This window comes from Streptomyces sp. NPDC048258 (assembly GCF_043201995.1).
Classification (GTDB): Bacteria; Actinomycetota; Actinomycetes; order Streptomycetales; family Streptomycetaceae; genus Streptomyces.
In genome coordinates, this window is the sequence record NZ_JBICZH010000017.1 from 109,424 (window position 1) to 164,862 (window position 55,439).

A 55,439-nucleotide genomic window follows, 5' to 3' on the forward strand; every position below is an offset into this window, starting at 1 on the left:
GCGTCCTGCGGGCGGTGGCGGAGCACGGCAGCTTCAACCAGAGCCGGCGCGCTCGGCGTAGCGGCGCGGAGTCGCCGGGGCCGATCCGGCACATCGGCGTCGCCGCGCCGAAGGTCACCGACTTCGCCGGGGAAGCAGATGCGGCGGACGCCTCCGAACTGCGGGACTAAGCGTCATCAAGCGGGTCGCGCTGCTGGCCTGCCTGGCCCACAAGGCGCGGACGCGGGTGCGCGACGACCTGGCGACGATGCTCTGCAAGCGGGTCGCCATGGAGATCAAGAAGGCCAAGGAGGAGCTGGAGGAGATCCGGCTCGCCGAGCGGGAAATCGTCGAGGCCCTGATCGGGAACTACCGCACCGTGCTCAAGAACATCGACGCCGACGGCCCGGCCCAGGCGGCGCTTGAGCGGGCGGCGGGGATGACCGCCGAGGCGGTCAAGGCCCTGGACGGGCTGGACGAGGCGGCACCGGTGGAGGCGTGATGCCGGGTGCGGCCACGAGCGGTGAGGCGGCGAGCAGCCCCGTGCGCGCGGGCCGGTGTCCGTACCGCGCCGGGTGCGCCCGCGGCGACGACGCGGGCGCCGAGCCGTCAGGCGGGCTGGACGGTGATTGTGCAGAGGCGCTTGGTGGCCCGGGTCAGGGCTACGTACAAGTCCCTTTCCCCACCGGGGCGGGTCGTGATGATTTCCTCGGGGTTCATGACGACGACCCCGTCGAATTCCAGGCCGCGTGCCTCGGACGCCGGCACGATGCGTGCGTGGTGAGCGATGCCCTGGGCCGTCAGCTCGCTCACCCTGGTGTCCGCGCAGATCACTCCCAGAAGCTCGCCCGGGTGCGCGGTGCTCTGGGCGCGGAGTTCCGAGACGACGGCGGTGACCAACCCGTCCGGAGGTGTGGTCACGGTGCGAGGGCTCTCACCGCTTCGCAGTGACCGTGTGGGCTTCTGGTCCGGAGCGATCCGCGTGAGCAGGTCCCGGACGCTCTCCAGGATCTCCTGCGTGGTGCGGTAGCTGACGGTCAGGTTGTGCAGTTTGAACCGCGGTCCGACGTGGGGGCTCAGTGCTTCCTTCCAGTCGCGTGCTGTCGCGACCGGGCCTGCCTGGGCGAAGTCACCCACCAGCGTCATCGCCCTTGCCGGGCAGCGGCGGACGATCATCCGCCACTGCATGGCGGTCAGTTCCTGCGCCTCGTCGACGACGACGTGCCCGTACGTCTGCTCGGGGGGGCCGTCGACCAGGCTCGCCGCCTCGTCCAGCAACGGCACATCGGCATCGGTCCACGGGTCGTCCGGACCGCGCAGCAGAAGGGACCGCTCCTGCGCGGTCAGGCGGGGCAGGCGCTCGGCGAGGGCGCCGGCGTTCGTCAGGAGCGCCTTCACGAGGTCACCGGGTACCAGCCGTGGCCACAACACCTCGACCGCTCGGTCGACGCCGGCGTCGTCGAGCAGATCGGCTCGGATGGCATCCAGGTCCAGCTCGTGGACCGGACCCGAGTCGGCCGCACCTTCGGCACGGCGCTGGGCGGCTCCCGTGAACCGGTCGAGGTTGATGCCCGTCATCCTTTCGGCATCGGCGTCGATCTGCTCCAGGAGGTCGCCCATGTCTCGTTGCATCGCGTCGGTGACGGCGTCGACCAAGAGCTCTTTGAACACCTGGCGCGCGGGGTTGTGCCCCGGTGCGGCCGCCACGGCGGTGTCGCGTGCCGTGGCGACTTCCTCGCCGGAGAGGTGAACCAGTTCCTGTCCGACCCGCACGGTGAAGTCACCGGCGGGGGCTTGGTGGACGCGCAGCAGGCCGGCCAAGGCGTCGGCAAGGTCGGAGCTGCCCTTGAGACGCGCCGTATCGAACGGGCCCACCGTGTCCGTGGACACTCCGGCCAGTTCCCGGCAGGTCGCCAGAACGACGTCGTTCTCTCCGAGCGAGGGAAGGACCTGGGAGATGTAGTCGAGGAACCGGGCGTTCGGGCCCACCACCAGGACACCCTCCTCCGCGGCGCGCGGGAACGCGTACAGGACATAGGCCGCCCGGTGCAGGGCGACCACCGTCTTGCCGGTGCCGGGCCCACCCTGCACCACGGTCACCCCGCGGTGGGCGGAGCGGACGATCTCGTCCTGCTCGGCCTGCAGCGTCGCGACGGCCGCGTGCATCCTGCCCGTACGCCGTGCCGACAGAGCCTCGGTCAACGGGCCGTCCCCCACGACGTCCTCGTCGGTCGGGGCGGTCCCGTCCAGCAGTTCGTCGCTCACCGAGATGACCGTGCGCTCCTCGAGGCGCAGGTGCCGGCGCCGCCGCAGGTCCATCGGGTGGACCGGTGTCGCCTCGTAGAAGGGCCGCGCCGCGTTCGCGCGCCAGTCCACGAGCAGAGGCAGGTCATCCTCTTCCGTATGCAGTCCGATCCGCCCGATGCGCAGGGCCGTGCCATCCGTCCAGTCGATGCGCCCGAAGACCAGCCCCTTTTCGGCGCCCTCCAGCCGGCCGATTTCCTTGGCCAGACGCTCGGCGGCGATTTCTCTCTCGTATGCCTCACCGGCGCTTTCCGCCGGGGCCTTCAGCACACTCGCTCGGTTTACTCGCGCCTCGGAAAGCCGCTCGGTGAGCAACTCATATAAGGAGGACACATAATCCCGCTCCGATTCAACTGCACGTACAGCGGGGTCATACATTTTCGACAACAGGGGGCTCCTTCGATTCGAGCCACACCATACGATCAAAGTTCCCTAAAGGTAAGTCTTGACTTACTTGGCAAGCCATGGCTCTACGACTGAATCCATGACGGCTGACCGTATGGCGTGTCATGCATTCCGCCGTTCCGTATATCGCTAATTGTGCTCCCGATGCCCGCCTGCCTTATGGCGAGCCCGCCCTTGGATACCGGCACGCCGCCGTCGGTCGCGGCCGACCCAGAGAACGGATCGGTGAACTCTCACCCCGTTCGCCGCCGCGACGCCCGGCGGCAGGCCCGTCCGTGCCCGGACCATCCGACCCGGCCCCGCCCAACCTGGATCCGCCGATCTTCGGCCTCCGCGTCTTTGATGTCGTCAAAGGAACGAATGACGACAGGCGCGGCGGGCGTCCAAGGTCGAGTCGTTCAACCGGTTCTCCCAGTGGATTGGCTTCGGCAACCGCGGTGTCATTGCCGACAACGACCCCATCGAGCAGGAGAAGGCGATGAAGTTCAACGCGCTGCTCACGAACGCGGTGATCTTCCACAATGCCCTGGACATCGCGGAGATCGTCCGCCAGCTGCTGGAAGAGGGATGGGAGATCGACCCGGAAGTCCTGGCGCACATCTCGCCGTACCTGACCGAACACATCAACCGGTTCGGCGAGTACAGCACCCACGAACTCGGCATCCAGCCCGAGGCGTACGACCCGAAACTCGACGTCGACTTCACCCCGCTGCGCGAGCAGGACCTGACCGCCGCCGGTCTCGGCCAGGCTGCCTGAGCCGTGAGGGAACTAGCTGGTGACGCCCTTCACGGGAGCGGGCCGGTATACCCCAGAATGCTGCTGCGAGGGTCAGCCTCCAACACCGTGGCCCGGGCAGGTGATCCGATAGCGCTGCCGTGGGGGCGGGGTTTGTGACGGTTCTTGTGGGCCCTCGCCGTATTTCAGAGGGATACCCGCGCTGTTCTGCCAGCGGCAGAACACCGGCCGGACCGGGCTCGACGATCACTACAGTCCAGTCTCATGACGACGATTACGACGCGTACGGTCGAGTATCCGGCCGACGGTTTGACGATGATCGGGCACCTCGCGCTCCCGGCCGGTGTCGACCGCCGGCCCGCGGTGCTGCTCGGACCAGAGGGCATGGGGCTCAGCGACGTCGAGCGCCGCCGGGCCGATGCTCTCGCCGAGCTGGGATATATAGCGCTGGCCTTCGACCTTCATGGCGGGCGCTATTTGGGCGACCCCGAGGAGATGCTGGCCCGTTGCCTGCCGCTGCTCGCTGATCCCGAGCGGATGCGAGGCATCGGCCATGCGGCGCTCGATGTGTTGCGCACCGAACCGCGGACCGACCCCGACCGGATCGCCGCCGTCGGCTATGGCACGGGGGGTGCCGTCGGGCTGGAACTCGGGCGCGCCGGCGTCAGCCTGCGCGCGATCGGGACAGTCAACGCACTGACCACGGGCCGACCGGGCGAGGCGGCGCGCATTCGCTGCCCGGTGTGGGCCGGGGTCGGGTCGGAAGACCCGATCATGCCGCCCGCGCAACGGGACGCGTTCACCGCTGAGATGCAGGCCGCGGGCGTCGACTGGCGCCTCGTGGTCTACGGCGGCGCCTTGCACGCCTTCCACCACCCGCCGGTCGGCCACCCCGTGGTCCCCGGCGTCGGCTACCACCCACGGCACGCGCAGCGAGCCTGGCGCGACGTCGTCGACCTGCTCGCCGAGTGCCTGCCCGTGACGGAGGATCTGGGGCATGACCCAGGTAAGCATGCTGGCCCCGGGCACTGACAGTCCACTCCCCTCAAGTCCGCACAGCAGAAACGCATTCGGGCGGTTACTCGATCGCGGAGACGTATTCACAACTACCGCAGTAAATACCGGATTTACTGCGGCAGAGCCCCTACCGTGATCACGGCGACCTGCGGCGGACCAATCCGGCCGCCGGGGCGAGGTGTACGCATTTACTGCGGCAGTACCGGAAGGGCGGGACGGCGTGACGACCGAACCGGTGACCGAACTCGGGAGCGGGGGCGCACTTCGGTTGCCGCGCGCTCGGGTCGTACCTCTGTCCGCCCCGCCGTCGTCGTACACCGCGGCGGTCGAGCGGTACCTCACCGGCGCGGGCATCGCGAAGTCCTCCGCGCGGATCTACCGGATCTCCCTCACGACGTGGGGATGGATGCTCGCCGGCGAACCGCCGCCGACCGGACCCGCCCGCCGAGGCGCGAAACCGCCCGTCTTCCCCGTCGCCGCGATCGACGACCAGGCGCTGCCGGAGGTCTGGGCCGAGCTGGCGGCGGCGCGGGCGGACGAGATGGACGCCGACACCGTCAACCGGGAGCTGTCCATCGCGCGCAAGGCGATCGGCTGGTGGCAGCGCCAAGGCTGGATCGAGTGCGATCCGACGATCGGCATCGAGCGGCGGCCGGCGCCGCCGGACCGCACCAAGGCTCTCGCGGAGAACCAGATCGCCGCCCTGTGGCGCCTCGACGTCGCGCTGCGGGAGAAGACGCAGTGGAAGATGCTCTACGAGTCCGCCGCACGGGCCGACGAGGTGCTGTGCCTCAACGTGGAAGACCTCTACCCGCAGGTCAAGCGCGGCAGGATCACCGCCAAGGGCGGGGCGACCGAGTGGATCCACTGGCAGTCCGGCACCGCCCAGCTCCTGCCCCGCCTCATAGCCCGCCGTACCCGCGGCCCGCTGTTCCTCACCGACCGCAAGGCCCCGGCCGGAACACCCACGCTCGACGTGTGCCCGGAGACCGGCCGGGCCCGGCTCTCCTACCGCCGCGCTGAGGAGATCTTCGAGGAGAACACCCGGCTGCTGGCAAACCCCCTCGCCTCGCCCGACGACATCGAGGACCTGGACGGCTGGACGCTTCACCGGCTACGTCACAGTGCCCTGACGCACGACGCGGAGGACGGCACCTCCACCCCGATGCTGCTGGCCCGCTCCCGCCACGCCTCCGTCCGCTCCCTGGAGCGCTACGCCCGCCCCGGCGTCGACTCGGTCGCCCGGCACGTCGCCGAACGCGACCCCGCTGCACGTCGCCGCAGGTAAATCCGAGCGGATCAGTGCTTCAAGATCATCCCAACTGGCGGCTTTTGGGCTTACCTCGGCGCTACCCCTATCAGGCCCTCGTCGAGACGGCCTACGCCGAACCGGCGCTCCGGAGGCTGTACCCGTTCACGAGCCACTGGGCGCTGCGCTTCTCGACCACCACGCGCCCGCGCCTCTCCGTCGTGGGTCCGGTTCTGGCGACCCACGACGTCGACCGGTACTCGCTCGCCGCGACCATGGCGAGCGAGGACGTCGCCCAGTTCGCCACGGCGGCCGAGGCGGTGGCGGCAGCCGTACGCCAACTGCCGTCCAGCCTCGCCGCGGTCGGACTCGGCCGCTGACCCGCCGCGGCTCCGGCGGAACCTGCTCGCCGCACCAGGCGCGCCTTCCCGCCTTTACGGCCCCGGCCCTTACGGCCCCGGCCTTTACGGCCCCGGCCTTTACGGCCCCGGCCCTTACGGCCCCGGCCCTTACGGCCCCGGCCCTTACGGATCGCTGACCGGCCGAACCACCGTCGGTCGCGGTACCTGACACTCCGCCAGTACGCTGATCTTGTTAGCGTCCTGCCGTGACGACTGACGATTTCCGCCGTGATCTCACTGCCATCTGCAAGGCCGCGGACAGCGGTTACCTCCTGCAAGTGGTCCGCGAGGGCAGCTGCGAGCCCCTCGCCGAGAAGGACCTCTCACACTGGCCCGACTGGCCGACGTTCCCGGCCGACGCAGCCCATGCAGCGGGGTGCGAGCTCGTCATGCTCGGCTACATGATCTGGCCTGACACCGCCACCTCCGACTCGCTGATCGGATGGCGTCCTCTACCGGGCCGGCAGGCATGGTCGGCGAAGGTCGGTACCTTCGCCCAACTACAGGCCGCCGGTATCTGACGGCAGCCGGCTTCGAGGTCGTCGGATGCCCCGGCCCGCCTCGTGGCTGTCGCCGTCGAAACGGGCAGCCGCTTCGTCGACGTGCACGGGCTACGTGTCCCAAGGCCGGGCATCCGGGTGCACCGGGCATCAAACCCAGCGGCGTCCTACCGGGCACGGGCTTCGCCGCATCATCGGTATGCGGCCGTCCTCCCAGTGACCGCCGTCGACCTGCCTCCGACGTCGGTCACAGGCTCGTGACGAGGTCGTCGAGCGGGGCCGGTACCTGTCCGGGGTCGAGGCTTTCCACCAGGAGACGGCCGTAGCGGATCTTGCGGCCCTTCTTCGTGCCGAGGAAGCGCCGCAACTGCTGCTGCCGGGGCCGACCGTGGTGCGCGGGCTGACGCAGGAAGGTCTGCCAGGCCCGCAGGTCGCCCTCGGCGTGGATGATCTCCTCGACCCGCGCCGTGCCCAGCGCGCGGATGAGCTCGTCTTCCAGGTCCGCCGCGCACACGAAGAAGCCCCCGTGCGACGCCCGGGCCCGTTCCAGGCCGCGGACGTAGAAGCCCTGCTCGCGCTCGTCGCACAGTCCCCTCAGACGCAGCCCAAGACCGGGCGGCCCGAGAAGACCTGCGTAGCGGCCGATGTTCATCGCCCCGCCCATCGGCACGACGCACACCCCTTCGGCCGCCAGGTCCCGGCCACGCCGTGCGGCCAGCGCCTCGACGGCCGCGAGATCGCTCAGTCCTTCCAGCAGCACCGCCGTCCGCAGACCCAGCTGCACAGCCAGATCACTCGCCGCTCCGCCGGGACCGCCGGCCGCCCAGCGGCTGACCGCGTCCCGGAACGCCCACATGTCCGCCATGGAGCGAGTCTGCACTTCCAACGACCGGCTCGGCACTGAATATTCGACGGACCCGCTCGACGTGCCGGGCGCCTGGATGCTCATCTCACGCGACACCACCCGTGACGGGGAACCCCGCGTCATGTGCCACCCGTGACGGGGAGCCGGCAGCGGGAGCCCGTGTGCATCCTCGGCGTGCCGCGGCATCGCAGCTTCCCGGCGGCCCTGTCTGATGGGGACCGTCGTCCTGGCCGTCCAAGGAGAGAGCACCATCATGACCACCACCGAGCAGATCGCCCGTGCCGCCGTACGCCGCGTCCTGGGGGACGCCGCCCACGTCGACGTGACCACCTTCCCCGCCGGGAACCTGTCCCTCAGCGTGCACAGCGGAGACCACACGGCCACCATCGACGGCGACGACAGCAGCGGATGGGGCTGGACCGTCGACCCCGGAACCGACGACGGATTCACCGGGCACGAGGACGTCGCGGAAACCCTCGACGACGCCCTGATCGGCGTACGCGGAAGAATCGGCGCCTGAAACGGACTTCGGGGCCACCGGTACAGCCACTCGGTACGCAGGTCATCGAGGTCATGGCCGCATGTTCGCCGAGGGGCCGCCGCCGGGAACGCGATGCGGGCCGGGACCTCAGGGGCCCCGGCCCTCGGCGCGGTGCTGGTGCTACTTGCCTTCCAGTGCCGCCACCAGCTGAGGCAGGTTGCCTCCGGCCAGGACGAGGGCGAGGTGGTCGTGGTAGTCCCGGCTGCTGACGATCAGGCCGTCGCGGACCCGCAGCACCTGGATGTTGGCGGCCTCGAAGGTTCGCCCGGTCACCCGGTGGTGCACCTGGTAGTCGAACTCCGCGACGACGACCTCCGCGTCGTCGGTTTCCCGGACGACCACGTTCGCCGGGGTCAGTTCCACGGGCGAACTCGCGGAGACCTGGGCGAACCGCTCCCTGAGTGCGGCCCGCCCTTCGAGCCGGCGCGGACCGACCGGCTCGAAGACGGTCTCCACCACGGCGTCCTCGGCATAGAGCTCGGCCAGCTCCGTGAACCGCCCTGCGCTGATGCCCTCGATCAGCTTATGGAAGACCTCTCGCGGTGACAGCGTTTCAGGCATGACCAACCTCCAGTGAGACCGTGGATAGAATCGGACCAGCGACTCCGTTTTCACGATACGGACTGGAGACTCCGGTTGTCCAGGGTGGATCTGCCGTCGACGGCGAAGGACGGGAGAGGGATGGGTGGCACTCAGGAGCGCCCGCTGAGGGCGGACGCGGCTCGCAACCGGGCCAGGCTGCTGGATGCCGCCACGGAGGTGTTCACCACCCGCGGCGTCAGCGTGCCGACCGAGGAGATCGCCCGGATCGCCGGGGTCGGGGTCGGCACGCTCTTCCGGCATTTCCCGACCAAGGAGGCACTGCTGGAGGCGGTGATGGTGCGCAGGCTGGAGGCCATGGCGGCCCAGACCGCGCAGCTGGCCGCCGAGTCCGGGCCCGCCGAGGCCTTCTTCGCCTGCTTCCGCCTGGTGGTGGAACAGTCCGAGGGCAAGAACGAGTTCGCCCAGGCTCTCGCTGCGGCCGGGGTGGACGTGCACGCGTCCCTGCAGGAGCCGACCATGGAGATCCAGGCCCGGCTGGCCGATCTGCTGACCGGCGCGCAACAGGCGGGGGCGGTCCGCCCCGAGCTGGGCCTGCCGGAGTTCATCGCCCTCCTGGCCGGCACCGGCAGGGCGATGGAACAGCTCGGAGCGGATCCGGAGCCCCGGGAGCGGATCTTCGAGGTCGTCTTCGACGGGCTGCGGCCACGTTGAACCGACCCCTTGGAATCAATCGTCCAGGCCCGGACACCCTCTAGGGGCGGTGGAAGCGCACTTCCGGGAAGCGTGCGGTCGGGCCGTCCAGCAGTGGGGTGTTCCGTCCGCGCAGGTGGGTGTCGACGAACGCCGTCACGTAGGTCCTGGTGATGGCGTCGGCGCGGTCACCGTCCAGCCGTTGGAGCGGCATGCCGAGCTGCTTGGCCAGGGGCGCCAGGTCGGTGAAGGACAGGTGCCCGGTGTCGTCGACGCTCAGCCAGCGCTTCCATCCGGTCAGTTCGGTCCACGTCTCGTCCCAGGTCGGGTCGGTGCCGCCGGGTATGTGGCTGGGCTGGCCCAGCATCAGGAACGGCCGGTCCAGGGGGGTGTCGTTCAGGAACCGGAAGTTGCCGTCCATGTTGACCGCCGCCTTGACCCGCGGGTCGCGCAGCATGGCCGGGATCGTGCTGAAACCGCCGGCCGAGTGCCCCACGACGGCGACGCGGTCGGGGTCGATGGGTGCGCCGTGCTTCCAGGCCGGCCGCGCGCCGGTGAGCTCGTCGAGTACGAAGGAGATGTCCTCGGCGCGGACGGCGCCGACCTTGGGGTAGTCCTTGTCCGCGCACGCCAGGCAGGACGTGGTGCGCCCGTCGGGGAACGAGATGCCGTCCGCCTCGTAGTTGTGTCCGATGCCGGCGACGGCGTAGCCGCGGGCCGCGAACTCCTCGGCGAGGCCGGTGAGGGTGGCGCGCGGCATGCCGAAGCCCGGTGACAGGATGACGAGGGGCAGCCCGCCGCGGACCTTCGACGGCCTGGCGTCCACCGTCGAGTGGGTCGTCACCTTGGTGAACAGGTCGGCCGGCAGGTCCAGTCCGCCGGCCGCCACGTACTGCTCGGACTCCTCGGCCGTCATGTAGGGCGCGGGCGTGTCCGAGGGCTTGGCGGCCGGGTACCAGAGGGAGACCATCAGCTCCCGCTTCTCCGCGGGGACCCACGGGTCGGCCCGGTTCTCGTCCTTCAGGTGGACGGTGGCCCTGCCGACCGGGTGGTGTCCGGACGGCGCGGGCAGCACGAGTGCGGTCCCGGGCGGTGGTACGGGGCGGGTGTCGGCATGGGCGGTCGTGGTGGAGATGGTGCCTGCCAGAGCCGTGGCAACGGCGGCACCGACCAGGAACAAGCGTCGTCGCATCGAGTTGTCTCCATCGATGTCTCTCGTGGCATCCGGCCCGGTGCGGGCCGATGCCTCGAACGCTATGCCGGGCGCGAGCGGCTGCCATCGGCCCGCGGATGTACGTCGGCGGCGGCCGTACATCCCCGGGTCGACATCCCCCGGGCCGACATCCCCGGGGCGCGGAACCTGGGTTCCCACCCCAGGCCCCGGACCAGGCATCCGGTCGACCCCGCGCGAGTGAGGGGGCATGCGGTGGGTAGGCGCCAGCCGGAGGGCCGATGCCGTGACGCGCGCAGAGTGGCTGCTGACAGCAGGTGAACGGGGCAACACGGCGACGCGCCTGGACGAGCGCCACCCGGACGGGGCGGCCTGGTCCGAGGGAAACCGCGTACGGGCCCTGGTCCACGGCTCCGTGTACTTCGCGGAGCTTCTGGCGGGGATCCGCGCGCTGCACGCGGGCGACCTGCTCCTGTTCACCGACTGGCGCGGCGACCCCGACGAGCGGCTCGACGGACCCGGCACCGACATCGGTACCGTCCTGTGCCGGGCAGCGCAGCGCGGTGTCATCGTCAAGGGACTGCTGTGGCGCTCGCACCTGGACAGCCTCCAGTTCAGCGAAGAGGAGAACCGCCGCCTCGGCGAGGAGATCGAGGAGGCCGGCGGCGAGTGCCTGCTCGACCTGCGGGTGCGGCCCGGCGGTTCACACCACCAGAAGATGGTCGTCCTGCGCCACCCCGGCCGCCCGGAGCTGGACGTCGCGTACGTCGGCGGCATCGACCTCTGCCACAACCGCAACGACGACGCCACCCACCGTGGCGACCGCCAGTCGCTGCCCATGGCCTCCGCATACGGGCCGCACCCGCCGTGGCACGACGTTCAGCTCGCCCTACGCGGACCGGCCGTCGGCGACGTCGAGGCCGTCTTCCGCGAACGCTGGCAGGACCCGGCGCCGCTCAGCCGCAGCCCCCTCACCCGCCTGCGGGAGCTGGTGCGCCGGGAGGACACCAGCGCGGACAGCCTGCCGCCGCAGGCAGCCGACCCGGCCCCCTGCGGAACGCACACCGTGCAGGTGCTGCGCACCTATCCGAACCGCCTGCTGCACGGCTACCCCTTCGCACCCGACGGCGAACGCAGCATCGCACGGGGCTACCTCAAAGCGCTGCGGCGGGCCCGGGCACTGATCTACCTCGAGGACCAGTACCTGTGGTCCCCCCGGGTGGTGGACTGCTTCGCCCGGGCACTGAGCACGCATCAGCAGCTGCGCCTGATCGGCGTCATCCCCTCGGTCCCGGAGCAGGACGGCCGGCTCACCCTGCCGATGAACCTGATCGGGCGGATCACGGCCCTGGACGAACTGCGCCGCGCCGGCGGCGACCGCGTGGCGGTGTACGGCCTGGAGAACCCTGCCGGAACCCCCGTCTACGTGCACGCCAAGGTGTGCGTGATCGACGACGTGTGGGTCTCCGTCGGCTCCGACAACATCAACCTCCGTTCGTGGACGCACGATTCGGAACTCAGCTGCGTCGTGCTCGACCAGAGCCCGGACCTGCGGCGGCCGTCCGACCCGGGAGGTCTCGGCGACGGCGCGCGCGCCTTCGCCCGCGAGCTGCGCCTGGAGCTCATGCGCGAGCACCTGGACGCACAGGACGGGGCGGCACAGCGGGCGCAGGACGCGCTGTGCGACCCGGTGACCGCGTTCGACGCCTTCGCGGAATCCGCCGCCGCCCTGGACGCCTGGCACGAGGGCGGCTGCCGCGGTCCACGGCCGCCAGGCCGTCTGCGCCGGTACGTTCCGCCGGATCTGCCCACGACGAAGAGGCTGCTCGCGACGCCGCTGCACCACGTCCTGGTCGACCCGGACGGGCGTCCGCTGGGAATGCGGCGCCGCAACGCGTTCTGAGGGCGCCGGGGATCACCTATCGGACCTGCGCGAAGGTACTGGCCGCGACGGCCCCGCCGACAGCGGCGCCTGCAAGGACTTGGGCGAGGGTGTGGTCCCTCAGCTCTACCCGGGACCAGCCGACGACGGCGACCACGGGGTAGGCGAGGAGCACCCAGGGCCCGTAGGTCATGGCGAGCATGGCGACGCTTCCGGAGGACACGGCTGCGTGCACGCTGATCTTCCAGGCAGGGGTCACGGCGAGGAGGGCGGCCAGGGTGACCAGCATGGCCGCGATCAGCGCGATCATCGTCCTGGGGGCGCTGAGGGCCCACAGCAGCAGGATGCCGGTGGCGACCGAGGCGATGATGAAGGTCATCACGATGATGCGCTGCTGCCTCTGGCCGACGTGCCGGTCGGCCCAGCGGCCGCGGCGGATGCCGTACGTGATGAAGGCCAGCGGGACGACGGCGGCGAACAGGCAGCCGAGGAGGCCCCATCCGATTCCGGCGAGGCGGCTGGTGTGCCAGCCGATGAGGATGGTGTCGGCGATGATCCATGTCTTGGGATCGAGCCCATCGGTGATCATGCGTGCGGCCCGGGGTTCGCCGGGCCGGGTGATCGTGGTCGTCACGCCGTGGCCTCCTGTCGGGTCGCCGTGAGGGAGTCGTCAGCCACGGGGAAGGGTCTCGTCGATCAGCAGGATATGCAGCAGGACACGTGTTCGATGAACGCGGCCCTGCACTGTTCTCACGACAGGCCCGGTGCTCGGCGACGGGGTGAGCCGTTCGCAGCCACGCGCGTGCCGTACCGGAGCAGCCCCGTTGTCTGCGCGAGCGTGGTGCCATGGTGATGTGGATCCGCACATATGACGAAGCCCGAGGCGTGTGGCAGTACTTCGAGGGTGATGAGGAGGGGTGGGTGCTCCGGCAAGTCGACGTGCGGGGCGATGACGGCACCCCGGTGACCGCCGCCTCCCTGGAGGAGGTTCTCCGGCTTCAGGAGCGCGCGGACATCGCCACCATGGGCCGGTACGAGCAGCGGTACGGCTTCGTCGCCGAGGGCAGGCTCACGGGATGGGAGGAAGCGCCGGACGCCGGCACGATCTCGGCCGGGGAGTTCGAGAGGGTATGGCTGGACGCCCGGCGGACCCTGGGTGCCACCGCACCGCCGCCGGACACGGACAGGTGACGGCCGCCACCGGCCCGTGCTCTCGTTGAGGTCGCCGATCATCTCTTCCTGGCGGCGGCGCAGTTGTCCGGTGCCCTCGGAGGCCTCGCCGACGTGCCTGTCCGTCGGCGCGGGGCCGCTCCGCGGGGAGTTCGCCTACAGGTCGAGCTGGTACTCGTGCGCCGTGTGCGTCGGCAGGTAGCCGAGCTCGTCGTTGACGCGCCGCATGTACGGGTTGTTGTCGGCGGTGTCGGTCAGCAGGCCGCCGAGGCGGGGGTGGCGTTCGCGGGCCTGGACGATCGAGGCAGCCTTCATCCGGCGGGCGAGGCCGCGGCCGCGGTGTTCGGGCAGCACCGCCGTGCCGTAGTGCTGGGCGTCGCCCGTCCCGCTCCCGGGGACCACGAGTTCGGTGAAGCCGGCGATGGAGCCGTCCGACCGGTCGATGGCCGCCACGGTGTGCAGGACGTCCCCGCGGGCGGCGATGGCCGAGGCCGCCGCCCGTACCCGGTCGAGGTCCCAGACCACCGTGCCGTAGTCGACCGCGCCCATCGGCATGTCGTCCATGGCGCGGCGTGACGCCACGAAGGTGTCGGCGAACTCGTCGGGCACCATGCCCTCCCACGCCGCCAGCCGGTAACCGGCATGCGGCTCTTCCGCGACGGCGGTGAGCGCGGCGAGGTCCACGTCGGCCAGCGGCAGCCGGGTGTAGGTCAGGGCCAGCACCGCGCGGAAGCCGGTGGCGATGAGGAAGCCGGCGCCGGAAGAGCCGGCTTCGGCCTGGGACAGGACGGTACGCCGGCCGTCCTGGCGGGCGGCGGATACGGCCGCCTCGACCAGGAGGGAGCCCGCCCCCCGGCGCCGTTCGGCCGGGTGGACCTGAACGTCCAGTTCGGCGAGGTGGCGCTGCCCCTCCTTGGTGAACAGGCGCAGGAAGGCGGACCCGACGGGGCGGCCGTCAGGGCCGGAGGCCAGCCAGCCCAGGCGGCGGCCGGTGGACGTCTCCTCGGGGTCGGTCAGGGCGGTGAGGGTGATGCGCAGGGACAAGCTGTCTCCGTTACGGGAAGGAGTTGCGAGGGGTGGGGTGGGGGCGGGGTGGGGGCGGGGGTGGGGGTGGGGTTCGTCCCGCGCCAGACCGTTACCGGGCCCAGGGCAGGACGCGGGTGCCCTCGGTGCCGGGTACGGAGGCCACGCCGTCCGAGCGCATGGCGACGTGGGCCTCGGCTGCCTGCGGGGCGTGGACCTGGCGGAGCACGTCCGGCGGGAGGACGAAGGTCTGCCCGGCCGTGATCTTCTCGGTGCGGGCTCCGCAGGTGACCTGAAGGGCTCCGGCGGTCACCGTCCAGACCTGTTCGCGGCTGATGACGTGCTCGGGGCCGGTCTGGCCGGCCTCCATCGCGACGGTCCAGGTGCTGAGCTCGGCGCTGCCCCGGCTGGGGGATGCCAGGGCGGTCATGGTGGCGTTCGGAGAAGCGGTGACGGCCTCGGGGGTGGGGGTGATCACGTGCATGGCGGGCTCCTCGGTCTCTTCGGTCTCTTCGGTCTGCGCGGTCTCTTCGGTCTGCGCGGGCTCGCCGAGGGTGGTCCACTCGACGAACTGGACGACGACTCCGTTCGGGTCGGTCAGCTGGAACAGCCGTTCGCCCCAGGGTTCTTCGCGCAGCGGCATGGTGATCGGGGCACCGGCTTCGCGCAGGCGCCGCTCCTCGGCGTCGATTCCGTTGACGGTGAGCGCGAGGATCAGACCACCGGCCTGGAGGTCGCGCTGCTCGGGCGGGAGCACCTCGGTTCCACGGCGGAGCAGCACGATGTCGGGGGCGGCGTCACCGCGCGTCAGGGACGCGAAGCCGTCGGCGGCCATGGCGACCTGGTAGCCGAGGTGGGTACAGAAGAACTCGCGCGAGGCGTCCACGTCGGCGACGGTGAGGGACAGGGTGGAGGTGGTGACGTTCAGGGCATCTCCTGGGCAGGTTCGGGCGTGGCGGGTCGGAGCGGTGAAGCGCGTGCGAGGGTGCTGGGCCTGAGCGGTGCCGCTCTAGTCGGAGGCCTTCGCATAGGTGAGGACGAGGTTGCCGCCCTCGAACACGTGGCTGTCCGCGAGCCGGAAGGCGCGCGGCGTGAAGTCGGCGCGGAAGAGCGGGATGCCGGTGCCGGCCACGATCGGGTACTGCTTGACGATCAGCTCGTCGATCTCGGGGAGCAGTTGGCCGGCCAGGTCGGCGCCGCCGCAGAGCCAGATCCCGAGCCCGTCCTCCTGCTTGAGCTTGCGGGCCAGCGCGGCCGGGTCCTCCGCCGTGACCTCGACCGCCGGGTCCGGACTGGTGGTGAGCGAGCGGGAGAGCACGATCTGCCGCAGGTGGGCGTAGGGGCTGGTGAGGCCGACGGCCAGACCCGCGCCGTACGTGTTGCGGCCCATGAGCACTGTGTCGAAACGGGTGTTGGGCGCGTCCGCAACGCCGAGGGCGGCGCGTCCCGGGGTGGGGATGGCGTCCGCGTACTCGCCGATCATGTGCGGCAGGTAGTCCTCGGTGACGCACGGGTCGAAGAAGTCGAAATCGCCGTTGGGGGCGGCGATGAACCCGTCGATGGTGGTGCCGACGTAGTAGGTGAGCTTGCGCATCCAGATCCATTCAGTCAGGCGAATTTTGCGACGGACGTAACTTTCGCAGAGACCTTCGGGTCGGTCAAGAGTAATTTTGCTACGGGTGTAAACTTTCTTCATGGGTATCGAACTGGGGCTCCGTGAGTCCAAGAAGCAGGAGACCAGGCAGCTGATCTCCGACTGCGCGACCAGGCTCTTCATCGAGCAGGGCTTCGAGCAGACCACCATCGCCGAGATCGCCGCCGCGGCCCGCGTGGCCAAGAAGACGGTGACCAACTACTTCCCCCGCAAGGAAGACCTGGCCCTCGACCACCACGAGGCGTTCACCCAAGGCCTGGCCCGGACGGTCGCCGAGCGCGGGCCCGGCGAAGACCCGCTCACCGCCTTGGGGCGGACGTTCCGCACCGCCCTGCTGGAACACAGCCCCGTCGTCGGCTTCACCGGCCCCGCGTTCGCCCGCATGGTCGCCGACAGCCCCACCCTCACCGCTCGGCTGCGCGAACTGCACGACCAGCGGGAGGAGGCACTCGCCGCAGCGCTGACCGCCGCCGCCCCGGATCCCGCCCCGGATCCCGCCCCGGCCATCGCCCCGGATCCCGCCCCGGCCATCGCGCCCCGGGCCGCCGCCGCCCTGATCGCCGCGGCGGACCGTCTGCTGTTCCGGCGCATCCAGGAACTCACCCTGGCCGGCCGCACCGACGACCAGATCGAGGCCACGCTGATTCCGGAAGCCGACCACCTCCGCACCCTCCTCGCCGCCGCCCTTGGCAGCGACCCCACCACCGTGACCCCGTGACCTCGCCGCCCGCCCGGCACACATGGGGACGTCGAGCTCCGCGACGTGGGCGTCCGACATCACGTGGCACCGAGTGGCACTAAGTGGCGCCACGCGGTGCCACTTAGTGCCATCCCGCGCTCCAGAAGCCGCATGAGCACGCATGGCGCCACAATGGTGCAGGTCGTGTCCTTCGCGTTTCCACAGGTCAGAGCGACCATTCTCCAGTCCGCGCCACACAGGGTGCCGCCGGCCTTGCGGAGGGTGCCATGATGGTGCCATCATGACGTCATGGACCTCACCCCGTATGTCGACACCCTCCGCCGTGAACTCGCGGTGGCCGCCGAAGCCGGCGGGGAAGATGCCCGCGAGCTGGCCGAACGGCTCACCGCTCCGCTGGAGACGGCGACCCGTCTGACCATGCTCAATGTGCTCTCCGCCGCGATGGACGAGATCACCCGCGAGCTCGCCCCCGGCTCGGTCGACGTACGGCTGCGCGGGCTCGACCCCGACTTCGTGGTGACGCTGCCGCCCGCCGAGCACCGCCCCACGGAGCCCGCCGCGCCCGCCGAACCGTTCAAGGCGCAGCCGCCCGCCGACGGCGACGAGGGCGGCACCGCCCGCGTCAATCTGCGTCTGCCGGCCCACCTCAAGGCACGCGCCGAGGAGGCCGCGGGCCGCGAGGGCCTGTCGGTCAACGCGTGGCTGATCCGGGCCGTGTCGGCCGCGGTCGAGAGCGGTGGCACGCCGCGTACGACGGAGAGGGCCCGCACCGTCGGACAGAGCTTCACGGGCTGGGTGCGTTAGCCGCGCCCGCGCCGCCCCACTTCACCCACACCACGTCCCACCAGCGGGGACGACCCAAGGACTCATGAGGACGGTACAGCCATGCCTTCTTTCGACACTCCCGAACCGATTTCGGCCACCGCCCACGTGGACGCCGGTTCCATCCGGTTCACCGCGGGCGACCGTCTCGACACGGTGGTCGAGGTACGGCCCCGCGACCCGAAGCGGGACCAGGACGTGCGGTCGGCCGACCAGACCGAGGTCACGTACGCGAGCGGCGTGCTGACCGTCAGGACGCCCAAGCAGCGCTACCTTTTCGGGCGCACCGGCACCGTCGACGTGACGGTCGAACTGCCCACGGGCTCGCGCGTCGACATGACCGGCGCCTGGGCCCAGGTGCTCGGCGAGGGCCGGCTCGGCGAGGTCCGCGTGAAGACCTCGTCCGGTGACGTCCGCCTCGACACGACCGGGCCGCTCCAGCTGACCGCCTCCCACGGCTCGATCACCGTCGACCGGATCGAGGGCATGGCCGAGATCAGCACCAGCTCCGGCAGCCTGCGCGTCGGCACCGTCGACGGTCCCGCCGTCCTGAAGAACTCGCACGGCACGACGACCGTCGGCGCCGCGGCCGGCGACCTGCGGGTGAGCGGCGCCAACGGCGACATCGACATCGCGCGCGCCGAGGGCTCGGTCGCCGCCACCACCGCCCACGGCACTCTGCGCGTCGCCGAAGTCGCCCGAGGAACCGTCCAGTTGGAGACCTCCTACGGCGCCATCGAGGTCGGCATCCGCGAGGGCACCGCCGCCTGGCTCGACGTCAACTCCGACCACGGGCAGGTACGCAACACGCTCACCGCCTCCAAGGCTCCGGAGGAGACCGAGGAAACCGTCGAGGTCCGCGCCCGGACCCGCTACGGCAACATCGACGTGCGCCGCGCCCAGGCCTGAGCACCGGCCCGCGCCGGCGCCCCCGTCACCACCCGCCGCTACCGGGCGTTGGCCTTCCCGATTTCGACCGCCAACGCGGCCATCTCCCGCAAGCGCTCGTAGTACTCGATCGCGCCGTCCTCGTCATCGATGCGTACGCGGTGGCGGCGAGCTCGGTCTCGGCGTGGACCCACCAGATGTCGCCCAGGACCCGGTGCCGACGGCCTTCGCTGCCGAGTGTCCCGGCGGTGGTGAGGGCGGTGGGGAAGCCCCCGGCGAGGCGGGCCAGGTGGGCGAGGCCGCGGCGGGGGCGAGGCGGCCGCCACCGTCGGCGACGAGCTGCATGCCGCGGCTGGAGGCGTCGGCGTCGCCCAGGTCGCGCTCCGCCACTCCTGCTCGGTGTTCGGGGCATCAAGGAACAGACGGGGGCCTCTCCCCAGCGGATTCGGCCCTACGCCGCTTCGGGTCCCGTGACTCGTCGTACGCGGACCGGGTCCCTTTCGAGCAGATCCTCGAAGTCCTGTCCGGGTTCGGCTCAGCAGGTAGCGCCGACGCGGAAGACCACAACAGCAGCCTCCACCCACGATCCGCCGAAGCCGCCACGAGCTGAACCAACACTCCGGCCGCCGATCGGTTCGAGCCGGACTCCAACCGAACGTCAGGCTTCGTCGTCGTCGTCGTGGTCGTGGAGGCGTCGGCCGAGGTCGTTCACCCACTGCTGGGCCCAGGCGCGCAGCTCGGCCGTCTCGTCCTCGGTGAGTCCGTACGCGGCGAACTCGGCGTCGTCGGCCCAGTCCGCGCCGGCCAGGCGGTCGCGCAGATCCTGGAGACGGAACTCGTCGCGGCCGTGCCGCCTGCCGAGCCGCTCCAGCTCATTGGTGGTGCGGTGGCGGGAGGCGGCGTGGACATCGATGAAATCGCGGACGGCGCCGCGGTCGGCCAGGGCGCGCACCTTGGTGCCGATGACCGAGTCGAAGGCGAGGACCGGCCCGTACTCGGTCTGGGCCGGCGGCGTCCAGAAGTGCTCCTTCAGGACATCGACCTCGCACTCCTCGCCGGTGTCCGGGTCGGCGGCCATCAGCCGGGCCGACAGGGCGTCCACGTCGATCACGCGCACCCGCCAGCCCCGCGCGGCCAGGCCCTGCTCCAGGCTGGCGACGATCTCCGCCATCGGAGCCGGGTTCTCGGTGGCGACGTCGAGGTCCTGGCTCAGGCGCTCGACGAGGCCGTGCGCCTGGACGGCGTACCCGCCGGTGATCACGAGGGGGTACGGGGTGCCGATGTCGATGACGGCGGCCAGGAGCCGGCGGTGCAGGTCGCTCAGTTTCACGCCGCGGCGGACCCAGCGGTCGCCAGCTCGGGGAAGGCTTCCTCCCAGACCTGCCGTACGTGCCGACTGACCAGGGTGCGCAGGACGGGCCACTGCGCCAGGAGGAGGTCGCGGTTCAGCAGGGTCACGAGGTCCTCGTGCTGCCCCTCGGCCAGGACGGTGCGGTACAGGCCCATGCGCAGGCGCGGGCGGTCCAGGTCGTAGGCGCGCAGTCCGGACCAGGCCACGTGCAGGGGCAGCTCGACCACTCCGTGCCGCGGACCTGCGAGCTTCTCCAGCGAGGCGGGGAGCCGGCCCGCGTAGCGGGCGTGCAGCACCTCGGCCGCCGAGGGCGCCGGGCCGGTGGAGGAGAGCGTGACCATGGACCCGATTATCCCGCGTCCCGCCCGTCTCCGGTACCGCAGACGCGGCACACCGCCCCGTCGGCTACCACGGGCATCCCGTACGTGACTGATCCGGACTACGCCCGGTGCCGACATCCGGCCGGGAGGCATCCCCCGGGTCCTCCGGCCGGCCGTGTCCGCAACGGGGTGCTGGTGTTCAGCGGTCCGCCCCCCGGCCTTAGGATTTCGAACTTCGGTCTGATCGCGTCCGGGAGAGGACGCAGGGCGCTGCGGGGGGAAACGTTCATGCGCCGACTCGATCGGACGGGCGGCAGGGCCGAGGGTGCGGTCAGGCATCGTGTCGCCCGCAAGGAGGCCCGTCGCGCGCTCCGGGAGATGCCGTTGCCCCACCCCTTCAGTACGGCCGCGCTGATCTCGGGCATCGAGGCCGAACGAGGGCGGCGCGTCGAGCTCGTGTCCGTTCCGGACCGGCTGCTCGGACAGAGTGACGTCTGCGGGCTGTGGATCCGGCCCGAGGGACTCCTGCTGGACCTGATCTTCATCCCGGAGAGCATCTCGGGGTACCACCGCCAGCGGGTCCTCTTCCACGAGCTGGCTCATCTGTGGTGCGACGATCCGAAGACGTACCCCGAGCAAGCGGCGGCGCTTCTGCCGGACTTCTCCCCGGAGTTGCTCGCCCGCCTGGCCGGCGCGGGCCCCTTCATGGCCCGGCGCCGCTACGACACCCACGTCGAGATGCGCGCCGAGATGATCGCCGATCTGCTGCACGAGGAAGCGGCGGCCGCCTCCGGCCGCATCGAGGACGGCACGCTGCGGGGCCTCGACGACACCCTCTCCCGTCCCTTCTCCCGCCCGGCCAGGAGTGGTCTTGTCTGACTTTTTGACCTACGGAATCGTGCTGCTCCTCCTCGTCCAGGCGCTCTGGAGGATTCCCTCCGCCCTGCGGGGCCGCGTACGCGAGCGCTCGCTGTGGGGCGCCTTCGCCGTACTGGCCTGTGCCTGGCTGATGCGCACCGGCCTCGGCAGGTACCTGGTCGACGGCCTCGGCGTGGACGACCTGGCGACGCTGCTCAAGCACTGCCTCACCGTGGCGGGGATGTGCGTGCTGCTCCGGTACATCGCGGCGGTGTACCGCGAGGGCGCGGTGGTCGGGGGACCGTCCTCCCGGCGGGTGCGCGTCACGGTGGCGGTCCAGCGCTACGGCGTGGCCGCGGCGGCGCTGGTCATCGCCGTCATGGCGGCGGTCTTCCTCCTGGCCCTGGACCGGGGACCGGTGCCGGAGGACTCCCACTTCATGGACCGGCACGCCGGAGAACCCGGTCTGGCCGTCTACATGACGCTGTTCTACGGCTACTGCGGCGCCGTGATCACGCTGTGCGGATACCAGTGGGCGGGCGCCGCCCGGGCGGCCACCCGCCGGACGCTCCGTACCGGGCTGACGCTGATGGCCGTCGGCATGGCGGCGGGCGCGCTGTACGCGGTGGTCCGGGCCGTCTACAGCGTCCTCGTCGCCGTCCGTCCCGTCCCGGACGGCAGCGCCCACGCGCAGGAGGCCGTCACCGACGCCATGCTCTACGCCTCCTTCCTGTGCTGGGCGCTGGGCGTCATCGCCCCGGCGACGCAGGCGGCGGTGAACCGCGTACGGGCGTACAAGACGCTGGCGGGGCTCCATCCGCTGTGGCGGGACCTGGCGCTGACCGCCCCGGATCTGGTGCGCCAGGCACCGAGCCGACTCCTGCCGGGGCCGCGCTCAGGGTTGGGGTCGGGGGCAGGGTCGGGGGTGGGTCGTCACTTTGCCGACCGTCTCGACACCATGCGCGATCTGGTCTCGCACGACGCCTCACCGCACGCGCGGCTGGGGCGGTACGCCACCGAGATCCGTGACGTCATCCACGCGATGCGCCGACGCGCTCCCGGCGACCTCTACCAGCTGGCGCTGGAACTCGCCGAGAGCGAGGGGCACACCGGTCAGGACGCCGAGGCCGTCGCACAGGCGTACTGGATCATGTCCGCGCGCCTGAACATGCGGGCTCCGGTCCGCGAGCCGGGCGTACCGGCCGAGTTTCCCTCCGCGGGAGAGGACTTCCACTCCGAGGAGGTGCCGTGGCTGCTGCGCGTCTGCGAGGCGTACACGCGCGCAGATCCCGCGATCGCGGGGGAGCTGCTCGAGGATTCCCGCGCCTGCGCGTGACGATCCCGGGCGGCTTCGCGTCGAGAGGGGTTAGCTGGAGGTACCGGGGGCTTCCATGGCGGCCGCTCCGGGTCCGCCGGCCCTGCGGGGAACGGAGGCATCCTGATGTCCACCGTGAAGGACATGCTCGCCACCTACCCGGCCGACCTCGGGGACATCGACCGGGCCAAGCTCACCCGCTGCATCGAGGAGTGCATCACCTGCGCGCAGGCGTGTACGGCATGCGCGGACGCCTGCCTGTCGGAGGGCATGGTGGGCGACCTGGCCACGTGCATCCGCACCGACATGGACTGCGCCGACATCTGCAACACCACGGCTTCCGTGCTCTCACGCCACACCGGCTACGACGCCGACATCACGCGCGCGATGCTCCAGGCGTGCGCGATGGCGTGCAAGGCGTGCGGTGACGCATGCGAAAGGCATGCGGACACGCATGAGCACTGCCGCGTCTGCGCCGAAGCCTGCCGCTCCTGCGAGCAGGCGTGCACCGACCTGATCCAGGCGATGGGCTGAGTTCCGGGACGTCGGATCCCGGCCACATCAGTGGGTGCACTCCTTGCTCGGGACGTGGCGGCCCGAGGGGTGCCCTCAGGAGCCGTGCGCGGCGGGTCGGCGCGCGGTCACCAGCCATGCGGTGCTCCGCAGTGCGACTCCGCCGCCCGTCTCGTGGGGTCACAGTGCGTCCTGCAGGGCGCCGCGGGCCCGTCCCTTCGGCACGCCCGGCGCCCCGGGCAATGGTCGGGCGGGACACGGTGCGGGCCAACCTCGTCACGGTCACGGTCGCCCTGCTGACCTCCGTGAATCCCGCGGTGGTCACCCTCGCGATGACCCGCCCGGCAGCCGTCCTGCACACGCGCCAAGGGCTGGAGGCGGGGGCGCCCGCCTTCTCGGCCGTCCAGGACGCGGTCGCCGGCCATCTCGACGCCGAGAGCCGACTGGGCCGGATCCCGTCCGGCACCGACACCGCGACGACAGCTCTGGCATTGGTCGGGACCGTGCACCACCTGCTGATGACCAGCGCCTCGGACGGACCCGAACCCCGCCAGATCGCGGAGCGCCTGGTCAGCCTGCTGGCCGGCGCGTAGGGCCCTCGTACCCGCGCGGTGCGCACGGCCGATGACTCGAGCGCGGCCCGGGCCGCCGCGCCGGCCAGGAGGCTGACGGGCTGGGCGCTCCGGGCCTCGTCCCTGTTGTCGTCGGCGTGCGGGGCCGTGCGGTCGCCGGGATGCTCAGCGGCTCACTTCGGCCGCATTCCGTCGACGACGCCGCCGATGAAGTCCAGCAGTTCGGCGGGAAGCCCGTCGGCGCCTCCCCGGGCCGCGATGCCGGCCAGCCCTCCGCTCACCAGGCGCATGCCGCTGATGATCCGGTGCACTTCGGCGTCGTCGCTCCTGAAGAACAGCGGCGGAACGGCCAGTGCGGCGGCGAGCGCGTCCAGGACCTCGTCGGACACCACACGCACCTCACCCGTGCGCAGGCCGCGGACGAGGCCTTCGCTCAGCACCTGGGCGTTGACCGTGGCGTTGCCGCGTTCGGCGATCTGGGCGTCGGTGGGATGGGGCGCTGTGTACGTCGCCTCGAGGAGATGGGCGATCTTCTCCTCCAGGGTGCGCGGCAGATCGGCCGGCGCCGTGGGTACGGCGTCCGACGCGGGCTCAGAAGTCCGTCCCGGGCCGTCGGTCGGGGGTGTCCCGTCGGGGCCGGGACGGAAGGAACGTTCCTGGGCGGCCAGCAGCTCCGGCACGCCCACCCCGTACGCCTGGGCCAGAAGCGGCAGGAACCTCTCCGCGAGGCGGCGCCTGCCCCGTTCGGCATTGGCCACCGGACCGGCGCTCCGCGTCCCGGTGATGGCGGCCGTCTGGTACTGGGAGTACCCCGCGTCGCAGCGCAGATCGGCGAGGTCCGGAGGCAGCACCCGCGGGAACAGTTCGTCCAGTCTCATGCCGAGTGCCCGCGCGAGGGCGGGGAGCTTCTCGCCGTCCGGCGCCGACTTGCCGCTCTCCCAGCCGACGACCGCCGGTACGGAGACTCCGAGCCTCTCCGCTATGTCTCCCTGGGTCAGGTCGGCGGCTCGGCGTACTTTGCGAAGCAGCTGTCCGTCGAAGTGACGAACCGGCATGAGTTCTCCCGGGCTGAGACGGTGGGGCGCACCAACTCTAACGACTGCCCGACTTGATCAGTTCTCCAAATCTAGATAACTTCATTTCAGCGAACGGGGGTCGCTCCTCCGGGCAGTGCATCGCATCCCATCGCGTTGCACTGCCCTGCCGTGGGCCGACGCATGGGGGGACGCGTCGGCCCACGGGGTCGAGGATCATCCCGGCCGCCGGGACACCGGAGGCGATTCAGGGCGTTTCGGCTTCACCCGAACCGGGAGGGAGCGCGGTCCGTGCCGAGCCAGGCGACGCGCCGTTGGGACCCGGCGCGGGCCCGATGGCCGGAAGGCCCGAAGAGTCGGGGTCCTGTACGGGAAGAGGTTCAATACCCTTCTCCGCGCGCAGATACTCGGCGTCCGCCCTCCGGCGGACAGCCTCCGCCATGATCACCAGGGCCCGGCCTTCGAACTCGGCCTTGGTCTCCGCCGCCCTGCCTTCGAATTCGGCTCGGATCTCTGCCGCGCGACCCTCGTGCTCCGCCTGCGCTCCCTGCCCCCGCGCATGTCGCTGCGCGCCATCTGCGCGCAGGACGCGGGACACCGCCAGGCTGATGGCCGTCAGGAAGGCCGAGAGCGCACCGCCGGCCACGAGAATGTCGGGCGCGTCCTGCGGACCCAGATGACCGCTGGTCTTGTAGATGCCGAGGACGTTGCGCATCCCGTACCACGACAAGAGCGCTGAAAAGACGATCAGTTGCACGTTTGTCCAGCTGAGGGCAGATGGCCGCTGACCGGTTGTCCGCTCCGTCGTGCCCCGATCCTGAGGGCCCGAGGTCACGGAATCGCGGAAGAGCCACGCCGCCCCGAGGGCGCCGAGCATCACGGTGATCGCAGCCGGGTACACCCAACTCGGATAGCTCACCCCCCGCACCGCCTCGTAGAGGATCAGGATGATTCCGGCGAGTGCAAAGATCATGGCCGGTATCCTGAAAACCTGACGCGACGCAGACCGTTCGGGCGCAGACATGCGTCGAGTATGGCGTCACGCACCCGTGACCGGGGCCTGCTCCCTCGTCAAGCTGCGTTGGAGCACGGACACCGGCCGGTGGAGTGTCCCCGTTCCGTCGCCATGGCCTTCAACAGCCAGGCCCCGGCCGCCGTCAGCGCCGGCCGGTGCGCGGGGCGGCGTCGCCTTCCGGGCCGTCCGTCTCGTGTTCCTTGATCGCCGCCTCTACCAGGACACGTGCGGCCCAGGTGATGGCCTCCTGTTCGGCCTGCGGGTCGAGGCCGCGGACGTCGCGCAGGGCGATCTGCGCCTCCCAGCCGACCACGATGGTCAGGGCCGAGATCAGGCGCCGGAACGCCTCCTGGCTCAGGGTTCCGCGGAGCGGTTCGCAGGCCTGCTCCAGCCATTCCACCCGGCGGGGGCCCCGGCGCGGGGCGGCCGGCTCCTGGGTGCCGCTCGCCGGCGGATCGACGGTCAGGCGGATCAGCCGGCGGCCCAGGGGAAGCGACTGCGGTGAGTACTTCAGCAGCGTCCGGATGAGGGCGTCCACCCGGGCCGCGGGGTCGTCGGCGAGCGCGGGGTCGGCCAGTGCCTCCTCGACCGGGGGCTCGTTGAGCGCGCCGGCGGTCGCGTCGATCAGCAGGTGGTCGAGGCTCGGGAAGTACACGTAGATCGTGCGACGTGACACGTCGGCGGCGGCCGCGATCTCGTCGATGGACGGCGTCGCTCCGCCGGCGCTCAGTCGTACTGCCGCGTCGACGATCGCCTTGCGGGTGCGGCGACGCTGCGCTTCGCGTCCGCCACGGCGGACTGGATCGTCACTGGTCATCGTGCCCTGTGGCTCCCGGGTCGGGTGGGTCGGCGGATGTCTTGACGGCTGCTCACGGCATGAGTATATCTTCATGCAGTCATTGCATAGCAGTGCAGCGAATGCACTCTTGTGAGTTCTCTATGGCGCAGGTCACACAGCCGTACCTGTCACACGGGCCAGGTCGTCGGTGTCTCGTGCCCGACAGCCGACAACGAAAGAACGGGAATCACCATGACCGAGAACACCGATGTGGTCGTGATCGGCGGCGGCTACGCCGGCGTCATGGCCGCCAATCGCCTGACGCAGCGCGACGACGTGACCGTGACGCTGATCAACCCGCGTCCGGACTTCGTCGAGCGGATCCGCCTGCACCAGCTGGTGGGCGGGTCCGACGACGCGGTCGTCGACTACCGAGAGGTCCTGGGCGAGGGCGTCCGGCTGGTGGTCGACACCGTGGCACGAATCGACGCGGCCGGGCGCAGCGTGACGTTGGCGTCGGGCGGCACGGTCGGTTACGACTACCTGATCTACGCGGTGGGCAGCGGCAGCGCCGACCCGCAGGTGCCCGGGGCGGCGGAGTTCGCCTACCCGATCGCCACCTTCGAGGAGGCGGCGCGGCTGCGCCCGGTCCTCGACGCCGCGCCCGCGACGGCGGCGGTGACGGTCGTCGGCGCCGGTCCGACCGGCATCGAGACCGCCGCCGAGCTGGCGGAGGAGGGCCGCGCCGTGACCCTGGTGTGCGGCGGGGTGCTCGGTCCGTACCTGCACCCGCGGGGCCGGCGCTCGGTCGCCGAGCGGCTGGCCAGGCTCGGTGTGACCGTGCTCGACGGCCCCGGCGCGTCGGTGACGGCCGTGACCCCCGATGCCGTGTGGCTCAGCGGCGGCCGCCAGCTGCCGAGCACGGTGACCATCTGGACCGCCGGATTCGGGGTGCCGGACCTGGCCGTGCGCAGCGGGCTGAGCACCGACGCCCTGGGACGGCTGCTCACCGACGAGACGTTGACCAGCGTGGACGACGTGCGCATCGTCGCGGCCGGGGACTCGGCGGCACCGTCGGACCTGCCGCTGCGGATGAGCTGCCAGGCCGCGATGCCCCTGGGCGCGCGGGCCGCCGACACGGTGCTCAGCCGGATCGCGGGTGAGCAGCCCTCGCCCCTCAACCAGGTGTTCGCCGGCCAGTGCATCAGCCTGGGCCGACGCGCCGGCATCTTCCAGTTCGCCCACAGGTACGACGTCGCGCTGTGGTTCCACATCGACGGTCGCCCTGGCGCGAGGCTGAAGGAGTTCGTGTGCAGGGGCATCGTCAAGCATCTGGCCGGCGAGGCGGGCAAGCCCGGTTCGTACGGCTTGCACCGCGTCTCAGGAGGCGCCAAGCGCCAGGAGTCGCTGCGGGCCAAGGGCGGCGAGGCGCCGGCCACCGCTGCACGGGCCGCCTAGGTCCTGTCCGGGCACGCGTGGCCGATCCGGTCCGACCACACGGATCCGGCGGCCAGGCCGAACGGCTACCGACGACAAGGCCCTTGCTGTGGATGCAGGCTCGTAGGCTTCGGCAGCAAGGGCCGGCCGCGAAAGAGAGAGATCGGGATATGAGCGACCACGCCACCGACCCGGCGACCGAGACGTTCGTCGCCCACCGCAACCTGCTCTTCACCGTCGCGTACGAGATGCTCGGATCGGCGGCCGACGCCGAGGACGTCCTCCAGGAAACCTGGCTGCGGTGGGCCAAGGTCGACTTGGTCGAGGTGCGCGACCAGCGCGCCTACCTGGTCCGGATCACGACCCGGCAGGCCCTCAACCGGCTGCGCACCATGAGCCGCCGCAAGGAGGCGTACGTCGGCCCCTGGCTGCCCGAGCCGATGCTCACCGCACCGGACGTGGCCCAGGACGTCGAGCTCGCCGAGAGCGTGTCGATGGCGATGATGCTCGTCCTCGAAACGCTGTCGCCGACCGAGCGCGCCGTCTTCGTGCTGCGCGAGGCCTTCGATGTCGGCTACGACGAGATCGCCGCCGCCGTCGACAAGAGCCCCGCGGCCGTCCGCCAGATCGCCCACCGCGCCCGTCGGCACGTCGATGCCCGCCGCCCCCGCCAGGCAGTCTCGCCCGGCGAGACCCGGGCGGCCCTGGAGTCGTTCCAGCGCGTACTCGAGACCGGGGACCTGCAGGGCCTCCTCGACGTGCTCGCCCCGGAGGTCGTCCTCGTGAGCGACGGCGGCGGCATCAAGCAGGCCGCGCTGCGGCCGATCACCGGCGCCGACAAGGTGGCCCGCTTCATGGTCGGCGGCCTCGGCAAGAACAAGCGCCCGATCTCCGTCGCTCCCACCGTGGTCAACGGCAGCCCGGCACTCCTCGTACACCTGGACGGGGAGATCGACGGTGTCATGGCGCTCCGTGTCGAGGACGCCCGCATCACCGGCCTGTACTACGTACGCAACCCGGAGAAGCTGTCCCGCGTCGAATCCGAGACCACGCTCACCCTGCGATGAGTTCCCGGTGGCGGATGGGACAGGGAAGCGGCGCATCGCAGCATCGGGTGGCTCACAAGACCGACACGCAAGCCGGGTCGGCTTCCGGTCCGCCTGCTGCCCCGGCTGAAGAACATCGGCAGCATCCGCCTGTACCGCCCGGACGACGACCCGCCCGGCTGGCCGGCGCTCGGCGCCTCCCTGACCCGGGCCATCAAGTGGGACCTGATCGAGCAGCAGTACGACCAGATGGTCAAGTACGCCACTGCACTCCGACTGGGGACGGCGGAGGCAGAGCAAGTGCTGCGGCGCTTCACCCGCGGCGGACCCAAACACCCCACGTACGCTGCGCTCGAAGAACTCGGCCGCGCGGTCCGTACGGTCTTCGCCTGCGACTACCTCGCCGCTCCCGACCTGCGCCGGGAGATCCACGGCGGGCTCCAGGTCGTGGAGAACTGGAACTCGGCGAACACCGTGCTCCACTACGGCAAGGGCGGCGCGCTCACCGGCCCGGACAAGGAACACGCCGAGACCTCCATGCTCGCCCTGCACCTGCTCCAGTCCGCGCTCGTGCACGTCAACACGCTGCTGCTTCAGCAGGTCCTCGCCGAACCGGCCTGGACGAAGAAGCTCTCGGACGAGGACCGGCGCGGGCTCACCGCGCTGTTCTGGTCCAACATCAACCCGTACGGCACCTTCCGCCTGGAGATGGACAAGCGGCTCGACCTCGCGCCGCTTCTCTCGATGCCCCGTCCCCGCACCCCGGCGGACGCCTCCGACCAGGCCCTGGCGGAGCCGAGGTGAATGCCGCGCCGACGGGCCGGTGCCTGTACCGGCCTTGAGGGCCAACGGGACAGGCGAATTGCTCTCGCTCCGTGCGTGGCACCCTTCGTGGCATTCACTATGCGTCGGTCCCGCCGGGGCAGGCCAAATACGTCACCTGTGTCAGCGGCGCCGTCCTCGACGTGGTCGTCGACATTCGCACCGGCTCCCCCACCTTCGGCACCTGGGAGGCGGTTCGGCTCGACGACAGGGAGCACCGGAGTGTCTACCTCGCGGAAGGGCTTGGCCACGCCTTCATGGCGCTGGAGGATCACTCCACCGTCGTCTACCTGTGCTCGCAGGGATACGCGCCGCAGCGTGAGTTCGGGACTCACCCGTTGGACCCGGCGCTGGCCATCGCCTGGCCCGAAGACCTCACGCCTGAGCTGTCCGAGAAGGATGCGGCGGCGCCCAAACTCGCGGAGGCGGAGCGGCAGGGTCTGTTGCATTCCTACGGGGAGTGCGTCGCCTTTCGCCGAGGTCTGCGAGCGGGCCAATCCGATGGACGGCCTGCCGCGGTGGCGTCGACGTAAGCGCATGTGCGGAGTTCTGCCACGACGATTTAGTCAAACGATTCACGAGGTGCCTGATGGTTTCGCGGCCGCTCGGGTGATCTTCGATCACGACACGGGTCGGCGAGTAATCATCAAATCGATGAGAGTGAAGAATGACTCTGGCCGTGGCTATGGGTGCCGCGACGCGCATGCGAAATGAGCGCACTTATAGGGTGTGCACACTTGCGGTGTGGTCACTCCAAGTTCTGTGAGGAAGGTTCTCTGGTGAGTCGTAAAACCCTCCGTAGTTCCCGCATGAAAACCGCCACGCTGGTTTCGGTGGGCACACTCGCCGTGGTGCTCAACCTTGTCCCGAGCACGACGGCCATCGCCGACGCGATCCACCGGTCCGGCACCGAGCACACCCTGGGACTGCCGGGCCCGAACGGCGCTGTGAGTGCCGACCCCGACAGGGACCGGGGCCATGGTAAGCGCGGACCGCAAGGCAAGCGGGGCCACCAGGGCGCTCAGGGTGACCAGGGCGCTCAGGGTGACCAGGGCTTCCAGGGCGCCCAGGGCAACCAGGGCAACCAGGGCTTCCAGGGCAACCAGGGCAACCAGGGCGACCAGGGCTTCCAGGGCAACCAGGGCTTCCAGGGCTTCCAGGGTGCCCAGGGCAACCAGGGCGACCAGGGCTTCCAGGGCAACCAGGGCGACCAGGGCGACCAGGGCTTCCAGGGCTTCCAGGGCAACCAGGGCGACCAGGGCTTCCAGGGCTTCCAGGGCAACCAGGGCGACCAGGGCTTCCAGGGCGACCAGGGCTTCCAGGGCTTCCAGGGCAACCAGGGCGACCAGGGCTTCCAGGGCAACCAGGGCGACCAGGGCTTCCAGGGCTTCCAGGGCAACCAGGGCGACCAGGGCTTCCAGGGCAACCAGGGCGACCAGGGCTTCCAGGGCAACCAGGGCTTCCAGGGCAACCAGGGCTCGTCGGAGCTTGACCTTTACATCCAGCAGGGCACCACGGAGACCTCCGACGGCATCCTGGCAGTCACGTCGACTGCCACCTGCCCGGGTAACGACGTTGCCACCGGCGGCGGCTTCGATGCTGGCGGCAGCCTTACCGTCAACGTCAAGCGGAGTGTGCCGATCCCCACCACTGACGACGCTGAACCCGAGGGGTGGCAGGCCACCGCCACACTCGCCGTCGGCGAGACGTTCACCGCCTACGCGATCTGCCAGGATGTGGACTGACTCCCATGTGAGCGGCGGTGCGGTATAGGCCGTCCGCTTCATCTGGGAATGAGTGGGCGGTGCCCCGAGGCTTCGGCTTCGCGGGCACCGTCCGCATTCCGCCCGCGCCCGCGGCCTCACAGCATGCGCCGGCCCGACGCCCGCGATCCGGGTTTCGCAAGAGAAATAACCCCCGGTTCTGAACGCCGGGCAGCAACAGCTACGGAGAACCATGCGCATCCTTGTGACCGGCGGCGCCGGATTCATCGGTTCGGAGTACGTCCGTCGGCAGTTGAATTCGGACCCGACGGCGCGGATCACGGTGCTCGACAAACTCACCTACTCAGGGGTCGAGGCCAATCTGGCGCCGACGGCACAGCACCCGGGCTACTGCTTCTTCCGGGGTGATATCTGCGATCCCGACGTGGTCGACCAGGTCATGGCGGGCCAGGACGCGGTGGTGCATTTCGCGGCCGAGTCGCATGTGGACCGGTCGATCGAAGGGGCCGGCCCGTTCGTCCGCACCAATGTGGCCGGCACCCAGGTGCTGCTGGACGCGGCACACCGGCACGGCGTCGGCCGCTTCGTGCACGTCTCCACCGACGAGGTCTACGGCTCCATCAGCGAGGGCTCATGGACCGAGGAGTGGCCGCTGGCGCCGAACTCCCCGTACTCCGCGTCGAAGGCCGGCGCCGACCTGCTGGCGCTCGCCTACCACCGCACCCACGGCCTGGACGTCGTGGTCACCCGGTGCACCAACAACTACGGGCCGTACCAGTTCCCCGAGAAGGTCATCCCGCTCTTCATCACCAACCTGGTCGACGGGAAGTCGGTCCCCCTGTACGGAGACGGCCGCAACATCCGCGACTGGCTGCACGTCTCCGACCACTGCAGGGGCATCGAACTCGTCCTGCACGGCGGCAGGGCCGGGGAGATCTACAACATCGGCGGCGGGACCGAGGTGAGCAACCACAAGCTCACCGGCCTGCTGCTGGACGCGGTCGGCGCAGGCTGGGACCGGGTCGAGTACGTGGCCGACCGCAAGGGCCACGACCTGCGCTACTCGCTGGACGACAGCAAGATCCGTGAGCACCTCGGTTACGCCCCCCAGGTGAACTTCGCGGAAGGCCTGGCCGCCACGGTCGCCTGGTACCGCGAACACCGGTCCTGGTGGGAGCCGCTCAAGGCGAGGGCGGAGCTGTGATGGCCACGAGCTGGCTGGTGACCGGTGCGGGCGGGATGCTCGGCCAGGACGTGCTGGCAGAACTCGGTGCCGATCCGGACGCCGCGGTGACAGGACTGAGCCGTGACCAGCTCGACATCACCGAACCGACGGCCCTGCACGCGGCCGTCGCCGGTCACCACGTGGTCGTCAACTGCGCCGCCTGGACGGACGTCGACCGCGCCGAGCAGGCCGAGGCGGCGGCCACGGCCGTGAACGGCACGGGCGTCCGCCATCTCGCCCGCGCCTGCGCGGGCAGCGGCGCCCTCCTGCTGCACGTCTCCACCGACTACGTGTTCCCGGGTGACGCCCGGCAGCCGTATCCCGAGGACGCGCCGACCAGGCCCGTCAACGCGTACGGGCGAGGCAAGCTGGCAGGGGAGCGGGCAGTCGTCGAGCTGATGCCCGGCACCGGCTACATCGTGCGCACCGCCTGGCTCTACGGCTCGCACGGCCCCAACTTCGTGGCCACCATGCTCGAACTCGCCGCTCGTCGCAAGACGCTCGACGTGGTGGCCGACCAGCACGGCCAGCCGACCTGGTCCCGTGCCCTCGCCCGGCAGCTGGCCGCCCTCGGCCGTGCCGCACTGGCCGGGCGGGCACCGGCAGGCATCTACCACGGCACGGCGGCCGGCCACACTACGTGGTACGGCCTGGCGCGGGAGACCTTCCGTCTCAGCGGTCTCGATCCCGAGCGGATCCGCCCGGTCGGATCGGAGAAGTTCCCGCGCCCCGCTGCCCGACCGGCATTCGGTGTACTCGGTCACAGCAGCTGGCCGCGTACCGGCCTCGTGCCCCTCCCGCAATGGGAGGATCAGCTCGCCGCTGCCCTGGACACGCCTGCCTTCGCCGCTCTGGCCACTGCGGCACGAGGGAGTGACGGACGCCCGGTGACCTGAAGGAGAGCACGGCGACGACCGAGGCGACCGTCCTGAGCGCGTAACGCGCCCGGGGAACGCGTGAGGCGCCCGGCGGGACCTGACAGTCCCGCCGGGCGCCTCACGCGTCCAGGGCCTAGACCTGCAGCAGCCCGCCACACCGGGGGGCGTCCTCCTTCATCGCGATGAGGTTCGCCACGACGTAGGAGATGTTGTTCTTGGAGTGCCAGTCGGTCGGGTAGTAGGTGACCAGCCGTGACTTCTGGAACCGGGCCTCGATCTCGGGCACGAAGGCGCGGTACTGGTTGTCCGTGTAGTACCAGAAGGAGTTCTCGTTGTAGAAGGCGACGTGTGTCGGATCCTGGTACGCGCCGCGGCCGTCGGAGCTGGGGGTCATGGTGAGGAGCATGCCCCCGGGCGCCAGCAGCCGGTACAGCTCGTTGATGAGCGGCACCTTCGCGGGCACGTGCTCGAGGAAGTCCACCGCCCGGATCAGGCCGACGGAGTTGTCGGGCAGGTCCATCTTGTCGGGCAGGGTCGCGACGATGTCCACGCCCTCTCCCGGATACTGGTCGACGCCCAGGTAGCCGGGCGGCTTCCGGTGGGCCGCGCCGAGGTCCAGCGCGACCAGTCCGCGGCGCTGGGTCCAGGCGAGGGCGTTGGCCTCGATGTACTTGTCGTACAGGGCGACCGTCTCGCGCTGGATGTGTGCGTTGATCTCCGGGTCTTTCTGGGTGTTCGCGGAGTGGATCCGCTGGAGGTACAGGCAGCGGGGAATGTGGTGGAAGTCGCCGACATGGAAGAGACGGCACATCAGGTCCTGGTCGTCCAGGACCGTACGGGTGGCGTCGTACCCGCCGACCTTCTCGTACGCGTCCCTGCGGAACGACCGCACGTGGTTGGGCGCGTACCAGATGTAGGAGACGTTGTGCGGCGTCGGATCCATGGACTTGGTGTGCAGCAGCTTGCGGCCGTCGACGCGGACCTCCTCGTACTGCCAGCCGAACTTCTCGCTGTATCGGGACTCGTTCCGCTTCCCGTCCTCGGTGATCTGCGCGGTGTCGCTGTAGACGAAAACGACGTCGGGATGCGCGTCGAACGCCTTGCCGAGCTCCGCCAGGCACGCCTTTGCCAGGAGATCGTCGTGGTCGAGTTCCACGAGGATCTCGCCGCGCGCCAGTTCGCAGGCCCTGCGTTTGGCCGCTCCGACGCCGCGGACGTCGTCCGCGATCTCCACACGGACACGCTCGTCGGGCCGCTCCGGCCGCCACCGGGTGCCGTTGTTGAGCAGAACGATCCACTCCCAGTCCGAGCAGGTCTGCGCCTGCAAGGTCGCCAGGCACTCGTCGAGGAAACGCGGCCGGTGGCTGGGGGTGAAAACGGAGAACCTCGGTGTCGCAGTCGACGTCATTTGGTGCTACCTGCCTGGCTCTTGGTCGGTGATGGGCTTGCGGAATCCTTGAACGGCTCCGGTACGTGGGAATGCAGCGCGGGATCGACTGCCACGGCGCGGCGGAACGCGTCCCGCGCCTCGTCGTCGCGGCCCTTCTTCGCCAGCGCCTGCCCGAGTTGCAGATGGGCCGTGGAAGCCTTCGGGTTGACGGCGATCGCGCGTCTCAGGAGCTTGATGGCCCGGTCGGGCTCGCTCGACTTGAGCAGTACCGCCTCGTTGTAGAGGGCGGACGTGTACTTGGGATCGATCTTCAACGCCTTGTCGTAGGCGTCGCGGGCATCGGACGGTCTGCCGTCCTGCTGCGCGATGACACCCAGGTTGTACCAGGCGAGCTTGTTGCCCGGATCCAGCTCGAGCGCTCGCTTGAAGCTGGTTTCGGCCCCATGGAGATCCTGGTACTTCCCTTGCAGAATGCCGGTCTGCACGAGCACATGGGCCTTCGACAGGGTCCGGGGCGCCGACGCGGACTCGGAGTCCGCGTCCGGCTGGGAGAGACTCGCCCAGACGGCCGCTCCGGCGGCCACCGCGGCCACCGCGGCCGCTGCGCCGAGCCCTGCCCACAATCGCCTGCGTTTCACTTGGTCACATCTCAGGAGTTGGGATGGGATGGGACGGATCCGGCCGGTGGCGGGTGGCTGGCACGTGGGAGCCCCGGGGGCGGTGCCGGCAAGACCCGGGGTCCGAACCACCGTCATTTGCCGCCAAAGCTACGAGGTGACCGTTATGTCGTCACTCGTCGTCGGGGAGTTGGGCCGTACAGACCACCCGAACGTACGCATCGGCGGCGCAGTTCATCTGAAGTGACGGCGCGAACACTCTGATAAGCAGGACGGTTGCCGCGGTCCCTTGAGGACTGAGTTGTCTCCGCCGGTTGGAATCAGCTCAGTTGGGGCTCCACCCGGTGCCTTCCGCCATCCTGGGGCGGATTGCGTGCCTTCCGAAGCCCCGGGGCCATATCGCGAGGACGGCCCCGGGGCGATCGACTGCAACTAACCTCGGGCTTTCACGAGTGTGCTGCCCAAGACGTGATCACAAACGCGAGGAGTGCTCCTGACCTGCAACGATAGGGCTTGTTGAGGGTCCTGTCGGTTGCGAGGAAAGAAGCACTCCCCAGGTGAAGAAGCGTATCGGGTCCTATCCGCATGTCCGTGTCGAGGGCGGCGGCGACGGGGTGGTCAGCCAGGCGGGCGGTGTGCTGCTGGTTCAGACCGTCCGCAAGACGGGTCTGGACGGCGCGATATCGGCGGCGTTGGCGCCGTGGCGCAAGGACCGGGCGGTGCACGATCCGGGCAAGGTGCTGCTCGATGTGGCACTCGCGCTCGCTTTGGGCGGGGACTGCCTGGCCGATGTGGGCATGCTACGGGCGGCGCCGGCGGTGTTCGGGCCGGTGGCCTCCGACCCCACGGTCTCGCGGCTGATCGACGCTCTCGCCGCGGCCGGACCACGCGCCCTGCAGGCCATCCGCGGCGCCCGCCAGGAAGCGCGTGAGCGAGTATGGGAGTTGGCCGGTGCGGGGGCGCCGGATGCCGACGGTCAGGTCATTGTGGACATCGACGGGGTCTTGGTGCTCGCGCACTCCGACAAGCAGGACGCCGCCGCGACTTGGAAGAAGACCTTCGGCCACCATCCACTGATGGCGTTCGTCGACCACGGCCGGGGCGGATCCGGCGTGGCCGGCCTGCTGCGGCCCGGGAACGCCGGCAGCAACACCGCCGCCGACCACATCGAGGCCGCCCGGCTCGCCCTGGCCCAGTTGCCGAAACGCTACCGGCGCGGACGCCAGACCCTGATCCGCACCGACTCCGGCGGCGGCACCCATGAATTCGTGGCCTGGCTCGCCCGGCGTGGCCGCTGGCTGTCGTACTCGGTCGGGATGACCATCACCGACGCCATCCACCAAGCGGTGCTGACCATCCCGGCCTCGGCCTGGACGCCCGCCGTGGAGCCGGACGGCGAGATACGCGACGGCGCCTGGGTCGCTGAACTGGACGGCGACGTGCTGAAGGGCTGGCCGACCGGTATCCGGCTGATCGTCCGCGAGGAACGCCCGCACCCCGGAGCCCAGTTGCGGATCACCGACGCCGACGGTCTGCGGCTCACCGCGTTCGCCACCAACACCAACGAGATCCCCATCGCAGAGCTGGAGCTGCGCCACCGCCAGCGGGCCCGCGCCGAGGACCGCATCCGCGCCGCCCGCGCCACCGGCCTGCGCAACCTCCCGCTGCACCAGGCCGCGCAGAACCAGCTCTGGCTGGAGATCGTCCAGATCGCCCTGGACCTGTTGGCCTGGCTGCCGATGCTCGCGCTCACTGGGAAGGCCCGGCTCTGGGAGCCTCGCCGGACGCGGCTGAGGCTGTTCTCCGCCGCCGCCCAGCTGATCAACACCGGACGCCGCCGCTACCTACGGTTCACCCGCCACTGGCCATGGGCGCACGTCATCACCGCCGCCTTCGAACGGCTCGACACCCTCCCCAACCCCGGCTGACCAGCAGCGACCCCCACCCCGACGATCCAGATCAAACCTCGGAGTCGTGGAACCCGACGCCCACCCGACGCGACAGCCGGGCCCTCAACCTGCCCACACCCCGAAATGCCAGATCCCTGAAACCGAAGAGGGTCCGTCAGCAAACTGACGGACCCTCACGAAAGATCGAGGCTAGCGCCGGTCATCAGCCGCTATCGGGCCACGGTTATTCTTCCTGCGGTTCTTCGTGCTGTTCCTGCGGAGGGTTCGCAGGCTGTTGTTCGTGCTGTTCCTGCGGAGGGTTCGCAGGCTGTTCTTCTTCCTCTTCCTGCGGAGGGTTCGCAGGCCGTTCACCCGGTATCGGCGAGATTTCTTCTTGTGGTATCGGCGGGAACAGAGGGGGATCAGCAGGCTTTTTCTCTTTTATGTGAAGGTTGTATGCCACAATGAAGCCGTCGGCCCTTCCGTTTTCATATCGGGTTTTGCCGTAGGAGTAGGGAGAAAGGAGGCGAGGGTTACCGGCCCGCCCCTTCTTCCTGTCTTGTATGGCTGTGTCAAGGCCGAGGCTAGCGCCCACTTCGTACCCGCGGTCATAGGCCTCTTGGGAATTGGGGTCCGGTGGTGGCTTTGGTTGCCCGACGTGGTAATGGATGCTCGGCGCTGCCACCGCTGCCTGCGCCGGAGCCGGGGAGGCCGAGGCCTGCGTGGCGATGCCCGGTGAGAGCGCAAGGGAGGCGACGAGTCCTGGGCTGAGCAGCACCAAAGTTCGCTTGGCACGCACGACGATCTCCTTTCCCACGGACGTGCGTCCGTCGAAGGTGCGTCGGGCCAAGCTCGAGCGTTGCGGTGTCGCCGGCTGATTCCTCTGTGGACTGTGCGGTGAATCGAGTGCGGCACACCTACAAGCCAGCGACAACCTGCAACATCGCGTCGCGCACCGCCAAGCCGCTGCTCAGCACCACCAACTGCCCAGTTCCACAGTGTTGGGATAAATACCCTGATATCCAGCCTCGCGCATTGCGGCGTGCATATCAAGAGAGGCATCCATATCGAGAGAAGCGGTCCGAGCGGGGTCCGCTCGCGCGACCCTGACCTGCGCAAACGCGTGAGGCGCAAGGAGCCTCCGGAGCGAGCCCCGAGCGGCCACGCGGTCCTCAAGGCCTTCTGGTACTGAACCGCTTACGGGGCCGTGATCTTCGAGGCTCGCCCCCATGGTGGCTGCCTAAAGCCGTGGAGCCGACCGCCCCAGCCACAGCGGGTTTCCTTCCTCCGCCCGCAGTACGTACCGCGGCCAGCCGGGGCGGAGACAGGAGGCAGGCCGCGCCGCAGAGGCGGCGCGCGCCCGCGCCGTGCGCGGGCCTTGAGCGGCGGCGAGATGAGCTGAAGCTCGAATGCGGACGGTTCAACAAGGAACGGCAGCAGGCGGAGGCTCTGACCGCCGACATCGGGGAGGACTTCCGGTCCCTGCCCATCGAGCGCCCAGCAAGCATTGATCTTGCGCAGCCTGTCCGCCCTGCTGATCCATTCGGCCGGACGAGGGAGACGGAGGTTCGACCCAAGTCTCATCGAGCCCGTGTGGCGCTGACCTGGGACGATCGCCCATCGCCCACCACCCTCATAAGGTCAACGACGCCTGCTCTGCTGTGACCCATAGGTCCCGTGCCAAAGCGAGGTCGTCGAGGAGTGCTTGCCGTACCTCTTCCGGGTAGTCGACCTTGGGCCTGCGCGAAACGGGCTGCTCCTCTCGGCGATGCGTCCCCGTAGCCTAGGCCTGCTGTGTAGGCGAAGCGGCCGGCCTAGCCTCGCGCTTTCACGAGGCGGGTTGTCCGATGCTTGATCAAATAAGCGGAGAGTGCTCCTGACCTGCAACGATGGGACTTGTCTAGGGTCCTGTTGGCTGCACGGGAAGAAGCACTCTCCAGGTGAGCAAGCGTATCGGGTTGTACCCGCGTGTCCGCGTCGAGGGCGGTGGCAGCGGGACGGTCTCGCAGGCCGGGGCGGTGCTGCTGGTCGAGACGGTCCGCAAGTCCGGTCTAGACACGGCGATATCGACCGCATTGGCGCCGTGGCGCAAGCCGCGGGCGGTGCACGACCCGGGCAAAGTCCTGCTGGATGTCGCGCTCGCGACGGCTCTGGGTGGGGACTGCCTCGCCGATGCCGCCATGCTGCGGGCCGAGCCCGACGTGTTCGGCCCGGTGGCATCCGACCCGACGGTCTCCCGGCTCATCGACGTCCTTGCCGCAGCCGGTCCGAGGGCGCTCACCGCGATCCGGTCGGCGCGGGCAGAAGTACGGTCGCGGGTCTGGGGACTGGCCGGGGCGAACGGTCCGGCCGCCGACGGTCACGTGATCGTGGACATCGACGGCGTGCTGGTCCATGCGCACTCCGAGAAACAGGACGCCACCGCGACCTGGAAGAAGACCTTCGGCCATCATCCGCTCGTCGCGTTCGTCGACCACAGCCAGGCCGGTTCCGGAGAGCCGGTGGCTGCGCTGCTGCGGCCCGGCAACGCAGGCTCCAACACCGCGAGCGATCACATCACCACCACTCAACTCGCCCTGGCCCAACTCCCCAAACACCTGCGGCGGGGTCGACAGACACTGATCCGCACCGACTCCGCCGGCGGCACTCATGCCTTCCTCGACTGGCTCTCCCGCCGGGGCCGGTGGCTGTCGTATTCCGTCGGAATGACCATCACCGACGCCATTCACCAGGCCGTCCTGAAGATCCCGAAGCGGGCGTGGACACCGGCCTACGACGCCGGCGGCACCGAGCGGCCCGGCGCCTGGGTCGCGGAGATCACCGACATGCCCGGCCTGAGCGCGTGGCCCAAGGGCATGCGGCTGATCGTCCGTAAGGAACGGCCGCACCCCGGCGCCCAGTTGCGCTTCACCGACCTCGACGGACTGCGGCTGACCTGCTTCGCGACCAACACCCAAGGCGGCCAGCTCGCCGACCTCGAACTGCGTCACCGCCGACGGGCCCGCTGCGAGGACCGCATCCGAAACGGCCTCGACACCGGTCTGCGCAACCTGCCCCTGCACGACACCGCGCAGAACCAGATCTGGCTGGAGATCGTCCAGATCGCACTCGACCTCCTCGCTTGGATGCCGATGCTCGCCCTGACTGCAGAAACCCGCCGCTGGGAACCCAAACGGCTTCGCCTGCGGCTGTTCTCTGCCGCCGCCCAGCTGGTCACCACCGGCCGCCGCCGCTGGCTCCGCTTCACCGCCCGATGGCCCTGGACGGATGTGATCACCCGCGCGATCCAGCGACTCGCAGCCCTGCCGAACCCCGGCTGACCAGCAACTCCGACCGTCCCGACGAGCCACAGCAACATCCCGGAGCCGTGGAACCCCGGCGCCCACCCGACGCGACAGCCGGGCCGCCAACCTGCCCCAGCCCACGAAATTCCGCACCTCGCAAGCACAGAGTCCCCGTCAGCGAACCGACGAGGACTCATGAACGATCGAGGCTAATGGTGGAGTGGGGTATTGGAACTCTCGGAATGCCTGGCCGTAGGGGCCCTCCAGTCGTCCCATTGCTATACGTTTGTTCGATCTTGATAGCTCGTCTTGAGTAGGTCCCGTCGGCGCTGGCCGAGGTACCAATTGGCGGACTCGTCAAGGTCGATCGTGGTTCTGATTACGGTGGACTCGCCAGAGTTCGCCTCGGCGAGGACCTCTCCTCTCGGTGAGATGACCATGCTGGGGCAGTGCTGGTGAGGATCTGCCACGTTGGCTGCCAGGACGAACCGTTGGTTCTCCGCTGCGCGGCTGATGAGGTGGCTCCGCCAGACCCCTGCGGGCTCGGAAGGGTTGGCTGCATGGGTGAGGTAGATGAAAGCCCGTGCTCCGCGGTCGGCTAGATGCTGCCATTGCTCGGGGAAACGGATCTCCCGGCAAATCTGGACGCCGAGCGTGATGGGTCCGCTCGCCAGGTGGATCGTGAGCGGCGAGAACTCAGAGCCTGCATCGAGTTGGCCTCGCTCGTTCATCGCCAGGTTAATCTTCCGGTAGGTCCAGCGGGTGCCGTCCGGAGAGAAGTAGAGGGCGGCATTGCTCCAAGCGCCACGTTCGAATAGCAAAGTGCCGCAGAACAGGTGGATGGCTCTGCGCTGAGCTAGCTCTGCGAGGCGGTCCATGGCATGCGCGAGGGCCGAGGGCGGTAGGCGTTCGAGGGCTGAGAGGTCGGCGCCGTAGCCGGACAGCGCACCTTCGGGGAGTACGACGATCTCGTCTGGCTGAACGTCTGCCAGGAGCGAGGTGATGGCCGCGAGATTTCGCTCGATGTCCCAGGTGATGGGAAATTGCGCGATTGCTATGGAGGCTTTCATCAGTCCTTCTTTCGGCGGCTGATCTCGTCTGCGTAAGCGGCCCAGTCGCCGCCGGATGCTTTCTGCCACTGGACCGCGACTTGGATGTGGACTCCGAGCATCCGGGCGAGGAGGGCGGCGGGGAGTTCGGCGGCGAAGGTGAACAGGGCAGTAGATCGGTCCTGTTGGGGCCGAACGCCGATCTTGTGCAGCCTCAGACCGACCTGGCTGTCGCTGAGCGGACGGCCGGGCTGGCCTCCGGGGAAGAGCCAGGGGGTGTCGTCCGGCGTGCCGATCTTGGCCTTGCCGCGTCGGGGTGCGACGAGCTCGCGGACCTGAGTGCCCAGCGGCATCGGAAGGACGACGGGCGAGGTTCCGAAGGTGATCGCGACGGTCTCGCCGGTGATGTCGATTTCATCGATGGTGAGTTGGCTGATGGTGGCGATCTTCTGTGCGTAGAGGATCAACAGCAGTCCAGCGACTCGGTCCGCGGTGGGCAGCTCATTGTCGTTGAGGAGGCGGCGGGCGTCGGCCCAGCGTTTTTCGCTGTCGATCGTGCCCTGTGGGCCGGTCCAGCGGATGGCGCCGCAGGTGAGGTCGTGGGCATGGCGGTGCTGTACGGACCAGGGAAGTGGCCGGTCTCGTCGCGGTAGCGGAAGGCGGGATTGGTCATCCAGCGTTCGAGGTCGGCTTGTGTGCAGGTGCCCAGGGTGAGACCTTTGCCGGCGAGCCAGGTCGAGGACTGGTTCTGGAACATCGACACCGGGAAGTACTACGAAGGCCCGCAGCTGCCGGGGCCCACCTCGCATCCGGCCTCCCAGCCGACCCCGGGCCCCCGGGACAAGGTCCCCGCGGACTGGCCGGAGCAGCTGCACTGACGCATCAGACGGGTGGCGGGACCGGCAGGTGCGGGTCCGTGATCCCGCCGGGACAGGCGAGGCGCGCCGACGTGGGCGGCCACTGCCGGGGGCCGCACGAAGCGTGCGGCCCCCGGCACCGGTGCTCAGGCGCAGGTGAGCCGGGGTGCGGCCCAGTCCGCGTGGTCGTGGTCGATGCCGTCGCCGCCGTCCGTGACGACCAGTTTCAGCTCCAGCCCGCCGGTCAGGTCCGCGGTGAGCGACTTCGCCGCGTCCGCGCCGGTGACACGGCCGCTGTCGGCGACCAGGGATCATGCTGGACCAGGAGTCGCTGATGTCCCCTGTGGTGCGCCAGGAGTTGCCGACGTCCTGCGCCCACTTCCAGGGCCGGCTCTCGCCCCACTCGCAGATGCTGAAGAGGATCGGCCGGCCCGTGGCCTTCAGAGCGTTCGCCATCGCCGTATAGCGCTGCCGCGCATCCACGCCGTTGTTGTTGCAGTTGTCGTACTTCAGGTAGTCCACGCCCCAGGACGCGAACAGATCGGCATCCCGCTGTTCATGCCCGAGGCCACCGGGAAAGCCCTGCACGTCGCAGGTCCTGAAAGCTACCGGCGGGTTACTTGCTCCCTAGTGTCCGAGCTAGGACTACGGGGCCTACCAGGGCCTCCGGAGGACTCTCTCGAAAGTGTCTCTCCCTTGCCACCCCCTCGCCACCGCATGCCCGGTCAGGCGCTGCCCGTGGTGCGGCTCGGTCCCTCGTCTGTTTCGGTCCCTCGCTTCGTCCGTACTGAACCCGCAGGTCAGGGGGTTGCCGACGTAATCGCGGAGGGACCGAAGGGACTGAAGGGACTGAAAAGCCCAGTTCCCCCTACATGTGTGCGTGTGCGTGCGTATGTGCCCGCGCGAAGAAGGCTCCTTGACTCTGGAGCGCTCATAACTGGCACTTTTGAGTCCCTTCAGTCCCTCAATGGGGGCAAAAATCCCTGTGACCTGGGATTTTGTCGGAGGGACTGAACGAGGGACCGAAGAGGGACGGTCCCTCGTCAGGACTACGACGAGCACGGGGCCCCCCGACACGCCCGGGCCGCGGAAGAGCCGCGGTCGGGCGCCGAGTTTCCGACCCCTTGGCGGCGCAGGTCCCCAAGGGACTGAAGGGACTGAAGAACTGATGCGACAACAGCGAAAGCCGCACCCCGTGGGGTAGGCTCTGGCTCTCATTCGGAAACTCAGTCCCTTCAGTCCCTCTCGGGAGGGTCCTGGTCCTCTGAACAGGGCTTTTGCCGAGGGACTGAATCAACTCCCGGGCCCCTCGACAAGGACGATCCGCGTGCCGCGCCATGGTGAGAGCAGAAAAGCAGCGCCGGCGGAGAGCGTCAGTCCCCTCGATGTCGCTCTCTGGTGTGCAGCCCGGGGCTGGCCCGTGCACCCGCTGGCTCCGGGACGCAAGACACCCGCGGCCAACTGCGACACCTGCCCGCCCGCGGCGCACCCTCCACAGGGCTGCCCTTGCCTGGCCGACGGCGCGTGGTGCCACGGCTTCCACGCCGCGACCACCGAGCACGCCCGGCTGAGCGCCTGGTGGGGTACGCAGCCGGCTTTCGGCGTAGGAGTTTCCTGCGGTCCCGCAGGACTCGTCGTCCTCGACGTCGACGCACACAGTGCCCAAGTCCCCGACCGAACGCGGCTCCTGCCGGGCATCGAGATCCACGAACAGGTCAACCTGGAAGGTCTGGCCTCCGGTTTCGACACCCTGGCCCTGCTCGCGGCTTTCCGGAAGCAGGAGAACCCGGCCGAGGACGGGACGACCCTGCGCGTCAGGACCCCTTCGGGCGGGCTCCACATCTGGTACCAGGCCCCGCCGTCCGGAATCCGCTACCGGTCTTCGACGGGGTCGAGCCCCAAGGTGGCGCTCGCCTGGCAGGTCGACGTACGGGCCACCGGCGGCTACATCGTCGCCCCGGCCACCCGGACGACCGCGGGCACGTACGTCCCCGTCGGATCGGTCCGACTGCCGGCCCCCCTGCCGGAGTGGCTCGCGGCAGAGCTGCGACGAACAGGGCACGCGGTTGCGGACAAGCCCGCCCGCCCCCCGGTACCCGCACCACGGCGCGTGTCGAAGCCGGACGGCACAGCGGCTCACCGCCTGCTGGAACCACTGCTGTCCGAGGTGGAGGGCTGCGGCGCTGTCGCACACGGAGCGAGCTTCACGGAGAAGCTGAACCGGGCCGCGTACACCGCCGGCGGCCTGGTCTCCGCGGGCCACCTCACCGACGCACAGGCCCGCGAGCTCCTGACGGCGGCCGCCGACGCCGCACGCCCCCACCAGAGCCACCGCAGCCTCGCCGTCATCACCTCTGCCCTGTCCGCCGGACTCAGCCGGCCGCTTCACCTCAAAGGACGCACATGAGCAGCGCCGACGGCCCGCGTTTTGACGCCACAGCCGCCGCCCAGCAGATGCTCGACCTCCAGGACCCGCAGGGGGCGGCGAACCTGCCCGCCCAGAAGCAGAGCACCGCCACGGTGCAGGAGCAGACCCGGTCGGCCGGCCGGCTCCCCGGCCTGCTCTCCGACCGCGGCAACGCCAAGCTCTTCGCGGTGATGTACGGGGACCAGTTCCGCCACGTCGAGGGCCTGGGCTGGTACCACTGGAACCAGTACCGCTGGAAGCGCACCGGAGGTGAGAAGTCCGCGGTGTGGGCGGCCGGCGACATGGCCGAGCAGATGCCTCCCACCGACCCCACCGGACTGTTCAGCGACCGGGACCTGGCCGCGCACCGGCGGAGGTCGATGTCGACGCCCGGGATCAAGGCCATGCTGACCCAGGCGAAGGCCTCGCCCGCGCTCGCTCTCGACCCGGACGTCCTGGACGGCGATCCGTACGCCCTGTGCACCCCCGCGGGGGTCGTGGACCTGCACACCGGCGTCCTGCGCAAACCGGACCCCGAACGCGACATGCACTCGCGCGCCACGAGCGTCGCGCCGGAAGCCATGCCGACCCCTCGTTGGCACCGCTTCCTGCACGACACGTTCGGGGACGACGCCAGAGGCCTGGAGACCATCCAGTTCCTCCACCTGCTCCTGGGCTACTCCGTCACCGGAGACGTCGGTGCGCAGGTCCTGCCGTTCCTCTACGGCACCGGCGCGAACGGCAAGTCGGTCCTCCTGGACGTCATGACGCAGATCCTGGGCGACTACGCGCAGGCCGCCCCGCCCGGATTCCTGATGGAGAAGGGCAAGTTCTCCGAGCACTCCACGGAACTCACCGAGCTCCATGGCCGGCGCATCGTGGTCTGCAGCGAACTCAAGCCCAACGACAAGTTCGACGAGTCCCGCGTGAAGCTGCTGACCGGTGGCGACCGCATCATGGCCCGCAGGATGAGGCAGGACTTCTTCAGCTTCAACCCCACCCACAAGCTGTGGCTGCTGGGCAACCACCGTCCCGAGGTGGCGTCCGGCGGGCACGCCTTCTGGCGCCGTATCCGCCTCATTCCCTTCGAACGGGTCGTTCCCGCAGCACGCAAGATCGACAATCTGGCCAAGGAGCTCGTCCAGAGCGAAGGCCCCGGCATCCTGCACTGGCTCATCGAGGGAGCCCAGCACTACCTCGCCACCCGCGACCCGCTGGCAGGCCCCGCCTCCGTACGCACGGCGACCCAGGCGTACGCGACGACCGAGGACCACATCGGGCGCTTCCTCACGGAATGCTGCGCCACCGACGCCACGACCAGTCGCGGCGGCGAGCGAGGCCCGGGCGACCTCAAGGTCGAACAGGGCCTGCTCTACGCCGCCTACAGCAGCTGGTGCAGCGCCGGGGAGGGGATCCGCCCCGCGACCGCGCGCGCCTTCGCCACCCGGGTGCGGCAAGAACTCTCCCTCGCCTCACCAGCCGACATGATGAAGTCGAGCGGCAAGAAGTACTACCCCGGCCTCGCCCTCCTGGCCGAAGACGAATCCGAGCCCGGACATGTCTAGTCCACACGCCCTACGCGCCGGCAGCGCACTTCCCTACGATGGACCCGGTATCCCCGCACGGGTCCCTTCCCGTCCCACCCACCCCGGCCCCCACCCGGCCGTCGACAACGAAAAGGGGCTGCGGCCATGAGCTCGCTGCTGAACGAGAGCGACCTCCTCCACGAGAGCACCGTGGTGTGGCTGGAGAACCCCGACGACCTCGACTACGTCCGCCAAGCGCTCGACAAGACCGCCCGGCGCCGCGGCAAGCCCCGCTACGCCCGGGACGGGCGCATGGTCGGATACAGCGAACTCGACGAACACGCCGAAGCCGACCCCGACAGCGGCCTCCAGCTCCGCCGCGTCTTCTTCCTGCTCCCGCACGACAGGGACACCGAACCCGACGGGCTCTACCAGGAAGGCGCCCCCGGCGAGGCGGTCGACCCCCGCACGATCGAGCCGCGCCGGGTAGGAGAGAAGACCCCCCGCTCCCAGGGCGGCCCTGACGCGGCGATAGCCGCCACCGGAGCCAGGACCGCACAGGCCTGACCCTTTCCCGAGCCCGCGACCTCGCCGCCTACGGGGACCCGCCCCCTTCCGCGAGCTCTTCGCCGACCTCGTCACCTTCGACGACACCACCGGCTCGATCCACGTCAACTGGCCCCAGGGCGCCCTGCGCAACCCGGAACTCGGCTACCCCAGGGCCATGGAGTACCTCGCGGGCCTCGCCTTCCCGCCGACCCCCCAGCAGGGACGGCACCGTCGTCCCCGCCCACGCCGACTTCGCGGCCGCCCTCCAGGCCCGCCTCACCGAGATGCTCGTCGCACTCGTCACGCATTGGCTGGCGCGCACGGGCGAGACGAACCTCTGCCTGGCCGGCGGCACCTTCCTCAACTGCAAGGCCAACCAGTGGATATGTGACATCCCGGCCGTGGAGCGCGCCTTCATCCAGCCCGCCTCGGGGGACGACGGCACCTCGCTCGGCAGCGCCCTGTACGTCACCCAGCAGCTCGGCACCCCCTACGCCGCGGACCCGGCCGGCTTCCAGCCCTACACCGGCCCCTCGTACACGGCCGACGAGGTCCGCCGCGTACTGGAGCAGCGCGCCGAGGCCGGCGACGTCGAGTGGACGTACGCCGGACTCACCGACGCCTACTACGCCTCCGCCGCCCAGGACCTCGCCCAGGACCGCATCATCTCCTGGTTCCACGGGCGCATGGAGTTCGGTCCCCGCGCCCTCGGCAACCGGTCCATCCTGGGTCTGCCCAAGGGCGACCGCATCAAGGAGCGCATCAACAGCCTGGTGAAGTTCCGCGAGCCCTTCCGCCCTTCGCACCTGCCGTACTCGACGAGGACCTCGACCGGCTCTTCAAGACCCCCGCCCTCGCCCCCACCCGCTACATGCTCTGCACCGCCCAGGTCCACGAGGGCCAGCGCGCGGCCGTGTCCGGAATCGTCCACGCCGACGGCTCCGCCCGCATCCAGGAGGTGCGGCGCGAGTACAACGCCCCCTTCTGGTCGCTCCTCAAGGCGGTCAAGGAGGAGACCGGCACCGGCTGCGTCGTCAACACCTCCTTCAACGTCAAGGGCCAGCCCCTGATCATGGACCCCCGCACCGCGGTGGAGACCTTCCTGCGCACCTCTCTGGACCGCCTTTACATCGAGGGCTTCATCGTCCAGAAGGCCGCGACGTCCTGACGGCACCCGCGCTGACCGTTTCCGCCCCCACGGGACGGAAACGGTCAGTGCCGTTTCCGTCCTGCCCTCATCCCCTCCGAGCCGCCACGCACCGGGGAAAACTCATAACCAACACCGGGGACGCCCGAGAGACAACCGAACGGAACGTAACAACAGCCGCCGCATGCACGGCAGTTGGAACCCACCGCTCACCCGATCTTCGAGGAGACCCCATGTCCAAGCTGACCGCCGCCACCAGGACCACGCTGCTCATCGCCACCGCCGTCCTGACCCCGCTCCTCCTGGCCCAGACCGCCTCGGCCGACGAACAGCCCACGCCCCCGCCCCCACCACGACCACGGCTGCCACCACCACGACGCCGGCCCCGGGCACCGACTCGATGGTCTGGGACTGACCGGTATGCGCCCGGTGTGAGCCTTCACTCGCAATCCATTGCAACGAAGGCGGCCGTCGTTGCATTAATCTCAAGGACCATTGCAACGATTTCCTGGCTCTGACCTGCATTGATAACAATAATGCGCAACGAACTTGTTGAAGACTTTTTAAATGCAACGTAGCTTTTCCCTCGTCAGAAACAACGAGCCGAAGGAAAGCACGATGCAGAAGTTCAACACCCCCGCCCCGATCGCCGCCGTCCTCGACATCCCCGCGGGACGCATCCGGTTCATCGCCGCCGACCGCGCCGACACCACCGTCGAGGTCCTGCCCGCGGACGCCTCGAAGAGCCGCGACGTGAAGGCGGCGGAACAGACCGCGGTCGCGTACCGCGACGGCGTCCTGCGGATCGAAGCCTCGCCGGCGAAGAACCAGCTCCTCGGCTCCTCCGGGTCGGTCGAGGTGACCATCCAGCTGCCCGCCGGCTCCCGCATCGAGGCGAAGGCGGCGAGCGCCGAGTTCCGCGGCATCGGACGGCTCGGCGACGTCGCCCTCGAGACCGCGCACGGCACGGTCAAGCTCGACGAGGCCGAAAGCGCCCGCCTCACCCTCCTCGCCGGCGACATCTCGGTCGGCCGCCTGGGCGGCCCCGCGCAGATCAGCACCCAGAAGGGCGACCTCCACATCACCGAAGCCGTGACCGGCACCGTCGAACTGCGCACCGAGCACGGCGACATCTCGGTCGGCGCCGCCCGCGGAGCCTCCGCCTCCCTCGACGCCGGCACCACCTACGGCCGGATCCACAACGCGCTCGACAACACCGACGGCGCCGCCGCCGGCCTGAACATCCACGCGACCACCGCCTACGGCGACATCACCGCTCGCAGCCTCTGACCAGCCCTCCCACGCCCTCATCACCCCGGCCGTGATGGCGCCACCGCGGCGTCACCATGCCCACAACCGACACCGAGGAAGAACAAGAGGAATGAGCACCACTCAGGACTACCAGGCCGCGGAGCAACTCCTCCGCCGCCCCGCCCGCCCCGGCGAGCTCGTCATCGGCGACAAGGTCAGGCCGCAGTGGATCGACGCAGGCGCCCGTTTCTGGTACACGGTGAGCAATGGCGTCGGCAGGCGGTTCGTGCTGGTCGACCCGGCGGCGGGCACCCGCGAGCCGGTCTTCGACCACACTCTGCTCGCCGCCGCGCTGGCCGCGGCCTCCGGGCAGCAGGTCGACCCCGATGCCTTGCCGTTCATGGCCATGGAGCTGGCCGGGAACGCCGTGGAGTTCGCCGCGTTCGGCGAGTACTGGCGCTGCCGCCTGGACAGCTACGCCTGCGAGCGGGCCGAGTTCACGCCGCCGGGCAACCCGCTGGAGGTGCTCTCACCCGACAAGAAGTTCGCGGTGTCCCGGCGGGGGCACGACCTGTGGGCGCGCTCGCTGTCCGACGGCCGCGAGTGGGCGCTGACCACCGACGGCGAGCCCGACCACCAGTACGGCTCCGGCCCGGACTCCACGAGCAACGGCACCCTGCTGCGCAAGATCGGCCTGCCGCACCTGCCGCCCGCGGTGGCCTGGTCGCCCGACTCGACGAAGGTGCTGGCGCACCGGACCGATGAGCGCGACGTCCGCCGGACCCACCTCGTGCAGGCCCGGCCCGCCGACGGCGGCGCGCCCCTCCTGCACACCCAGCGGTACGCCTACGCCGGGGACGAGAACATGCCGCGGGCCGAGCTGGTCGTACTGGACGTCGCCGAGGGCACGGTGGTCCGCGCGCAGGCCGAGCCGCTGCTCATGCCGCAGTTGTCGCCGATCACCACCAAGTGGGCGTGGTGGGCTCCGGACGGCTCGGCGGTGTACTACCTCGACCGGCCCCGCGACCTGCGCACGCTCACCCTGCACCGGCTGGACCCGGCCACCGGCGAGGTCACCACGGTGCTCAGCGAGACCGGCGCCACCCGTGTGGAGCCCAACCAGTGGATGTACGAGCCGCCGATCGTGCGGGTGCTGGCCGACGAAGTGCTGTGGTACTCGCAGCGGGACGGCTGGGGCCACCTGTACCGGTACGACCTGCGCACCGGCGCGCTGCTCGGGCAGGTCACCTCCGGACCGTGGGCGGTGCGGCAGATCCTGCGCGTCGACGAGGCCGGGCGGGTGGTGTACTTCACCGCCTCCGGCCTGGTCGAAGAGGACCCGTACCGGCGCACGGTGTGCCGGGTGGGCCTGGACGGCTCCGGCTTCGCCCAGGTCACCGACGACGACCTGGACCACGTCGTCACCCTCCCCGACCACCAGCAGTACTTCATCGACTCCGCGTCCACGGTCGGCACCCCTCCCGTAACGACGGTCCGCGACTGGACCGGGGAGACGGTGGTGGACCTGGAACGCGCGGACATCGGCAAGCTCACCGCCACCGGCTGGACGCCGCCGGAACGCTTCCGCGTCAAGGCGGCAGACGGGGTGACGGACATCTACGGGGTGCTGTACCGGCCGCGGGGGTTCGACCCCGCCGAGCGCTACCCGGTGGTGGACAACGTCTACCCCGGCCCGCAGGTCAACCGGGTCGCCCCGTGCTTCGACCCCGGCGGGATGGGCCTCGACGCGGAACCCCTCGCGGCGCTGGGCTTCGTGGTGGTCGCGCTGGACGGGCGAGGCACCCCAGGGCGGAGCAAGTCCTTCCACGACGCCTCCTACGGCCACTTGGCCGACGCGGGCTGCCTGGCCGACCACGTCGCGGCGCTGCGGCAGCTGGCCCGGACCCGGCCGTGGATGGACCTGGACCGGGTGGGCGCGTTCGGCCACTCCGGAGGCGGGTTCGCCGCGGCGCGGGCGATGCTGGACTTCCCCGAGGTGTACAAGGCCGGAGTCGCCCTCTCCGGCTCGCACGACGCCCGCTACTTCAACCTGGGCTTCGTGGAGACGTACGACGGCGCGAACAACCCCGAGGCCTGGGCCCGTGCCTCCAACGTGGACCTCGCACACCAGTTGGCGGGCAAACTCCTCCTCATCCACGGCGAAATGGACGACCAGGTCCACCCGGACCACACGCTGCGGCTGGCCGACCGGCTCCTCGCCGCCGACAAGGACTTCGAGCTGCTCATCGTGCCCGGGGCCGAGCACACCTTCATCGACTGCCTGGCCTACGTCCGGGGGCGCGGCTGGGACTTCCTGGTGCGCGAGCTGATGGGCACGCAGCCACCCGCCTACCGCCCCGCCCCCATCGCCATCGGCCCCGAGCTGCTCGCCGAGCTGTTCGCCTGAGCGCGACATCACGGTGCTCGACGGCATCAGCCCGCCGGCGGACCGAAGCCGCTCAGCGCAGTACGGCCGCCAGCAGGTCGGCGCCCAGCGCCGTCAGATCGGGCAGATTGAGGGTGTGACGGACGTAGCGACCGTGCCGCCGGGCCGTGAGCAGGCCCGCGCGGCGCAGGACGGCGAGGTGGCGGGAAACCTCCGGGGGCGAGAGTTCCCAGGCGTGGGCCAGCTCACCGGTGGTGTGCGGGCCGCGGGCCAGGGTGCGCAGCAGCCGCAGCCGTACCGGATGTGCGAGTGCCTCCAGCCGTAGGGTGACCGCTTCCAGCGATACCGGCTCTGATGGACTCGGCTCGGCCACGGGGTACTGCACCACCGGCTGCCACCCCGGCGCGTGGACCACCGCCAGGTGCGGACTGCCGAAGACACTGGGGATGAAGGTGACCCCGGTGCCGTGGGCGGCGGTCGCCTTGTCCAGCAGCTTGTCCACGATGATGCAGTCGCCGTCCGGTGCCAGGCCGACTGCGCCGGAGACCGATGCGAGTGCCGCCCCGATGCCCTGGCGCTTCAGCAGGTCGTTCTTCAGGCGCAGGTCGGTGGCGAGCCGCACGGCGGCGCCCGCCCAGGCGGCGTCGAAGAAGGCCTCGGCGCACTGTTCGAGGGTGTGGCGCACCCGCGCCCGCACAGCGGCCGGGTCCGCCAGCAGCCGTTCCGCGAAGGCCTCCTGCCGCGCGCCGCGGGCCTGGGCCAGGTCCAGGGCCCGCTCGCGCGCGGTCGCGTCGGTGAGCGGCGACGGCGCTGCCAAGTGGACCCGGTTGCCGCACGTGGCGACGAGCGCGGCGGTCACGTACGTTTCGTCGTCGATCCGGTCCACGTCGTCCAACTCCTCGGCAAGGGTCGGCCGGGGTCGGGCGGGGATCAGGAAGTCGGCTTGTGAGGAACGCCAGAGGAACTCCGCCTCCCTGAGCCGCTCGGCCAGCCCCGGCCGCAGCCCGGCCCAGACGTCCCCGGCCCACCCGGCGAGCGGCGGATGATGCCCGGGTTCGGCCAGCACGTGCAGCATCGCGGTCAGCTCGGCCAGCGGGGAGGCGGCGAACCGCAGTCGCTCGGCCGGCAGGCCGCTGATGTCGATCCTCAACGTCACCCCCTCAGCATCCCCGACCGGACGGCGGGCGACGGCATCGGTTGACGGACACCGTCAACCGATGCCGTCGTCCCGGCGGCCGAACGCACCGTTGACGCCATGGCAACCACCACCAAGATCCGGCCCCGCGCCCTCGTCCGTGCCTCCGGAGGCCCCCGCTATGCCGTCGCCCTGGTCGTGGACGCGCTCGGCACCGGCCTGCTGCGGCCCTTTCTGCTGCTCTACGGGGTGACGGTGCTGAGGCTGTCCGCGCCGGCCACCGGTATCGCCATGACGGCCGGCGTCGTCGTGGGTCTGGTGTGCATGCCCGCGGTGGGCCGATGGCTGGACCGGGGAGCACGCAGCTCGGTCGTGGCAGCGTCGATGCTGGTACGGGTGCTGGGCGTGGCGCTGCTGCTGGCCACCCCGGCGGGCCACGTCTGGCTGTTCGCGACGGCGGCGCTCTTCCTCGGCATCGGCAACCAGGCATGGCCGGCCGCCCACGCGGCTCTCGTGGCCACGGTCGCCCACGGCCGGGAACGCGACACCGCTCTCGCGGGAGGCCGCGCCCTGCGCAACGCCGGCCTGGGCGCGGGCGCGCTCATCGCCACCGCGTGCCTGGCGGGCGGCACCACCGCATTGCAGGCGCTGGCAGCCGTCACCGGGCTCGCCTATCTCGCTGCGGCGGCCCTGGCGTGGTCGGTCCATCTGCACGCGCATCCGGCCGCTACCCAGGCCGAGGACGGGAACGACGGACCCGCGCCCCGGATGCGCGCGCTGCTGGCCGCCAACGTGGTCTACGTCTTCTGCCTCAACGTCCCCGAAATCGCGCTCCCCCTGGTCCTGGTGACACAGTTGCACGCATCCCCGGTGTGGTCGGCAGCCATCTTCGTGGCCAACACGGTGCTGGTGGTCACCCTGCAGGTTCCGGTCACCGTCCTGATGTCCCGCTTCTCCCGGCGGACCGTGCTGGCTCTCGCCGGCGTGGTACTCGCCGCGTCCTATCTCGGCTTCCTCGCGGCCACCTCACTGGGACACGGCTGGGGTGCCCCGGCCGTCGCCACGGTGTCCGTGGTCTGCACGATCGGCGAGATCATCTACGCCGGCAGCGCCACCGCGCTCGTCACCGCCCTCGCCCCGGCCCATGTCCTGGGACGCGCCCTCGCCCGCTTCGAGCTCTCCACGGGCTTCGGCCTCGCCGTCTCCCCGGCGGTCATCACCGCTCTCGCACCCCACGGCCCGGCCGCCCTCTGGGGCAGCCTCGCCGGCGCGACGCTCCTCTCCGCCTCCGCCGTCGCCACCGAGAAGGACCAGGCAACCGGCTCAGCGGTCGCTGCCGCCGGGCGCGAGCAGGCTCGTCGATCGCCTCTGACGACGGGCCCCCGATCCCGTAGTGCCCCCTGAGCTCCGCTCCCTGTCAGCCGCGCCGGCGACAGCACAAGACCCCGGGACCACGACGCCCCGGGGCCTTTCTGTGCACTTCGCTGACCTCCAGGCTCAACGACCGCACCCGGGCGGTGTTACGCCCATTCCACGCCGACTTGCGTGACCTCGACGTTCTCGACGAGCCGCTGGAGGCCCGCATCGGCATCGCCCCCGACGAGCGCGGCGAGTCCGCCTCCATGGCTGGTGCTGGTACATCAACCCCCTTCCTGGCCAGGCCGGGCCTCGGCCGGAAGCCGGAGCGGTCACCCGGCATGATGGGGGGGTGATCACCATTCATCTGAAGTACGAGATCGACGTCGACAAGCTCGAAGACTTCGAGGAGTACGGGCGCCGTTGGGTCAGGCTGGTCAACAGGTTCGGCGGCACCCACCACGGTTACTTCCTGCCCAGCGAGGGCGACAGCGACATCGCGTACGCCCTCTTCTCCTTCCCCGGCTTCGCCGCCTATGAGCAGTACCGCACGGACAGCATGTCCGACCCTGAGTGCCGGGCGGCCATAGACCTGGCGCGCGAAACCCGCTGCATCAAGCGGTACGAGCGTCGCTTCCTGCGGCCGCTCGACACCCCCGGCGACTGAACATCGGGACCGGTGTGCCGGTCCCGATGCCGGCCGGCCCGACCGCCACCCCTGGCGGCCGCGGCGCCGCACGACCCCGCGGTCGGGTTCATGGCTGCGTATGACCCCACCCTGATCCACCACCCGAATGGTCTCCGAAGACGGACCCCGGAGGGTCCTCGCCCTCGGTCCACCAGACGCCCAGTCTCTGGCGGACCAGGACCCAGCCCCTCCCCTCCCGGCGGAACTCCCAGTCGTACGGCCCGCCCATGGCATAGGGGGAGGCGGCCGTCCCGGGCGCGGGATCGGTCACGAACCACATGTAGCCGATTCCGGTGGCCCGGTCGCCGCCCGCCACCTCGAAGTGCGTGTTGAGGATGTGGTGCTGCATGGTCGGATAGCGGGCTTCCGCCTCCTCCACCCTGGCCCTGATCGCCTCCCTCCCGCGGATCGTCCCCCACGGGCCGAACTCCAGCACCGCGTCCTCGGCCCAGCAGCCGGACCAGGCTCGCCAGTCCTTGC

The 55,439-nt window shown here is 70.2% G+C and carries 55 protein-coding genes and 4 pseudogenes (2 of these 59 running past the window's edge); 37 read left to right on the forward strand and 22 right to left on the reverse strand.

The genetic code is table 11. The features are described 5' to 3' along the window. Positions 1-170 carry the 3' portion of a hypothetical protein gene (locus tag ACGFYQ_RS31260; RefSeq protein ID WP_393749540.1) on the forward strand. Its footprint begins 22 nt before the window's first position, so 170 of the gene's 192 nt are visible here — the last part of the coding sequence; its start codon lies off the left edge, out of view; its stop codon occupies positions 168-170. Between the two features lie 56 nt (positions 171-226). Beyond that, positions 227-481 (forward strand): hypothetical protein, encoded by a 255-nt coding sequence (locus ACGFYQ_RS31265; RefSeq protein WP_393749541.1) that lies wholly within the window; start codon positions 227-229, stop codon positions 479-481. A gap of 107 nt (positions 482-588) precedes the next feature. On the opposite strand, the gene ACGFYQ_RS31270 is transcribed toward ACGFYQ_RS31265, so the two are convergent. Beyond that, positions 589-2,661 carry a HelD family protein gene (locus ACGFYQ_RS31270; protein ID WP_393749600.1) on the reverse strand — a complete coding sequence of 691 codons (2,073 nt, stop codon included), beginning with the start codon at positions 2,659-2,661 and terminating at the stop codon, positions 589-591. Positions 2,662-3,076: 415 nt separating this feature from the next. Here ACGFYQ_RS31270 and ACGFYQ_RS31275 point away from each other — a divergent pair. The 5 genes and pseudogenes from ACGFYQ_RS31275 to ACGFYQ_RS31295 form a co-directional block, all read left to right on the forward strand. Next, a pseudogene (locus tag ACGFYQ_RS31275) lies at positions 3,077-3,445 on the forward strand (Tn3 family transposase); the annotation flags it as partial. 243 nt (positions 3,446-3,688) lie between these two features. Next, positions 3,689-4,456, forward strand: a complete 768-nt coding sequence (locus ACGFYQ_RS31280) for a dienelactone hydrolase family protein (RefSeq protein WP_393749542.1) — start codon at positions 3,689-3,691, stop codon at positions 4,454-4,456. A gap of 205 nt (positions 4,457-4,661) precedes the next feature. Continuing rightward, on the forward strand, positions 4,662-5,729 hold the full coding sequence (locus ACGFYQ_RS31285) for a tyrosine-type recombinase/integrase (protein ID WP_393749543.1): 1,068 nt from the start codon (positions 4,662-4,664) through the stop codon (positions 5,727-5,729). Between the two features lie 44 nt (positions 5,730-5,773). Then, complete coding sequence (locus ACGFYQ_RS31290) at positions 5,774-6,070, forward strand: DUF6193 family natural product biosynthesis protein (RefSeq protein WP_393749544.1); 297 nt, start codon at positions 5,774-5,776, stop codon at positions 6,068-6,070. A 227-nt stretch (positions 6,071-6,297) separates the two neighbouring features. Next, complete coding sequence (locus tag ACGFYQ_RS31295) at positions 6,298-6,612, forward strand: hypothetical protein (protein WP_393749545.1); 315 nt, start codon at positions 6,298-6,300, stop codon at positions 6,610-6,612. A 226-nt stretch (positions 6,613-6,838) separates the two neighbouring features. Here ACGFYQ_RS31295 and ACGFYQ_RS31300 read toward each other — a convergent pair whose 3' ends face one another. After that, positions 6,839-7,456 (reverse strand): TOPRIM nucleotidyl transferase/hydrolase domain-containing protein, encoded by a 618-nt coding sequence (locus tag ACGFYQ_RS31300; RefSeq protein WP_393749546.1) that lies wholly within the window; start codon positions 7,454-7,456, stop codon positions 6,839-6,841. 253 nt (positions 7,457-7,709) lie between these two features. Between ACGFYQ_RS31300 and ACGFYQ_RS31305 the strand changes: the two genes are divergently transcribed. Beyond that, the gene (locus ACGFYQ_RS31305) at positions 7,710-7,976 is read left to right on the forward strand and encodes a hypothetical protein (RefSeq protein ID WP_393749547.1); all 267 of its coding nucleotides are present in this window, start codon (positions 7,710-7,712) and stop codon (positions 7,974-7,976) included. A gap of 141 nt (positions 7,977-8,117) precedes the next feature. Here ACGFYQ_RS31305 and ACGFYQ_RS31310 read toward each other — a convergent pair whose 3' ends face one another. Continuing rightward, positions 8,118-8,558 (reverse strand): nuclear transport factor 2 family protein, encoded by a 441-nt coding sequence (locus tag ACGFYQ_RS31310; RefSeq protein ID WP_393749548.1) that lies wholly within the window; start codon positions 8,556-8,558, stop codon positions 8,118-8,120. A gap of 120 nt (positions 8,559-8,678) precedes the next feature. Here ACGFYQ_RS31310 and ACGFYQ_RS31315 point away from each other — a divergent pair, with 120 nt between their 5' ends. Then, positions 8,679-9,251, forward strand: coding sequence for a TetR/AcrR family transcriptional regulator (locus ACGFYQ_RS31315; RefSeq protein ID WP_393749549.1), 573 nt, complete (start codon positions 8,679-8,681; stop codon positions 9,249-9,251). A gap of 40 nt (positions 9,252-9,291) precedes the next feature. Here ACGFYQ_RS31315 and ACGFYQ_RS31320 read toward each other — a convergent pair whose 3' ends face one another. Further along, positions 9,292-10,422: an alpha/beta hydrolase family protein gene (locus tag ACGFYQ_RS31320; protein ID WP_393749550.1), complete on the reverse strand. Its 1,131-nt coding sequence runs from the start codon at positions 10,420-10,422 to the stop codon at positions 9,292-9,294. Between the two features lie 265 nt (positions 10,423-10,687). On the opposite strand from ACGFYQ_RS31320, the gene ACGFYQ_RS31325 reads away from it, so the two are divergent. Continuing rightward, a complete protein-coding gene (locus ACGFYQ_RS31325) occupies positions 10,688-12,304 on the forward strand; it encodes a phospholipase D family protein (RefSeq protein ID WP_393749551.1) in 1,617 nt (538 codons plus the stop codon). A gap of 16 nt (positions 12,305-12,320) precedes the next feature. On the opposite strand, the gene ACGFYQ_RS31330 is transcribed toward ACGFYQ_RS31325, so the two are convergent. After that, positions 12,321-12,917, reverse strand: a complete 597-nt coding sequence (locus ACGFYQ_RS31330) for a hypothetical protein (protein ID WP_393749552.1) — start codon at positions 12,915-12,917, stop codon at positions 12,321-12,323. A gap of 212 nt (positions 12,918-13,129) precedes the next feature. Between ACGFYQ_RS31330 and ACGFYQ_RS31335 the strand changes: the two genes are divergently transcribed. Then, on the forward strand, positions 13,130-13,474 hold the full coding sequence (locus ACGFYQ_RS31335) for a hypothetical protein (protein ID WP_393749553.1): 345 nt from the start codon (positions 13,130-13,132) through the stop codon (positions 13,472-13,474). Between the two features lie 135 nt (positions 13,475-13,609). Here the strand turns inward: ACGFYQ_RS31335 and ACGFYQ_RS31340 are convergent, their stop codons facing one another. From ACGFYQ_RS31340 to ACGFYQ_RS31350, 3 genes are all read right to left on the reverse strand, one after another. After that, positions 13,610-14,491: a GNAT family N-acetyltransferase gene (locus tag ACGFYQ_RS31340; RefSeq protein ID WP_393749601.1), complete on the reverse strand. Its 882-nt coding sequence runs from the start codon at positions 14,489-14,491 to the stop codon at positions 13,610-13,612. 97 nt (positions 14,492-14,588) lie between these two features. Continuing rightward, a complete protein-coding gene (locus ACGFYQ_RS31345) occupies positions 14,589-15,404 on the reverse strand; it encodes a VOC family protein (RefSeq protein ID WP_393749602.1) in 816 nt (271 codons plus the stop codon). Positions 15,405-15,485: 81 nt separating this feature from the next. Further along, a complete protein-coding gene (locus ACGFYQ_RS31350) occupies positions 15,486-16,070 on the reverse strand; it encodes a dihydrofolate reductase family protein (RefSeq protein WP_393749554.1) in 585 nt (194 codons plus the stop codon). A 100-nt stretch (positions 16,071-16,170) separates the two neighbouring features. On the opposite strand from ACGFYQ_RS31350, the gene ACGFYQ_RS31355 reads away from it, so the two are divergent. The 3 genes from ACGFYQ_RS31355 (at position 16,171) to ACGFYQ_RS31365 (ending at position 18,561) form a co-directional block, all read left to right on the forward strand. Beyond that, positions 16,171-16,848 carry a TetR/AcrR family transcriptional regulator gene (locus tag ACGFYQ_RS31355; RefSeq protein WP_393749555.1) on the forward strand — a complete coding sequence of 226 codons (678 nt, stop codon included), beginning with the start codon at positions 16,171-16,173 and terminating at the stop codon, positions 16,846-16,848. Positions 16,849-17,118: 270 nt separating this feature from the next. Next, on the forward strand, positions 17,119-17,634 hold the full coding sequence (locus ACGFYQ_RS31360; protein ID WP_393749556.1) for a hypothetical protein: 516 nt from the start codon (positions 17,119-17,121) through the stop codon (positions 17,632-17,634). An 81-nt stretch (positions 17,635-17,715) separates the two neighbouring features. Next, positions 17,716-18,561 carry a DUF4097 domain-containing protein gene (locus ACGFYQ_RS31365; RefSeq protein WP_393749557.1) on the forward strand — a complete coding sequence of 282 codons (846 nt, stop codon included), beginning with the start codon at positions 17,716-17,718 and terminating at the stop codon, positions 18,559-18,561. Between the two features lie 637 nt (positions 18,562-19,198). On the opposite strand, the gene ACGFYQ_RS31370 is transcribed toward ACGFYQ_RS31365, so the two are convergent. Together ACGFYQ_RS31370 and ACGFYQ_RS31375 are read right to left on the reverse strand one after the other, a co-directional pair. Beyond that, on the reverse strand, positions 19,199-19,870 hold the full coding sequence (locus tag ACGFYQ_RS31370) for a nucleotidyl transferase AbiEii/AbiGii toxin family protein (RefSeq protein WP_393749558.1): 672 nt from the start codon (positions 19,868-19,870) through the stop codon (positions 19,199-19,201). Further along, positions 19,867-20,232 carry a hypothetical protein gene (locus tag ACGFYQ_RS31375; RefSeq protein ID WP_393749559.1) on the reverse strand — a complete coding sequence of 122 codons (366 nt, stop codon included), beginning with the start codon at positions 20,230-20,232 and terminating at the stop codon, positions 19,867-19,869. The genes ACGFYQ_RS31370 and ACGFYQ_RS31375 overlap by 4 nt, the downstream gene beginning before the upstream one ends. A 267-nt stretch (positions 20,233-20,499) precedes the next feature. Between ACGFYQ_RS31375 and ACGFYQ_RS31380 the strand changes: the two genes are divergently transcribed. From ACGFYQ_RS31380 to ACGFYQ_RS31395, 4 genes are all read left to right on the forward strand, one after another. Continuing rightward, positions 20,500-21,090: a hypothetical protein gene (locus ACGFYQ_RS31380; protein ID WP_393749560.1), complete on the forward strand. Its 591-nt coding sequence runs from the start codon at positions 20,500-20,502 to the stop codon at positions 21,088-21,090. After that, positions 21,083-22,405: an MAB_1171c family putative transporter gene (locus ACGFYQ_RS31385; RefSeq protein ID WP_393749561.1), complete on the forward strand. Its 1,323-nt coding sequence runs from the start codon at positions 21,083-21,085 to the stop codon at positions 22,403-22,405. Before ACGFYQ_RS31380 ends, ACGFYQ_RS31385 begins: the two co-directional genes overlap by 8 nt. Before the next feature lie 105 nt (positions 22,406-22,510). Next, entirely contained in the window at positions 22,511-22,918 is a 408-nt protein-coding gene (locus ACGFYQ_RS31390) for a four-helix bundle copper-binding protein (protein WP_393749562.1), read from the forward strand. A 239-nt stretch (positions 22,919-23,157) separates the two neighbouring features. Continuing rightward, positions 23,158-23,490, forward strand: coding sequence for a hypothetical protein (locus ACGFYQ_RS31395; RefSeq protein ID WP_393749563.1), 333 nt, complete (start codon positions 23,158-23,160; stop codon positions 23,488-23,490). Positions 23,491-23,642: 152 nt separating this feature from the next. Here ACGFYQ_RS31395 and ACGFYQ_RS31400 read toward each other — a convergent pair whose 3' ends face one another. The 3 genes from ACGFYQ_RS31400 to ACGFYQ_RS31410 all read right to left on the reverse strand — a co-directional run bounded on the left by ACGFYQ_RS31400 (position 23,643) and on the right by ACGFYQ_RS31410 (position 26,335). Then, positions 23,643-24,524: a helix-turn-helix domain-containing protein gene (locus tag ACGFYQ_RS31400; RefSeq protein WP_393749564.1), complete on the reverse strand. Its 882-nt coding sequence runs from the start codon at positions 24,522-24,524 to the stop codon at positions 23,643-23,645. A 226-nt stretch (positions 24,525-24,750) separates the two neighbouring features. Continuing rightward, positions 24,751-25,476 (reverse strand): hypothetical protein, encoded by a 726-nt coding sequence (locus ACGFYQ_RS31405; RefSeq protein ID WP_393749565.1) that lies wholly within the window; start codon positions 25,474-25,476, stop codon positions 24,751-24,753. A gap of 184 nt (positions 25,477-25,660) precedes the next feature. Beyond that, positions 25,661-26,335 (reverse strand): TetR/AcrR family transcriptional regulator, encoded by a 675-nt coding sequence (locus tag ACGFYQ_RS31410; protein WP_393749566.1) that lies wholly within the window; start codon positions 26,333-26,335, stop codon positions 25,661-25,663. A gap of 213 nt (positions 26,336-26,548) precedes the next feature. Here ACGFYQ_RS31410 and ACGFYQ_RS31415 point away from each other — a divergent pair, with 213 nt between their 5' ends. From ACGFYQ_RS31415 to rfbD, 7 genes and pseudogenes are all read left to right on the forward strand, one after another. Beyond that, complete coding sequence (locus tag ACGFYQ_RS31415; RefSeq protein WP_393749567.1) at positions 26,549-27,754, forward strand: NAD(P)/FAD-dependent oxidoreductase; 1,206 nt, start codon at positions 26,549-26,551, stop codon at positions 27,752-27,754. Between the two features lie 149 nt (positions 27,755-27,903). Next, positions 27,904-28,800 carry an RNA polymerase sigma-70 factor gene (locus ACGFYQ_RS31420; protein WP_393749568.1) on the forward strand — a complete coding sequence of 299 codons (897 nt, stop codon included), beginning with the start codon at positions 27,904-27,906 and terminating at the stop codon, positions 28,798-28,800. Between the two features lie 96 nt (positions 28,801-28,896). After that, the gene (locus ACGFYQ_RS31425) at positions 28,897-29,583 is read left to right on the forward strand and encodes a Tn3 family transposase (protein WP_393749603.1); all 687 of its coding nucleotides are present in this window, start codon (positions 28,897-28,899) and stop codon (positions 29,581-29,583) included. A gap of 50 nt (positions 29,584-29,633) precedes the next feature. After that, positions 29,634-30,134 (forward strand): annotated as a pseudogene (locus tag ACGFYQ_RS31430) (dTDP-4-dehydrorhamnose 3,5-epimerase family protein); the annotation flags it as partial. Between the two features lie 276 nt (positions 30,135-30,410). Beyond that, positions 30,411-31,346 (forward strand): hypothetical protein, encoded by a 936-nt coding sequence (locus ACGFYQ_RS31435; protein ID WP_393749569.1) that lies wholly within the window; start codon positions 30,411-30,413, stop codon positions 31,344-31,346. Between the two features lie 211 nt (positions 31,347-31,557). Then, positions 31,558-32,529 (forward strand): dTDP-glucose 4,6-dehydratase, encoded by a 972-nt coding sequence (gene rfbB, locus ACGFYQ_RS31440; protein ID WP_393749570.1) that lies wholly within the window; start codon positions 31,558-31,560, stop codon positions 32,527-32,529. Further along, positions 32,529-33,446, forward strand: coding sequence for a dTDP-4-dehydrorhamnose reductase (gene rfbD / locus ACGFYQ_RS31445; RefSeq protein ID WP_393749571.1), 918 nt, complete (start codon positions 32,529-32,531; stop codon positions 33,444-33,446). The genes rfbB and rfbD overlap by 1 nt, the downstream gene beginning before the upstream one ends. A 115-nt stretch (positions 33,447-33,561) precedes the next feature. Here the strand turns inward: rfbD and ACGFYQ_RS31450 are convergent, their stop codons facing one another. Beyond that, positions 33,562-34,836 carry a glycosyltransferase gene (locus ACGFYQ_RS31450; protein WP_393749572.1) on the reverse strand — a complete coding sequence of 425 codons (1,275 nt, stop codon included), beginning with the start codon at positions 34,834-34,836 and terminating at the stop codon, positions 33,562-33,564. Next, positions 34,833-35,456, reverse strand: a complete 624-nt coding sequence (locus tag ACGFYQ_RS31455) for a tetratricopeptide repeat protein (RefSeq protein WP_393749573.1) — start codon at positions 35,454-35,456, stop codon at positions 34,833-34,835. The genes ACGFYQ_RS31450 and ACGFYQ_RS31455 overlap by 4 nt, the downstream gene beginning before the upstream one ends. Before the next feature lie 536 nt (positions 35,457-35,992). Between ACGFYQ_RS31455 and ACGFYQ_RS31460 the strand changes: the two genes are divergently transcribed. Next, positions 35,993-37,363: an IS1380 family transposase gene (locus ACGFYQ_RS31460; RefSeq protein WP_393749574.1), complete on the forward strand. Its 1,371-nt coding sequence runs from the start codon at positions 35,993-35,995 to the stop codon at positions 37,361-37,363. A gap of 205 nt (positions 37,364-37,568) precedes the next feature. Here the strand turns inward: ACGFYQ_RS31460 and ACGFYQ_RS31465 are convergent, their stop codons facing one another. Beyond that, positions 37,569-38,123, reverse strand: a complete 555-nt coding sequence (locus ACGFYQ_RS31465; protein WP_393749575.1) for a hypothetical protein — start codon at positions 38,121-38,123, stop codon at positions 37,569-37,571. A 1,141-nt stretch (positions 38,124-39,264) separates the two neighbouring features. On the opposite strand from ACGFYQ_RS31465, the gene ACGFYQ_RS31470 reads away from it, so the two are divergent. Continuing rightward, complete coding sequence (locus ACGFYQ_RS31470) at positions 39,265-40,644, forward strand: IS1380 family transposase (protein ID WP_393749576.1); 1,380 nt, start codon at positions 39,265-39,267, stop codon at positions 40,642-40,644. Positions 40,645-40,886: 242 nt separating this feature from the next. Here ACGFYQ_RS31470 and ACGFYQ_RS31475 read toward each other — a convergent pair whose 3' ends face one another. Then, positions 40,887-41,678, reverse strand: a complete 792-nt coding sequence (locus ACGFYQ_RS31475) for a carbon-nitrogen hydrolase family protein (RefSeq protein WP_393749577.1) — start codon at positions 41,676-41,678, stop codon at positions 40,887-40,889. Further along, positions 41,678-42,124, reverse strand: coding sequence for a hypothetical protein (locus ACGFYQ_RS31480; RefSeq protein ID WP_393749578.1), 447 nt, complete (start codon positions 42,122-42,124; stop codon positions 41,678-41,680). The genes ACGFYQ_RS31475 and ACGFYQ_RS31480 overlap by 1 nt, the downstream gene beginning before the upstream one ends. A gap of 243 nt (positions 42,125-42,367) precedes the next feature. Between ACGFYQ_RS31480 and ACGFYQ_RS31485 the strand changes: the two genes are divergently transcribed. Continuing rightward, on the forward strand, positions 42,368-42,535 hold the full coding sequence (locus tag ACGFYQ_RS31485; RefSeq protein WP_393749579.1) for a hypothetical protein: 168 nt from the start codon (positions 42,368-42,370) through the stop codon (positions 42,533-42,535). A gap of 125 nt (positions 42,536-42,660) precedes the next feature. Here the strand turns inward: ACGFYQ_RS31485 and ACGFYQ_RS31490 are convergent, their stop codons facing one another. Continuing rightward, on the reverse strand, positions 42,661-42,822 hold the full coding sequence (locus ACGFYQ_RS31490; protein ID WP_393749604.1) for an NPCBM/NEW2 domain-containing protein: 162 nt from the start codon (positions 42,820-42,822) through the stop codon (positions 42,661-42,663). A gap of 1 nt (position 42,823) precedes the next feature. Further along, positions 42,824-43,114: pseudogene (locus ACGFYQ_RS31495) on the reverse strand (alpha-galactosidase); the annotation flags it as partial. 727 nt (positions 43,115-43,841) lie between these two features. Between ACGFYQ_RS31495 and ACGFYQ_RS31500 the strand changes: the two are divergent. The 6 genes and pseudogenes from ACGFYQ_RS31500 to ACGFYQ_RS31525 all read left to right on the forward strand — a co-directional run bounded on the left by ACGFYQ_RS31500 (position 43,842) and on the right by ACGFYQ_RS31525 (position 51,801). Next, on the forward strand, positions 43,842-44,921 hold the full coding sequence (locus ACGFYQ_RS31500) for a bifunctional DNA primase/polymerase (RefSeq protein ID WP_393749580.1): 1,080 nt from the start codon (positions 43,842-43,844) through the stop codon (positions 44,919-44,921). Further along, the gene (locus ACGFYQ_RS31505; protein WP_393749581.1) at positions 44,918-46,486 is read left to right on the forward strand and encodes a phage/plasmid primase, P4 family; all 1,569 of its coding nucleotides are present in this window, start codon (positions 44,918-44,920) and stop codon (positions 46,484-46,486) included. Before ACGFYQ_RS31500 ends, ACGFYQ_RS31505 begins: the two co-directional genes overlap by 4 nt. 126 nt (positions 46,487-46,612) lie before the next feature. Continuing rightward, on the forward strand, positions 46,613-47,014 hold the full coding sequence (locus tag ACGFYQ_RS31510) for a DUF6009 family protein (protein WP_393749582.1): 402 nt from the start codon (positions 46,613-46,615) through the stop codon (positions 47,012-47,014). Beyond that, positions 47,011-48,164 (forward strand): annotated as a pseudogene (locus ACGFYQ_RS31515) (carbamoyltransferase C-terminal domain-containing protein). The gene ACGFYQ_RS31510 and the pseudogene ACGFYQ_RS31515 overlap by 4 nt, the downstream one beginning before the upstream one ends. A gap of 597 nt (positions 48,165-48,761) precedes the next feature. After that, positions 48,762-49,433 (forward strand): DUF4097 family beta strand repeat-containing protein, encoded by a 672-nt coding sequence (locus tag ACGFYQ_RS31520; RefSeq protein WP_393749583.1) that lies wholly within the window; start codon positions 48,762-48,764, stop codon positions 49,431-49,433. Between the two features lie 91 nt (positions 49,434-49,524). Next, positions 49,525-51,801: a DPP IV N-terminal domain-containing protein gene (locus tag ACGFYQ_RS31525; protein ID WP_393749584.1), complete on the forward strand. Its 2,277-nt coding sequence runs from the start codon at positions 49,525-49,527 to the stop codon at positions 51,799-51,801. 52 nt (positions 51,802-51,853) lie between these two features. Here ACGFYQ_RS31525 and ACGFYQ_RS31530 read toward each other — a convergent pair whose 3' ends face one another. Continuing rightward, positions 51,854-52,936 carry a DUF5937 family protein gene (locus ACGFYQ_RS31530; protein WP_393749585.1) on the reverse strand — a complete coding sequence of 361 codons (1,083 nt, stop codon included), beginning with the start codon at positions 52,934-52,936 and terminating at the stop codon, positions 51,854-51,856. Positions 52,937-53,035: 99 nt separating this feature from the next. Here ACGFYQ_RS31530 and ACGFYQ_RS31535 point away from each other — a divergent pair, with 99 nt between their 5' ends. The 3 genes from ACGFYQ_RS31535 to ACGFYQ_RS31545 all read left to right on the forward strand — a co-directional run bounded on the left by ACGFYQ_RS31535 (position 53,036) and on the right by ACGFYQ_RS31545 (position 54,938). Then, complete coding sequence (locus tag ACGFYQ_RS31535) at positions 53,036-54,319, forward strand: MFS transporter (protein WP_393749586.1); 1,284 nt, start codon at positions 53,036-53,038, stop codon at positions 54,317-54,319. A gap of 137 nt (positions 54,320-54,456) precedes the next feature. Then, the gene (locus ACGFYQ_RS31540) at positions 54,457-54,627 is read left to right on the forward strand and encodes a hypothetical protein (RefSeq protein WP_393749587.1); all 171 of its coding nucleotides are present in this window, start codon (positions 54,457-54,459) and stop codon (positions 54,625-54,627) included. After that, a complete protein-coding gene (locus ACGFYQ_RS31545) occupies positions 54,624-54,938 on the forward strand; it encodes an NIPSNAP family protein (protein ID WP_393749588.1) in 315 nt (104 codons plus the stop codon). The genes ACGFYQ_RS31540 and ACGFYQ_RS31545 overlap by 4 nt, the downstream gene beginning before the upstream one ends. 88 nt (positions 54,939-55,026) lie before the next feature. Here the strand turns inward: ACGFYQ_RS31545 and ACGFYQ_RS31550 are convergent, their stop codons facing one another. Then, positions 55,027-55,439 carry the 3' portion of a nuclear transport factor 2 family protein gene (locus ACGFYQ_RS31550; protein ID WP_393749589.1) on the reverse strand. It continues 118 nt past the right edge of the window, so the window shows 413 of its 531 coding nt (coding positions 119-531); its start codon lies beyond the right edge, outside the window; its stop codon occupies positions 55,027-55,029.

Excerpts from the sequence above, each read along its gene's own strand:
- ACGFYQ_RS31360 (WP_393749556.1), top strand. The coding sequence starts at position 17,119 with ATGGACCTCACCCCGTATGTCGACACCCTCCGCCGTGAACTCGCGGTG.
- rfbD (WP_393749571.1), top strand. The coding sequence starts at position 32,529 with ATGGCCACGAGCTGGCTGGTGACCGGTGCGGGCGGGATGCTCGGCCAG.
- ACGFYQ_RS31510 (WP_393749582.1), top strand. The coding sequence starts at position 46,613 with ATGAGCTCGCTGCTGAACGAGAGCGACCTCCTCCACGAGAGCACCGTG.
- ACGFYQ_RS31520 (WP_393749583.1), top strand. The coding sequence starts at position 48,762 with ATGCAGAAGTTCAACACCCCCGCCCCGATCGCCGCCGTCCTCGACATC.
- ACGFYQ_RS31450 (WP_393749572.1), bottom strand. The coding sequence starts at position 34,836 with ATGACGTCGACTGCGACACCGAGGTTCTCCGTTTTCACCCCCAGCCAC.
- ACGFYQ_RS31505 (WP_393749581.1), top strand. The coding sequence starts at position 44,918 with ATGAGCAGCGCCGACGGCCCGCGTTTTGACGCCACAGCCGCCGCCCAG.
- ACGFYQ_RS31375 (WP_393749559.1), bottom strand. The coding sequence starts at position 20,232 with ATGGTCACGCTCTCCTCCACCGGCCCGGCGCCCTCGGCGGCCGAGGTG.
- ACGFYQ_RS31335 (WP_393749553.1), top strand. The coding sequence starts at position 13,130 with ATGGTGATGTGGATCCGCACATATGACGAAGCCCGAGGCGTGTGGCAG.
- ACGFYQ_RS31405 (WP_393749565.1), bottom strand. The coding sequence starts at position 25,476 with ATGATCTTTGCACTCGCCGGAATCATCCTGATCCTCTACGAGGCGGTG.
- ACGFYQ_RS31475 (WP_393749577.1), bottom strand. The coding sequence starts at position 41,678 with ATGAAAGCCTCCATAGCAATCGCGCAATTTCCCATCACCTGGGACATC.
- ACGFYQ_RS31280 (WP_393749542.1), top strand. The coding sequence starts at position 3,689 with ATGACGACGATTACGACGCGTACGGTCGAGTATCCGGCCGACGGTTTG.
- ACGFYQ_RS31350 (WP_393749554.1), bottom strand. The coding sequence starts at position 16,070 with ATGCGCAAGCTCACCTACTACGTCGGCACCACCATCGACGGGTTCATC.
- ACGFYQ_RS31300 (WP_393749546.1), bottom strand. The coding sequence starts at position 7,456 with ATGGCGGACATGTGGGCGTTCCGGGACGCGGTCAGCCGCTGGGCGGCC.
- ACGFYQ_RS31415 (WP_393749567.1), top strand. The coding sequence starts at position 26,549 with ATGACCGAGAACACCGATGTGGTCGTGATCGGCGGCGGCTACGCCGGC.
- ACGFYQ_RS31320 (WP_393749550.1), bottom strand. The coding sequence starts at position 10,422 with ATGCGACGACGCTTGTTCCTGGTCGGTGCCGCCGTTGCCACGGCTCTG.
- ACGFYQ_RS31355 (WP_393749555.1), top strand. The coding sequence starts at position 16,171 with ATGGGTATCGAACTGGGGCTCCGTGAGTCCAAGAAGCAGGAGACCAGG.
- ACGFYQ_RS31365 (WP_393749557.1), top strand. The coding sequence starts at position 17,716 with ATGCCTTCTTTCGACACTCCCGAACCGATTTCGGCCACCGCCCACGTG.
- ACGFYQ_RS31310 (WP_393749548.1), bottom strand. The coding sequence starts at position 8,558 with ATGCCTGAAACGCTGTCACCGCGAGAGGTCTTCCATAAGCTGATCGAG.
- ACGFYQ_RS31390 (WP_393749562.1), top strand. The coding sequence starts at position 22,511 with ATGTCCACCGTGAAGGACATGCTCGCCACCTACCCGGCCGACCTCGGG.
- ACGFYQ_RS31270 (WP_393749600.1), bottom strand. The coding sequence starts at position 2,661 with ATGTATGACCCCGCTGTACGTGCAGTTGAATCGGAGCGGGATTATGTG.
- ACGFYQ_RS31535 (WP_393749586.1), top strand. The coding sequence starts at position 53,036 with ATGGCAACCACCACCAAGATCCGGCCCCGCGCCCTCGTCCGTGCCTCC.
- ACGFYQ_RS31315 (WP_393749549.1), top strand. The coding sequence starts at position 8,679 with ATGGGTGGCACTCAGGAGCGCCCGCTGAGGGCGGACGCGGCTCGCAAC.
- ACGFYQ_RS31400 (WP_393749564.1), bottom strand. The coding sequence starts at position 24,524 with ATGCCGGTTCGTCACTTCGACGGACAGCTGCTTCGCAAAGTACGCCGA.
- ACGFYQ_RS31380 (WP_393749560.1), top strand. The coding sequence starts at position 20,500 with ATGCGCCGACTCGATCGGACGGGCGGCAGGGCCGAGGGTGCGGTCAGG.
- ACGFYQ_RS31410 (WP_393749566.1), bottom strand. The coding sequence starts at position 26,335 with ATGACCAGTGACGATCCAGTCCGCCGTGGCGGACGCGAAGCGCAGCGT.
- rfbB (WP_393749570.1), top strand. The coding sequence starts at position 31,558 with ATGCGCATCCTTGTGACCGGCGGCGCCGGATTCATCGGTTCGGAGTAC.
- ACGFYQ_RS31305 (WP_393749547.1), top strand. The coding sequence starts at position 7,710 with ATGACCACCACCGAGCAGATCGCCCGTGCCGCCGTACGCCGCGTCCTG.
- ACGFYQ_RS31525 (WP_393749584.1), top strand. The coding sequence starts at position 49,525 with ATGAGCACCACTCAGGACTACCAGGCCGCGGAGCAACTCCTCCGCCGC.
- ACGFYQ_RS31420 (WP_393749568.1), top strand. The coding sequence starts at position 27,904 with ATGAGCGACCACGCCACCGACCCGGCGACCGAGACGTTCGTCGCCCAC.
- ACGFYQ_RS31435 (WP_393749569.1), top strand. The coding sequence starts at position 30,411 with ATGAAAACCGCCACGCTGGTTTCGGTGGGCACACTCGCCGTGGTGCTC.